A 57,671-nucleotide genomic window follows, 5' to 3' on the forward strand; every position below is an offset into this window, starting at 1 on the left:
CATCTCCAGGTCAAAACGGGTGCGCTGTTCCAGGCGCTGCGCTTCCACTAGCTTGCCTTCCTTCTGATACCACTCCAGGCGCGCGCGCAGTTCTTCCTTAATGTGCTCGCAGGCGCGCAACACGGTGTCGCGCGGCGTCACGTAGTGGCTGGACGGAAACACGGTGAAGCGCCCCACCCGCTGCTTGGTCGTCCCGGTCAGCGGGTCGAACAGGGTCAGCGTTTCCACTTCGTCGTCGAACATGCTGACACGCAGCGCGGTATCGCTGCTTTCCGCCGGATAAATGTCGATCACGTCCCCGCGCACTCGGAAGGTGCCGCGGCCAAAATCCATGTCGTTGCGGTCGTACTGCATGGTGGCCAGACGGCTGATGATGTCCCGCTGCGCCAGCGTCTCCCCTTCTTTCAGATGCAAAATCATCTGATGGTAATCGGAAGGATCGCCAATGCCGTAGATGGCGGAGACGGTGGCGACGATGATGCAGTCCGGCCGCTCAAGAATGGACTTGGTCGCCGACAAACGCATCTGCTCGATATGCTCGTTGATGCTGGAATCTTTCTCGATGAAAAGATCGCGGCTGGGCACATAGGCTTCCGGCTGATAGTAGTCGTAATAAGAAACGAAATACTCAACGGCGTTTTCCGGGAAAAACTCGCGCATCTCGCTGTAGAGCTGCGCCGCTAGTGTCTTGTTGTGCGCCATGATGATGGCCGGACGTCCGCTTTGCGCGATGACGTTGGCCATGGTGTAGGTTTTGCCGGAACCCGTGACCCCGAGCAAGGTCTGGTAGGACAGGCCATCGTCCAGCCCTTCCAGCAGTTGGGCGATGGCACCCGGCTGATCGCCGGCAGGCTCGAATGGTTGATGCAGTTTGAACGGACTGTTGGGATAGGTGCGCAGCATGGGTCGAGACATCGGAGGAGATAGCCTGATTCTACGCGGTTCGTCCCTGCTTCACACCTCCAACGCGACTGCATATAAAAAAGCTGCGATTCAGGCTATACACAGTCAAAACATTGTTTAAAATACAGTCAGACCAAGCATAAAACACGGCTTGCGGCGCAGATGTCGCGAGCCTATTTTTCGGTCCGAGATTTCGTTAAATCCGCTCTCCCTGGAGTGAAGCATGATCAAGAAAATTGCAAGCCTGCTGGTATCCGCGGCGTTAGCCATGCCGGTGCTGGCAGGTTCGCCGTCCAGCGTGATGGTGGCCTCGCAGATGGCCGATCTATCCGTTCCGCGGCTGAATTCGCATTCGGTACTGGTGCTCAACGGCATCACCGGCGAACCCTTGTACCAGAAGAACATCCACCAACGCATGCCGATCGCTTCCATCACAAAATTGATGACAGCGATGGTGCTGCTGGATTCCGGCGCTTCGCTGGACCAAGAAGTGACCGTGTCCGACGCCGAGATCGACCGGGTGAAAAACACCTCCTCGCGCCTGGCGGTGGGCACCACTCTCAGCCGCAAGGAAATGCTGCTGCTGGCGCTGATGTCGTCCGAAAACCGCGCCGCCGCCACCCTGGCCCGCACCGCGCTGCCCGGCGGCACCGCCACCTTTGTGGAGCGCATGAATCGCAAAGCCCGTAGCCTGGGCATGAGCGAAACCATTTTTTACGACGCTACCGGCCTGGATATGCGCAACACCTCCACCGCCGCGGACCTCGCCCGCATGGTCCGCGCCGCGCACGGCTACCCGCTGATTCGCGCCTTCACCACCACGGAGAAACACCAGATTCAATCGGTGAGCCGCCGCGTGCTGCAATATAAGAACAGCAACGCGCTGGTGCGCGAAGGCGACTGGGAGATTTCGCTGCAAAAAACCGGCTACATCCAAGAAGCCGGCCGCTGCATGGTGTTGCAGGCCACGGTGGGTTCCCAACCTCTGATCATCGTGTTGCTGGCCGCCGGCGGTAGCGCCGCCCGCGTCAACGACGCCAAAAGCATCAAAACCTGGCTGGAGGCGCACCCCGGCAACTGGTTGGCCGGCTGAGCTCGCCGTTCCCAAATGAAAACGGCCCTTCCGTCAAATGACGGAAGGGCCGTTTTCATTACATCCGCTCACATATAACGCAAGTCGAACTGAGCCAGGCCGTTGGCCGAGCCAGGCTTGATCCCGCCTTCCTGCCCTTGCGGCACGGGTGCGCGGGTGGATTCGTACATCGCGTTGAAGCGCAGCGTGTTGCTGCCGTTGGTCAAGCCCACCAGCGGCGAATACTGACCCAGCACAATGTCCCCGCCGCCCGGCCCCATCAGGCGGATACCCACGCCAGCGGCGCTGCCGTTGATCGCCATCAGTTCGCCGTTGTCGCGGTCGGCCTCTCCGTTAAAGCGGACCGCCACCGTTGTCATGGTGTCGATGGAGCACTCGGTCAACCGGATGTCGAAGGCCACCGGACGGGAACGGTCGCCGATTTTGCGGAACATTTGCGAGGACACCAGGCCCAGCCCCACTTCCAGGCTTTGTGAATTGGGATCCAGACCGCAGGCGCTCAATACCAGCTCGCCGAAAACGTTCAAGGTGCCGTCAGCCGCATGCGCCAACGGCGCCGCCAGCGCCAAAGCCAGCACCATCGCCTTGAATTTCATTGCTCCACTCCTTACGCCACTTCAGTTAACCGTCTGATCATCCGAAGACCAGACGGCCCAAGCCGCTTAGATATAATCCAGATCGATATTAATCATGCCCTGAAATGGGCCCTCTTCTACTTTACCCATATTAGTGGGAACAATGGTTCCGTACATCGGCACGGTTTTCTGGCGATCACCAAAACTAAAATCAGCCAGAAACTCAGATTGTCCAAAACGTAGTTGACGACCGTCACTAAAGAATAACTGCAAGCCTAAACCGCTATCAGAGCTATCCTTCTTTTTAACCAAAGTAGCCGTATAAGTATCCGTCAAGCCATTCTTCCCGGTGAAATAGCCATTAATTTTTACTGGGTCATCACAGGTTTTAACCAAATTTAGCCGGAAATCTTTTCGAGGCACAGCGGGCACGAGGCCTTTGACACTTCTGACAATACGACCAAAATCCAATGTATTGGAAGCAGGGTCTAAGCGCACTTCTACAGCGCATTGGATCGGCGTAATTTTACCCAACCCCACTACCTTGTAGACCAAGTTGGAATTTTCTTTATTATTAATACCCAGCTCGCCATCAAACTGAAGCACCTGAAACTCAGACATCCCTATACCACTTGTGGGAATCGTGCCCTGCTTAGCTATTACAACTTGAAAAGTAAGTGAAAAATTCACCTCCTTGCACTTATCGTAATTCCCTCCAAGATTACACTCGTCAATATAATAACCGGTTGGGATTCTATCGCTAGCGTTAACCCCCCAATAAGTTCTGCCATTATAAACCACACCAAACTTTACACCTTTGGCATTGTTGTTATTACGAGGGTTCGGATAAAAATAAACCTGCTCCCTCATAGAAACACTATTATCTTTGTAACATGTTACATTGACAGTCCTATCTTCGGAGTGCCAAATCTCTCTTCCATCCGGCAAGGTCACTGGAACCTTAATGGTAGAGCCAATATCCCTCGTAATCATGGCGGAGCCATTGCGCCCCCCTTCCTTGCACGCCAGAGCGTGGCTCAAGGCCGGCAGCATGGCCAGAGCGGCCATCAATAGCAAACGCGGCAAACGACGATTCAACATTGGCTCTCCCTGCGCTGTGCGCTTGCGGAATTATTTCTTGTCTTCGCGGTATTGGCATTGGCCGTCCGCGCAAACGAAGGTAAAGGTATCCTGAGCGCCGAAATCATTGATGTTGCTCAGCTTCAGGCTGGCCGGCAGCGCCTTCAGCGCAAAACGGGCCTCGCCCTTGGGCGGCACCATCAGGCCGTCCATATCGCGCGGCTTCTTGTCTCCCGGCAGCTCCAGCCCCACCAGGGTCAGGTGATACGGGCTAGGGTTCTTGAACACCAGCTTGCCGGCGGCGGCGTCGAAGCTCAGCTGCAGCTTGTTGGCCGGGTTTTCGCCACGCGGCAATTGAGCCTCCTTGGGACGGTAGAACACCTTGATGCGCGACTTGATCGCCAGTTGCAGCACATTGTCCTTGTCGCTCTTGGGCGGCACTTCCTGCACGTTCAGATAAAACAGCGATTCCCTGTCGGACGGCAGGCTGGGATCCGGAATGCGGCTCAAGCGCACTACGCCCTTCTCGCCGGCCTCGATACGCTGCAAGGGCGGCAACACCAGGAAGGGCGAAGCCAGGCGCTTGCCTTCGCCGTCGCTGAGCCAGGACTGAACCAAATAGGGTTGCTCAGGGTTCTTGTTGGTCAGCACCATGCTGACGTTCTTGTCCTGCTCCAGATAAATCATCCGGGTACGGTCCAGCAATATGTTGGCCTGGGCCGTTAGCGGCGCGGTCAATGTGGCCAAAACGCTCGCCAGCCCCAGTGCGCGATGAAGAGTTTTCATATCGATTCCTTATTCTTTATTCTGCGAGAGGCGTGCAGGTCATGTCGCGGCCGCCCTGGCTCAGCTCGTAATCGGCCGGCAGCGGGTCCACGCGGCAACGCGTCTTGCCCCAGGAAATTTCCAGCTTGGGTGTCGGACTCAAGCCAGTGACGAAGGTCAAGCCGCCATCGCCCACCATGCCGACATCGCGCTTGCCGGCCACATCGCTCACGGTGGCGCCCAAAGGCGGCATTTTGCCATCTGGCAGCCTCACCGTCAGCAAGGCCTTGCGTCCCACTTTGACCGGAAACTCAGTGCGCCCCACCGCGCCTTCAGTCAGCACCACGCGGCGCACCACGGAACTGGCCTCTACGGAGTCCGGCATATTGTCGTCGTCCAAGCGCACGTCCTGGCTGTAGTACGGCGCCACGCTGCTCAGCATGGCGAAGCCGTTGCGGTCGGTTAGCGCCGGCACGCCGTACACCGGCACGCCAGCCACGCCTTCGGTATCCACCAACATGCGGGTTTCACCGCCGTAGCTGTTGCCCATGGTCAGGCCGCCGGCGTGCAATACCAGCGAGCTACCCATCCCGGCGGACACGCTGCTGTAACCGCCCTGCTGCTTGCTGGCCGAAACATCGGCCTGCATGACGCGGCCGGTGTAATGATAGTCGCCGGACACGAGCGGCTTGCCAGAGCGGGTATCCGCGCTCATCGCCACGTTGTAGCTGTGGTTGGGGGTGCTGCTGTCCGAATAGCGCACCGTGTGGCTGGTATTGCCGGCGCTGCCTTGGATGTCGTAGCCGATGCGACGGTTATTCTCCAGCGGCATGCTCAAGCCCAGGTAAACACGGTTGCTGCTGCCGGTCTGATCACGCAGGTTCTGCACCGACAAGTTGAGGCTGACATTGCGCAAGGAACCGATATTGATGTCGCGGCTCAGCGACAAATCCACGCGCTGGGTGGCGGTGGCATTCCAATAAGTGGACTTTTCCGCCGACAGAAACACATTGGTCTGGCCGAAAGTCTTGCTGGCGGTCATACCCACCCGCTGTTTGTCACTGATATAGGTCTGGCCGTCCAGATCGCTGAGGAATTGACCGAAGGATCGGAAATTGCGGTCCGAAAAGCGATAGCCGAACAGGCGGATATCCGCGTTCAGGCTTTCAAACCTCTTGGCGTAGTTGAAACGGTAAGAACGGCCGGCCATATTCATGCCGCCGCGCATTTGAGCGTTGGCCTGGGTCACGTCGGCGGACAAAGCGCCCCAGCCGCCGAGATCCTTGGCGAAGCCCATCGCCAGCGAACGGTAGTCCGCGGAGGCGATGAAGCCGCTGTACAGCGACAAGGTCTGGGTCAGACCGTAGGACGCCTCGGCGCTGGCCACACTCGGGTGCGACGCGCTGCCGTTCTGATCCGCCTGACCGATGGCCGCCTTGTAGCGCCACATGCCGTTACGCGTCAGGAAAGGCACCGAGGCGGTGTTGACGGTAAAGGTCTGCTGGCTGCCGTCGGCCTCCTCCACCGTCACATCCAGCTGCCCTTGCGTGCTGCTGCTCAGATCGCGAATGGAAAACGGGCCCGGCGGCACATTGGTAGTGTAGAGCACCCGCCCTTGGTTGCGGATGGTCACTTTAGCATTGGTCTTGGCCACGCCATTGACCTGCGGCGCATAGCCGCGCAGGCTTTGCGGAATCATGCGGTCATCGCTGTTCAGCGTGGCGCCGCGCATGGAGAAGGCGTCGAAAATCTCGGAGGTCTTGAACACTTCGCCCAAGGTCAGCCGCGCCTGCATGCCGCGCAAATCGCGGTAGACCTGGGTATTGTTCCAGCTCAGACGGCTGCGGTTAGTCGCGCTGTCGTCGTACTGGTAATTGGAACGCAGCCTCCAGGGACCGGCGTTGGCGCCGGCCACGCCGTAACTGGTGGTCTTGCTGCTGCTGGCGCCAAGACCGTTGTCGGTGCGCTGATAGAACACCCGGTAATCCAGCATCGCGGCCGGCACGCCGTCGTTCCAGGTTTCCGGCGGCGCATAGTCTTCATCGCGGTAAGCCAGTTCCGCTTGCGGCACCGAGATGTCCAGGCGCGCGTTGCTCTTGCTGTAACGCACTTTGGCTGCGCTGACCGCAGACAAATCAACACATTGCTCGTTCTGCGGCCAGACAATGCCGGAGCGTAGGCCAAGCTGGCGGATCAATTCCGGCGGCAGACACGGACGCACCGTCTGATCTGCGCCTTCCGGGCGAAAATCCAGCTCCAACTGCTGCAAAAAGCGCTGATTCAAATACACATCGGCAATATAGCGGCCCGGCACGATATAGCCGGCCTGCTCGAACTGCTCCAGGCTCACGCTGCTGCTCGGGTCTAGCTGCAAAAAGGCGTCGTTGAACTCCACCGCATGCGCAATGCAAGGGCCGAGCGTCAACGCCACTGCCACAATGTAAATGCGATGCTTGTTCATGCCTGCTGATATCCCGATTTAAGTGCATGCGCCGCCTTACGGCAGCCTTGCCAAAAACACACCGTCGCGTCTGATCGCGCCGGCCTTGATTCTGTCCCGCCAAGCAATGACGAAGCCGCGCCGATTTTCAGGCGCAGGAGTATGCCTTGGGAGAATGCTTGCAGATGACTAACCTCATGCCCTGGTTTGCAGACTACTCATTGCTGACAGCGGACAAACCAGGCCTGATCATCGCCTAAGCGAACAGACCGTCAGGGCACAAGGAAACAGGGGTCGGAACTTTGCTTGGTTCCGTTTTTGAATCGAACTGCGGATTACTTGTACTGCAGATCGAATACGGCGAAGGCATCGGCTTGACCCGGGGTCACGGCAACTGCGTCGCCGGCTTTGCCATCGGCTTCGTATGCGGCGCTGAAGTTCAGAGTGTTGTTGCCGTCAACCAGGTTCACAGCGGTGCCGTACTGATTCAGTTTGATCTGGTCGCCGTTGTTGGTATTCACCAGACGAACGCCCACGCCCTTGGCGCCGCCGCTCTTCAGAGCCATCAGTTCGTTGTTGGTGCCAGCGGTGCCGGAGAACATCACAGCCACGGTCTTCAGCGTGGTGGTGGTGCAGTCGGTCAGGGTCATTTGGAACGGGGTCGGAGCCGAACGGTCGCCCACTTTCTTGAACACATGGGTCGGCACTTTGCCCAGACCCACTTCCAGGTTCACGCTCTTGGAATCCAGACCGCAAGCGGCGGTAACGATTTCGCCCTTAACGTCCAGGGTGCCGGCGGCGGCGAAAATGGAGGAAGCGGCAACAGCCATCAGGGAACCAGCAAATACAAATTTTTTCATTCTTGACTCCGACTAGGGTAATCATTCTCAAACCGCACAGCAGCCTCGCTTGCCGCGTCGCGGACCATCCGCCAGTGCTGACCTGCAGTACTGGAACGCAGCCGCATAGTATCAAGCGGAACCATTGCGTAGATTTTTTTGTTTCATATTAAATTTTTTCTTTAAAATCTACACAAAAAGAGCCCTCGCCGACTTTAAACGATTTGATGAATCAATCTTGAATATTTGTTTTATTTCAGGGGTTTGTTAAGAATTGGGCAATATTTGCAATAAAACAACACTTCAAATAAAGAAAACCCACCTCAATAATGCCAGGTGGGTTTTTTGATGAATTATTGAGCAGTTTTGGACTGCTATCAGAAGTAGTTGACCACCAGATTCACCGCGCCAGCTCGGGCGGTGGCGCTACGCAGCAAATCGCGGCTGCTGAACTGGTTCTCGCCTTTGCGCACGCTGAGGCTGGCGATCTTGCCTTGCTGGGCGGCGGCTTCACTGTCCAGCGTCAGCTTGGCCGGGCTGGCGCATTGATTGAGTTCAAGGGCCGGCTTCGCGCGAGCCGCATCGGCGCTAGCCACTTCGTGGGTTTGGGCGCTGCAGCCGCCTTCAACGATGGCGCCGTAGAAGTGCACCTGGCCGCCTTGAGCCATTGCTGCGGTAGAGAGAGCGGAAAGCAGGGCTGCCAGTCCAAGTGCGTGCAGACGTTTCATTTTCGACCTTCCTTTCCAAATCCCGCAATTAGTAAGCAATTACTTTTAGGTTTATGCTTTTTTTATAAGCTTAACCGGTTCAATTGCATTCTAGTACAAGTGGCATTTAAATTGAAAGGGCTATTTGATAGATTTTATTACAAATTGTTTTGTTTTAGAATTAACAAAAACTTACTAATAAATGCATGTTTAATTAGGAAACAGTTAAGTTTATCAAATGACGACGTCTGACTATCGTTATGGCACAAACTAAGCGCGATCGCCGCCAACAGAGCGGATAAGAGGAACAGGCCCACGGGACGACCAGCAACAAAAAAGGGACGGCATACCGTCCCTTTGCTCCGCCGGCCTGATGTCGGCTCGAATGACTGGGCGATGTCAGGGCATCAGCGGCCAGGTATCGCTGCCCTTTCCATTGTCTTTTCTCGGCGGCGCGACCGGCTTCGACCCCGGCGCCCGCCCCGGCCGCGTCCGGTTGAAGTACTTTTCCAGCAAGGCATCCAGAATCGCGGAAGTTTCGGCATCCGGCACGCCGTCATAGCGAGCGGGCCGGAAATGCATCTGGAAAGCCGCCACCACGTCCTGGCTCTCTTTATCCAGTGTGCCGGTTTGCGGCGCTTCATAGCCGTAATCTAGCAAGCGTTTCTGCAAATTCCGTATGTCTCCGCGATAAGGCGCCTGCCACAGGTAGAACTCAATCGCCTCGCGCTCCGGCCAAGCGCCGATGTTGTAGTCGCGGTATAAGCGCTCCCACGGAAACCTGGGCCCCGGGTCCACCTTGCGCCCCGGCGACACGTCGGAGTGCCCCACGACCTTGTGCGGCGGAATCTGGTGCCGCGCGATAATGTCCGCCGCCAACTGCGCCACCACCGAGACCTGCGCCTCATCGAAGTCGAACCACTGCCGTCGCATCAGGGGCAGTTCGTCCTCTTCTGGAGACGGATAGCCCAGATTCACAATCTCGATGCCGATGGAACTGGAGTTGATCAGCCGGTCCCCTTGCCAGTAACTGCGCCCGGCGTGCCAAGCTCTGCGCTCCTCCGGCACCAATTGGTACACCTTGTTGGACATGCCCAGCAAAGCGGCATCCGGCACCAGATAATGCGCACTGGCCCCGTGCTGGCTCTGCGTGAGCATTTCCAGCGCCAGGGCATTGGGCACGGCGGTGTAATGGAAAACCAGGTTGCGCACCCTGGAATCCTGATTCTCGGAAAGCAAACTAGCGTCTATCCGATAGCTTTTGGCTGTTCCCGCCGCGCTGGCGCATGCAGAACTCAATACGCTGGCCGCCAACGGCGCCAGCAGGGGCAAGGCCCCCGTCCAACCCAAAATGTGTCTTCTACTGATCATTTTCCATTCAACCTTATCGTCAAGTATGCGCGCGGTCATTTTTCCGGCACACGCTGCACAGGTAGAGTTTTTTAACTAATAAATAGTTCCAATTAAGATATTGGCATGATAAATGCCATTTAATTAATATGAAAATATTCAAGATCAGCGTGAAATCATGCATTCAGGCTTGCCAACCCACTGATCCTGCTTTAGATTGCGCAGCGACTCATGGGAAACCTGCATTGAGACTATCGGCATTCAAATCCATTACCCGGTTGGCCCTGCTACTATTCATTCTTTGGCAGGCTCTGCCCTTGGCCAACGCCGCGGTTCACGCCGACGACGCGCTTGGCCGCGCCGGCCAACGCTTTGCCCCCGGCCACGGCATCGCCACAATGCAAATCGCGAGCGGCAGCCACGCACACTGCGCCGGCGAACTAGGCGGATGCGGAGAGTGTCAGGCTTTGCCATGCGCAAGCCCAAGCTTAGCGGCAAACGCGGCGACCTCAGGCTGGCCCGACTTCGTCACCGCCCTTCAACAACGCCCTCCTCCCACTCCTCCGCGCCGGCCGCCCCGCGCCTGAGAACCTGTTTACGATCTACCGCGCGTCGTAGAACGTACACGGGAAGTGCGACTTCGAGATGCTCCATGTACCGCTTGTACATTCCGCTTTCTCTGCCGCAACGCCCTGCCTCTCTCTCGCGAAACCTTGGTTAGTTTCCAAGCGTTCCGCCTTCTTTTCTCGCAAACGCGCCGCTCTCTCCGCGGCCTAAATCGCTTGGGACTACTACATATGAATGTAATCATCGGCTACGTCGTCGTGATCGGCATGATCTTCGGCGCCTTCCTGATCCACGGCGGCGCCATCGGCGCCATTCTCTCCGCGATGCCCACCGAGATGATGGCGATTCTGGGCGGCGCGATGGGCGCCTTCATCGTTGCGAATCAGACCAAGAACCTGAAAGCGGTGGCACGCGCGCTGCCCGCCGCGCTCAAGGGTTCGCGCCACAACAAGGCCCGCGCGCTGGATCTGCTCAGCCTGCTGTACGAACTGCAGGTCAAGGCGCGCAAAGAGGGCATGATGGCCTTGGAGGCCGATGTCGATGCCCCTCAGCAAAGCCCTATCTTCAGCAAATACCCGGCCATCGCCGGCGACCACCACGCGCTAAGCTTCATCCGCGATTACCTTCGCATCATGGTCAGCGGCAATCTGAACGCCTTCGAAATAGAGAACCTGATGGATGTGGAACTGGAAACACACCATCAGGAAGGCATGGCGCCCATCGCCGCCATCCAGCGCCTAGGCGACGCCTTACCGGCTTTCGGCATCGTCGCCGCCGTTCTGGGCGTGGTCAACACCATGGCTTCGGTCGGCGCGCCGCCTGCGGTGCTGGGCGGCATGATAGGTTCCGCCTTGGTAGGCACCTTCCTGGGCATTCTGCTGTCCTACGGCATGGTGACGCCGTTGGGCTCGCTGCTAGAACAGAAGCTGGACGAGGACAGCAAGGAATTGCAATGCATCAAGACCGTGCTGCTGGCCGGCATGCAGGGCTATCCGCCGCCCAGCGCCATCGAGTTTGGCCGCAAGGTGCTGTTTTCGAGCGAGCGCCCGGAGTTCGAAGAACTGGAACAACGCATCAAGAGCCTGCGCTAAGCTCGCCCGGCAAGGGGATCAGCTCCTCTGCGTTCACTCCAAGGCCAAACTGGCCGCCTAGCCGTAACTCCGCGCCCAGGCTCGCCGCCTCGCGCGCGGACAGACTCAGGCTCAGGCGCCCCGCCTGCGCGGCCACTTCCACGCGGGCGCCGTCCGCCAGCCAGGTCAGCGACTCAATACGCGCTGGCGGGTACTGCGGCCCCAGCCGCAGAGCGCGGCCTGGCACCACAGCATGTTCCAGCACGTTTTCATAACCGATGAAGCGCGCGAGCCACGCGTTTGCTGGCCTAGCCAGCAAGTGCCGCGGCGCGTCGCATTGCACGATGCGCCCCTGGTACAGCACGGCGGCACGGCTCGCCATCGCGAACGCCTCCTCCCGGTCATGCGTGACCAGAATCGCCGGTATCCCCGACTCTGTCAGCAGTTGCGTGAACTCCCCTTGCAACTGGCCTCGCAAGTGCGCGTCCAAGCTGGAAAACGGCTCGTCCAGCAGTAATAGCCGCGGCCGGGTCACCAGCGCGCGCGCCAGCGCCACCCGTTGTTGCTCTCCGCCGGACAAGGTCCAGACCTTGCGCCGCTGATACCCTCCCAACCCCAACCGCTCCAGCATCGCTTCCGCCTCGCGAGCGGCCTGGGCACGGGACTGCCCGCGCTCGATCAGCCCGAACATCACATTGCCCGCCACGTCCAAATGCGGAAACAGGGCGAAATCCTGAAACATCAGCGCGAAGCCGCGCCGTTCCGGCGGCAACAGATTCATGTCCTCGCCGTCGAAGAGAACGGTGCCGCCGTCCAGCGGCAGCAGGCCGGCGATGATTTTAAGCAAACTGCTCTTGCCGCAGCCGGACGGTCCCAGCAAGGCCAAAGTTTCTCCGGCCGCCACCTCCAGCGACACGCCGTCCGCCGCCACTCTCGCGCCGAAACGCTTTTCAATCCCTCTGAGTTCAAGCACGCCCATCTCCTTTCTCCGGCTCGCCCGGCCTCGCCGCGCTGCTTTCAATAACGGCGAAAGCCAGCGTCGCTAGCACCATCAGCAGGCCGGACAACAACATCGCCGCGTCCGCGTTGGCCTGGCCGGGCCGGCCCAGCTTTTGATAAATCAAGGTGGTCAAGGTCAGCCATTCCGGCCGGGACAGAAACAAGGTAACCGCAAATTCCCCCACCGCAGTGGCGGCTGCGAAGGCCAGCCCGCGCCGCAGAGCTGGCTGCAACAAGGGCCAGATTACCCGCCGAAACAGCCGCCAGGGCGAGGCCCCCAGGGAGCGCGCCGCCTGCGCCAGATGTTCCGGCATACTGTCCAAAGCCACGCCGATGGCCTTGGCGACGAAGGGATAGGCCAACAAGACGTAGGCCGCCAACAGCATGGCCAAATCGGCACTCCAGCTTGGGTACAGCAACAGCAGGCCAAACGCCACGCAGACTGGCGACACCACGAAAGGCAGAAAGGCCAGGGCCCGCAACCACAGCCAGCGTCCGGTGGCCAGCGCGTGGCACAGGCCCAGTACGCCGGACAATAGTACGGTCAGCAAGGTGAAATGCGTCGAGTTGAACAAAGCCAGTCGCAATTCCTCGTCCCATAGTCCGGTCAGGCTATCAAGCGCGGACAGCGCTTTCCACAGCACCGCCAGCAAGGGCAAGCCTGCGAAGATCAACAGGATGGCAAGGGCCGCCGTCAGCCAGGCGCAGTCCACCCACGTCCGCGCGGGCGCGGGGAGCAGCGGCTCGCAGCGCGCCGGCACGCCCAAACGCGCTTCCAGCCAGGCGTAGACCGCAGCGACGCCGCCGGCCACCAGCAGGCTCAACAGCGCCAGCGCGCCGGCGTCGGCCAGGTTCAGTTCATACGCCACCAGCGTGTAGATCTCGACTTCCACCGTGGCGTAACGCTGGCCGCCCAGCAACAAGGCCAGACCGAAACCGGAGAAACAATATAGAAAGACCAAGCAGAGATTGGGCAGCAGCCAGGGCAGCGCCGCCGGCCATTCCACGCGCCAGAACGCACGCCAGCGGCCGGCGCCCAGACTGCGGGCCGCGGCCAGCCGGCTGGCGGGCACCTGAGCGAAGCCATCCGCGGCGGAGCGAATCACCAGCGGCAGATTGAAGAACAGATTGCCGTACAGCAACAGCCAGGGCGAGTCCTGCAGGTCCAGCCCACTCAAGCCCTGCGGGCCGAACAGCGCCAGCACCCCGACGCCGGCGACCAGGGGAGGCATCACAAAAGGCAACATCAGCAGGCGCAGCGCCAGGCCGCGTCCGGCGAAATGGAATCGAGCCAGCGCCCACGCCGCCGGCACGCCTAGCAACAAGGCCAGCAAGCAGGTCGCTCCGCCCTGCAGCACCGACCACAACATGCGCCAGCGCAGATAGGGATCGCTGAGCAAACCGAAGGACAGCGGCTCTCCGCCCTCCTGCAACAAGCGCGCCAACGGCAAGGCGGACATGGCCAGCAAAAACAGCAAGGGAGGCGCCGCCAGCAATAGGCGGCTGCTACGGCTCAACATCAAGACTGCGTTCCCTTCAACGGCCAACAGGCGGTCAATACATCCTCCACCCCGTCCTCGTCCACGCTCTGCCCCGCCTTGGCGAAGCCCAACCCGGCGGCCAGCGCTTGCGATGGCAGGTTGTCCGGCGCGATGGACAGCACCAGCCGCGGCGCGCCGGCCCGGGCCGCCCAGGCGCCCATCGCCAGCACCGCCTCGCGGGCGTAGCCCTGACGGCGGTAATCCGGATAAATCGTATAGCCCAGCTCCACGTCGCCGTAGCCGCCCAAATAAGGATGGCCGGGCAAGGAATGAAAGTTGGCATGGCCCACCATCGTCAGATCATCCCGGCGCAGCAAAGCGCGCACCGACCAGGGCGCGTAATCAGGCTGACGTTCGATATCGTCCAGCCGCAAACCCATCAACTCCTGCTCGTCCAGCCATTCCGCAGCCAGCGGCGCGCCCAGCAGCTCGGCAGCCGTTTCCGGTTGGCCGGCCAGGCACAGCCACAGCGTTTGCGGGTCCAGATGACGCAGCAGCAGCCGCGGCGTTTCGATGTCCGGAATCATTGCCCGCCCTTCAACACGACCCGAGTCCAGCGCGACACCCATTGGCGGGAGCGCTCGGCGATCACCTTGCTGTCCGGGGTGTCGTGCGCGGCCGGCTGCTCGGCGAAGCGGTAAACCGGGTCCAAGGCCACCTTGTCCATCACCGGATACATCCACATCGTGGTGGTCACGTCCTTCTGCACCGCTTCGGAACGCAGGAAGGCGATGAATTTCTCGCCCAACGCCGCCTCCTTGCCGCCCTTGACCAGGGCCGCGCCCTCCACCTGGCGGAACACGCCGCCTTTCAAGGGCAGATTGCCGGTGGGCGCGTCGTTCAGTTTCTGTTTGCTGTAGAACACCTCGGCGGCCGGACTGGTCGCGTAGCTGACCACCAGCGGACGGCTGCCGCCGTTCTTGGAGAAATCGGTGTAGTAGGATTCGCTCCAACCCTTGCTGACCTTCAGTCCGTTGTCGCGCAAGCGGCCCCAGAAGGCGAAAGCCTTGTCCTCGCCCATCGCGGCGACAGTGGACAACATGAAGGCGAGGCCTGGACTGGAAGTGGCCGGATTTTGCACCGCCAGCAGGTTCTTGTAGGCCGGCTTGGTCAAATCCTCCAGCGTCTTGGGCAAGGCCAGTCGACGCTGAGCGAACCAGGCCTTGTCGTAATTGAGGGTGACGTAGCCGTAGTCTATGCTCACCGCACCGGGCAAGGCGGCCTTGCCGCCCTGGGCCAGCGCCGCCGGCACCGGAGCCAGCACGCCGGCCTGCTGCGCCTTGCCGATCAGGCTGTTGTCGATGCCGAACACCACGTCGGCGATGGGATTGGCCTTGGTTAGAATCAGCTTGTTCAGCATCTCGCCGGCGTCCCCGGCCTTGATGATGGAGACCTTGGCGCCGTTCTGCTTTTCGAACTCGGCCAGCAAGGGCTTGGACACGGTGAAAGAACTGTGCGACAGCACACGCAGCTCGGCCGCCGACGCGGCCAGGCTGGACGCCGCCAGCGCAACGGCTATCAAAGAGGAAAAGCGCTTCATGGATATCTCCGTACACGATAGTCCGGAGCAAGCGGAATGCGGGCCTTGGCCCGCGCATCACGCTCCCTCCGCTGGCATGACCCAGATCAGGTTGCAGGGTATTTTCTCAGCCCGCGCCGCGGGCACCCCTGGTGACAGCGCGCCAGTATACCGCAGCGGCCGCGCGCTGACAGCCAACACTCTTTAACAGAGTCTGCCGGCGGCTTAACACGCCGATGACAAGCGCCTTCTAAGCTGAATGTGCTTGCGCCCGCTCCGGGCGCGCCGGGAGACCATGCTTGAACCCCTTGCAAATCCTTTGCCGGCCGCTGACAAAAGCGGCGGATGCCATCTGTGCCGCAGCCAAGGCCGGACTCTTGCTGGCCGTTCTCGGCTTGCCCGCGCTGGCCCAGGCTGGCATCGGCATCGCCGGCGCGCGCCACTTGCTGTCTCGCACCGGCTTCGGCGCCAACCCGGCGCAAATCGCCGTCTACGCGCCGCTGGACCGCGAGGCGGCGGTGGACCGCCTGCTGGCGGGCACCCGCACCGCCGCCGCCACCCCGCCGCCGGCCTGGGTCGAGGAATCGTTCGAGCGCCCCGGCCAGCCCAATCTCAGCGAGGAAGAGAAGAAGGCGCTGCAAAAACTGCGCGCCGAACACGCGGTGGAACTGCGCGGCTGGTGGTTGAACGAGATGCGCTACACCTCGTCGCCGCTCAGCGAGAAAATGACTCTGTTCTGGCACAACCACTTCGTGTCCGCGCTGGACAAGGTGCGTTCGCCGCAGCTGATGTACCAGCAGAACCTGCTGCTGCGCCGCTACGCGCTGGGCAATTTCGGCGAAATGCTGCACGCCGTCGCCCGCGACCCGGCGATGATGCGCTACCTGGACACCGCTAATAACCGCAAGGGCCAGCCAAACGAGAACTTCGCTCGCGAGGTGATGGAATTGTTCACCCTGGGCGAAGGCCATTACAGAGAACAGGATATCCGCGAGGCCGCGCGCGCCTTCACCGGCTGGGGGCTGGATCGCGACGACAACTTCGTCAACCGCCCCAAGCTGCACGACGACGGCGACAAGCTAATCTTCGGCCAGCGGGGCAATTTCGACGGCGACGCCGTGCTGGACCTGCTGCTGCAACAAGCGGCCACCGCCGAATTCATCACCGCCAAACTGTGGAAAGCCTTTATCTCGCCCAAGCCGGACCCGGCCGCGATCAAACGGCTGGCCAGCGGCTTCCGCAACAGCCGCTACCAAATCAAACCCTTGCTGCGCGCCTTGTTGCTGAGCCCGCAGTTCTGGAGCAGCCAGGGCCAGTTGGTGAAATCGCCACTGGAACTGACCATGGGCACGCTGGTCACCTTCGATCTCGGCCCGCCGGACTGGCGCGCGCTGGCCGGGCTCAATCGCCAGTTGGGCCAGGATGTGTTCGCGCCGCCCAACGTCAAGGGCTGGCCGGGCGGAGAAGCCTGGATCAATAGCGCCACCCTGCTGAGCCGCAAGCAGTTCCTGGACCGCATCGCCCACGACGCCGCGCCGGCGCGCAACGCCTTTGCGCTGCCGGACGGCGGCATGGACGAAATGAAGGGACGCGAGGCGCGCATCAACCGGCTGGTGGCCGCCGGCCTGCGCTCGCTCAAGCTGCAGCCCGACGAATGGAGCGCCATCTATCAGGTGCGCAGCGCTCAGGACACCGCCAAGCTGCTGCTGGCGCTGCCGCCGGCCAACCCTCTACCCGAGTCTCTCAGCGGCGCGCAAGCGATCGCCCCGCTGTTGCTGGACCCGGTATACCAAGTCCATTGAAAGGTTCCGCCATGTTCCAGCGACGCCAATTTCTGAAAGCCATGGCCGGCGGCCTGATGGTATCGGTGCTGCCCAATCTGAGCTGGGCGCTGGCGCCGGCCGGCTATCGCCGCCTGCTGGTGCTGATCGAGCTCAAGGGCGGCAACGACGGCCTCAACACCGTGGTGCCCTACGCCAGCGCCGACTACTATCGGCTGCGCCCCGGCATCGGCATTCCCCGCGAGCAGGTCATCCAGCTGAACGAACAAGTGGGCTTGCACCCGGCCATGGCCGGCCTGCGCCCGCAGTGGCAGCAGCAAGAGCTGGCGGTGTTGCAGGGGGTTGGCTATCCCGATCCCAACCTGTCGCACTTCCGCTCCATCGAGATCTGGGAAACCGCGTCCAATAGCCAGCAATACCTGAGCGAGGGCTGGCTGAGCCGGCTGTTCCGCGAACAGCCGACGCCGCGCGATTTCGCCGCCGACGGGGTGGTGCTGTCCAGCCAGGTGCTGGGCCCGCTGGACGGCGGCGCGCGCGCGGTGGTGCTGAGCAACCCGCAAGACTTCGCGCGCCAGGCTAAGCTGGCGGCGGACCAGGGCCACGCTGGCGCCGGCGGCGCGCTGGGCCACATCCTCAAGGTGGAGGGCGATATCCGCCAGGCCGCCGCCGAACTGGGCCAGCCGGCCAAGTCCGTGGCCGCTGCGGATTCGCCGATGGCCGCCCCCCGGCCGGCCGGAGCTTTCGCCCAAGCCGTCGCCACCCTGTCCGACACCCTGTCGCGCGGCGTGTCCATCGCCGTAGCCCGCATCACGCTGACCGGCTTCGACACCCACGGCAACCAGCTTCCCACCCAGGCTAGGCTGCTCGGCGAACTGGCCGACGGCATCGCCCTGCTGCGCACGCGCTTGCAGGCGCAAGGGCGCTGGGACGACACCCTGGTGCTCAGCTACGCCGAATTCGGCCGCCGGCCGCGCGAGAACGGCAACCGCGGCACCGACCACGGCACCGCCAACGTCCATTTCGCCAGCGGCGGACGCGTGCGCGGCGGCCTGTACGGCCAAAGCCCGCAACTGGCCGGCGTCAGCGACGGCAACCTGCCCTACGCGATAGACTTCCGCCAGGTCTACGCCACAGCCATCCAGAGCTGGTGGGGCAAGGACAGCCACAATGCGCTGGGCGGACGCTTCGCCCCCTTGCCCATTCTCAAGACATGAAAAAAACCGGCCCCTGAGGGCCGGCCGTCTACAACGCTCAAATCAGCGCTTTACTTCCAGCTGGACGCCAGCACCGGCTGCAAGGCCGCCTGATAGTTGTCCGGCAGATTGACCTGGCCCGCTGCCGGCGGGTTGAACGCCGCCATCGCGTTGACCAGCGCCTGCACCTGGCTGGCCGCCAGCGCCTTGCCGTCGCCGGACTGGAGGGTCTCGACCTGGTTCGCGGCACTGCCGAACCAGTTATTGATCGACACCTTGTCGTCAGTGCCGATCACGCTGACCTCCAAGCTGGCACCCTGACGCTTGAACCACAGCTGATCGGCATTGACGCCCTGGCCGAACTTCAGCAGATCCTGGCCACCGGTGTCGGTAATGCCGTCCTGGCCATCACCACGCTCGAACAGATAGGTGTCGTTGCCATTGCCGCCCTCAAGCACGTCGTTGCCGCGGCCGCCACGCAAGGTGTCGTTGCCCTCTTCGCCGTACAAGCCGTCGTCGCCCGCCCCGCCTTCCAGCAGGTCGTTGCCGTTGCCGCCGTACAACGAATCGTTGCCGCCGTTGCCCAGCATCCAGTCGTTGACGTTGCCGCCGCGCAAGGTGTCGCCCAGTTCCATGCCCACCAGCGGCACGCCCTGTTGCATCAGCTGATCGGCCGTCCACTTCACACCGCTGGCGAAGGTGATCAGTTCGATCCAGTTGCTCTGGTCAGCAAACCAGTCTTTCACCGTCACGCTGTCCTGGCCGTTAATGTGGCGGAACACCATGTCGTTGCCGCTGCGCAGCACCTGGATGTCGGTTTCCTTGATGTCGGCGCCGAAGCGGATCTCGTCGCGGTAATCGCTGGCCGGCCGGTTCGGATCGCCCTTGTCGATGACCAGGTCCTGACCGTCGCCCAGGTTGAACAGATACAGGTCGCGCGCGTAACCGCCGGTCATGGTGTCGTTGCCGGTGCCGCCTTCGAACACATTGTTCCAAGTGGTGGACGAAACCGACATCAGGTCGTTGCCGGCGCCGCCACGCAGGGTATCGCCTTCTTCGCGCCAGTAGCCGCCCTCGCTGCCCACCAGAGTGTCGTTACCGTCGCCGCCTTCCAGCAAGTCGGCGCCGTTGCCTCCGTTCAGCAGATCGTTGCCGATCCCGCCGCGCAGCGTATCGTTGCCGTCTTCGCCAAACAGGCCGTCGTCGCCCGCCCCGCCTTCGATCAGATCATTACCAAGGCCACCATACAAGGAGTCGTTGCCGCCATTGCCCAGCATCCAGTCGTTGACGTTGCCGCCGCGCAAGGTGTCGCCCAGTTCCATGCCCACCAGCGGCACGCCCTGTTGCATCAGCTGATCGGCCGTCCACTTCACACCGCTGGCGAAGGTGATCAGTTCGATCCAGTTGCTCTGGTCAGCGAACCAGTCTTTCACCGTCACGCTGTCCTGGCCGTTAATGTGGCGGAACACCATGTCGTTGCCGCTGCGCAGCACCTGGATGTCGGTTTCCTTGATGTCGGCGCCGAAGCGGATCTCGTCGCGGTAATCGCTGGCCGGCCGGTTCGGATCGCCCTTGTCGATGACCAGGTCCTGACCGTCGCCCAGGTTGAACAGATACAGGTCGCGCGCGTAACCGCCGGTCATGGTGTCGTTGCCGGTGCCGCCTTCGAACACATTGTTCCAAGTGGTGGACGAAACCGACATCAGGTCGTTGCCGGCGCCACCACGCAGGGTATCGCCTTCTTCGCGCCAGTAGCCGCCCTCGCTGCCCACCAGGGTGTCGTTACCGTCGCCGCCTTCCAGCAAGTCGGCGCCGTTGCCTCCGTTCAGCAGATCGTTGCCGATCCCGCCGCGCAGCGTATCGTTGCCGTCTTCGCCAAACAGGCCGTCGTCGCCCGCGCCGCCTTCGATCAGATCATTGCCAAGACCGCCGTACAAGGAGTCGTTGCCGCCGTTGCCCAGCATCCAGTCGTTGACGTTGCCGCCGCGCAAGGTGTCGCCCAGTTCCGTGCCCACCAGCGGCACGCCCTGTTGCATCAGCTGATCGGCCGTCCACTTCACGCCGCTGGCGAAGGTGATCAGTTCGATCCAGTTGCTCTGGTCAGCGAACCAGTCTTTCACCGTCACGCTGTCCTGACCATTGAGGTGGCGGAACACCATGTCGTTGCCGCTGCGCAGCACCTGGATGTCGGTTTCCTTGATGTCGGCGCCGAAGCGGATCTCGTCGCGGTAATCGCTGGCCGGCCGGTTCGGATCGCCCTTGTCGATGATCAGGTCCTGACCGTCGCCCAGGTTGAACAGATACAGGTCGCGCGCGTAACCGCCGGTCATGGTGTCGTTGCCGGTACCGCCTTCGAACACATTGTTCCAAGTGGTGGACGAAACCGACATCAGGTCGTTGCCGGCGCCACCACGCAGGGTATCGCCTTCTTCGCGCCAGTAGCCGCCCTCGCTGCCCACCAGGGTGTCGTTACCGTCGCCGCCTTCCAGCAAGTCGGCGCCGTTGCCTCCGTTCAGCAGATCGTTGCCGATCCCGCCGCGCAGCGTATCGTTGCCGTCTTCGCCAAACAGGCCGTCGTCGCCCGCCCCGCCTTCGATCAGATCATTACCAAGGCCACCATACAAGGAGTCGTTGCCGCCGTTGCCCAGCATCCAGTCGTTGACGTTGCCGCCACGCAAGGTGTCGCCCAGTTCCGTGCCCACCAGCGGCACGCCCTGTTGCATCAGCTGATCGGCCGTCCACTTCACGCCGCTGGCGAAGGTGATCAGTTCGATCCAGTTGCTCTGGTCAGCGAACCAGTCTTTCACCGTCACGCTGTCCTGACCATTGAGGTGGCGGAACACCATGTCGTTGCCGCTGCGCAGCACCTGGATGTCGGTTTCCTTGATGTCGGCGCCGAAGCGGATCTCGTCGCGGTAATCGCTGGCCGGCCGGTTCGGATCGCCCTTGTCGATGATCAGGTCCTGACCGTCGCCCAGGTTGAACAGATACAGGTCGCGCGCGTAACCGCCGGTCATGGTGTCGTTGCCGGTACCGCCTTCGAACACATTGTTCCAAGTGGTGGACGAAACCGACATCAGGTCGTTGCCGGCGCCACCACGCAGGGTATCGCCTTCTTCGCGCCAGTAGCCGCCCTCGCTGCCCACCAGGGTGTCGTTACCGTCGCCGCCTTCCAGCAAGTCGGCGCCGTTGCCTCCGTTCAGCAGATCGTTGCCGATCCCGCCGCGCAGCGTATCGTTGCCGTCTTCGCCAAACAGGCCGTCGTCGCCCGCGCCGCCTTCGATCAGATCATTACCAAGGCCACCATACAAGGAGTCGTTGCCGCCGTTGCCCAGCATCCAGTCGTTGACGTTGCCGCCACGCAAGGTGTCGCCCAGTTCCGTGCCCACCAGCGGCACGCCCTGTTGCATCAGCTGATCGGCCGTCCACTTCACGCCGCTGGCGAAGGTGATCAGTTCGATCCAGTTGCTCTGGTCAGCGAACCAGTCTTTCACCGTCACGCTGTCCTGACCATTGAGGTGGCGGAACACCATGTCGTTGCCGCTGCGCAGCACCTGGATGTCGGTTTCCTTGATGTCGGCGCCGAAGCGGATCTCGTCGCGGTAATCGCTGGCCGGCCGGTTCGGATCGCCCTTGTCGATGATCAGGTCCTGACCGTCGCCCAGGTTGAACAGATACAGGTCGCGCGCGTAACCGCCGGTCATGGTGTCGTTGCCGGTACCGCCTTCGAACACATTGTTCCAAGTGGTGGACGAAACCGACATCAGGTCGTTGCCGGCGCCGCCACGCAGGGTATCGCCTTCTTCGCGCCAGTAGCCGCCCTCGCTGCCCACCAGAGTGTCGTTACCGTCGCCGCCTTCCAGCAAGTCGGCGCCGTTGCCTCCGTTCAGCAGATCGTTGCCGATCCCGCCGCGCAGCGTATCGTTGCCGTCTTCGCCAAACAGGCCGTCGTCGCCCGCTCCGCCTTCCAGCAGGTCGTTGCCGGCGCCACCGTATAACGTGTCGTTGCCGGAGCCGCCGAACAGGCTGTCGTTGCCTTCATTGCCAAACAACTGGTCATCGCCGGCCAGGCCGAAGATCACGTCATTGCCCTTGGCGCCCTTCAGCGTATCCGCGCCGTCGGTGCCGTTCAGGGTGACGGCGGCCAGGCTGATCAATTCCAGCAGGCTCCAGCTTCCGCCGTTGGCGAACACGATGCTGCCGGACCATGAGCTCTGCACCGACATGCCGGCCTGGATGGTGATGCTGTCCACGCCGTTGCTGTGACGCAGCACCACATCGTCGCCAATGCGCACCACGGCGATGTCGGTCACCGAAATCCCCACGCCGAAGCGGATCTCGTCGTAGCTGCTCCAAGCGAGGTTGACGCCCTTTTCGCCATAGCGAATGGTGTCCTGGCCGTCGCCCAGATTGAAGATATAGACATTGCGTCCCGCGCCGCCTTCCAGCACATCGTTGCCGGCACCGCCCTTCAGCGTGTCGTTGCCGCCGCGGCCAATCAGGGTGTCGTTGCCGGCGCCACCGTCCAGCAGGCTGCCGCCCGCGCCGCCAATCAACACATCATTGCCGGCGGTGCCGATGTAGATGCCGCTGGCCCACTGATTGATCTGCACTGAGGTCCAGCTGCTGCCGTCGGCGAACACCACGCCGCCCACCCAGTTGCTCTGGCTAGTGAACCAGCCCTGGATCAACACCGAATCCACGCCGTTGACGTGTTGCAGCAACACGTCGTCGCCAACGCGCACCACGGTAATGTCGGTCACCGAGATGCCGGCGCCAAAGCGGATTTCGCTCTGGTGGCTGACGCTGACGTTCAAGGAATTGTTGATCACCACGTCGCGGCCGTCGCCCAGATTGAAGACGTAGATGTCTTGGCTGCCGCCGCCCTTGAGGGTGTCGTTGCCCTTGCCGCCTTCCAGGATGGATACGCCGCCGCCTGCGCTGATCAGCACGTCGTTGCCGGCGCCGCCTTTCAGGGTGTCGTTGCCGCCACCGCCAATCAGCACATCGTCGCCGTCGCCGCCGTCCAGCAGGTCATGCCCCTTGCCGCCCTTGAGGACGTCGTTGCCGCTGGTGCCGATGAAAATACCCGCGGCAAACTGGTTGATCTGCACGGCGGTCCAGCTGCTGCCGTCGGCAAACACCACGCTGCCCACCTGGGACAGCTGGCTGCTGAACCAGCCCTGGATGCGCACCGAATCGCTGCCGTTGACGTGCTGCAGCACGATGTCGTCGCCGACGCGCACCACGGTGATGTCGGTCACAGCAATGCCCGCGCCGAAGCGGATTTCACTGCTCATGCCCACCGATACGTTCAGCGAGTTGTTGATGATGAGATCGCCGCCATCGCCCAGATTGAACACATAGATGTTCTGGTCCGCGCCGCCCTTCAGGGTGTCGTTGCCCTTGCCGCCGTCCAGGATCACCGTGCCGCTGCCGGTGGCGATCAGCACGTCGTTGCCGTTGCCACCGCGCAAGGTATCGTTGCCGCCGCCGCCAATCAGCGTATCGTCGCCGTCGCCGCCTTCCAGCAGATCGCTGCCGCTGCCGCCGTGGAAGGCGTCGTTGCCGCTGCCGCCCACATAGACGCCTTTGACGAACTGATTGATCTGCACTGAGGTCCAGCTGCCGCCGTCGGCGAACACCACGCTGCCCACCTGGGACAGTTGGTTGCTGAACCAACCCTGGATACGCACCGAGTCGCTGCCGTTGACATGCTGCAGCAACACGTCGTCGCCGACGCGCACCACGGTAATATCGGTCACCGAAATGCCGACGCCGAAGCGGATTTCACTGCTTACGCCCACCGACACGTTCAACGAGTTGTTGATGATCACATCGTTGCCGTCGCCCAGATTGAACACATAAATATTGTGTTCGCTGTCGCCCTTCAGGATGTCGTTGCCCTTGCCGCCTTCCAGGATGACCGTGCCGCTGCCGCTGCCGATCAGCACGTCGTTGCCGGCGCCGCCTTTCAGGGTGTCGTTGCCGCCGCCGCCGATCAGCGTATCGTCGCCGTCGCCGCCGTCCAGCAGATCGCCGCCCTTGCCGCCGGTCAGCACATCCTTGCCGCTGGTGCCGCCCGCGGCCACCACCATGGTCAACAGTTCGGCCGCGCTCCATTTGGAACCGTCGGCGAACACCACCACGCCGGCCCAGCCGGTCTTGTCGACCAGGCCGTTCTTGACGCGGATGCTGTCCTGGCCGTTGACGTGTTGCAACAGCAGGTCGTTGCCGGCGCGCAGCACGCGGATGTCCTTGGCGCTGATGCCGGCCTTGAAGCGGATTTCGTCGTTGGCGCTCAAGGCGGCAATCTTGCCTACCTGGGAGCCGTAGTTGATCAGATCCCGGCCGTCGCCCACGCCGAAGACGAAGGTTTCGCGGCCCTTGTTGCCGATCAGCACATCGTCGCCGGCGCCGCCTTCCATCGTGGTGTGGCCGCTGACGCCGCCTTGCAACTGATCGTCGCCGGCACCGCCCAGCAGAGTGTCCTCGCCGCCGTTGCCAATTAGGGTGTCGTTGCCGGCACCGCCGTCCAACAGGTCGGACTGGCCGGAGCCCAGCAGCAGATCGTCGTCATCGCCGCCGGTCTGCACTTCCAACAGTTTCTGCGCCAGTTCCGCGCCCAGCCAGACGCTGCCGTCGGCGAACACGATCTGGCCATGCCAGCCATGCTCCAGGCTAAAGCCCGCCTGAATGGTGATGGAGTCGCTGCCGTTGGCGTGGATCAGCACGATGTCGTCGCCCTGGCGCTCCACCCGGATGTCGTCCACCGAAATGCCGACGCCGAACACGATGCGGTCCTGCAAGGTCACGCTGACGTCCACGCCGTGCGCGGCGATCACGTCCGCACCGTCGCCCAGGCCAAATTGATAAATTTCCGCGCCGGCGCCGCCCACCAGGGTGTCGTTGCCCGCGCCGCCAATCAGCACGCTGACGCCCGCGCCGCCGCTGATCAGCACATCGTTGCCCAGGCCGCCGATCAGGGTGTCGTTGCCGCCGCCGCCGATCAGCGAATCATTGCCGGCGCCGCCGTCCAGCAGATCGCTGCCTTCCCAACCGATCAAGGTGTCGTTGCCGCTGCCGCCCAGCTGGGTCAGCTTGATGTCGGCCTGGGTCCAGACCACGCCTTCCGCGAACACGATTCGTTCGATCCGGCTGGACACGCTGGCGAAATAGCCTTCCACCACCAGGCGGTCGCTGCCGTTAACGTGGATCAGCACCAGGTTGTCGCCCTGACGGCTGACGCTGACGTCCTTGACCAGGATGTCGGCGCCAAAACGGATTTCGTCTTTCACCGACACGTCCAGGCCGCCGGTGTCGCGGATCACGTCCACGCCGTCGCCCAGATTGAACAGGTAGACATCGGCGCCGGCGCCGCCGATCAGCACATCGTTGCCACGGCCGCCGTGCAGCACATTGTTGCCGCTGCCGCCGTCCAGCGTATCGTCGCCGTCGCCGCCCAGTAGGGTGTCGTTGCCGTCTTCGCCAAACAGCTTGTCGTTGCCGGCGCCGCCGTCCAGCAGATCGTCGCCGCCGCGGCCGTTCAGCACGTCATTGCCGCCCAGGCCGATCAGATGATCCTTGCCCAACCAGCCATTGAGGATTTCCTTGCGCTCGCTGCCGGTCTGCACGATCACGCGCTGCGCCAGATCGTTAATGCCCCATTCGCCGCCGTCGGCGAACACGATGCGCTCGATCCAGAAGCTCTTGTCGGCGAACCAGCCCTTGATGGTGACCGCATCGTCGCCGTTGCGGTGCGACAACAGCAAATCGTCGCCCACATGCTCCAGCTGGATGTCTTCCGGGCGGATGCCCGGGCCGAAGCGCAGCTCGTCGCGATAGGCCGGATCCGTGTCCGCCGCGTCGCGCTTGTCCTGGGCGTTGTCGGTAATGGTGTCGAAACCATCGCCCAGATTGAACAGATAGATGTCCTTGTCCGCGCCGCCGATCAGGGTGTCGTTGCCCTCGCCGCCGGCCAGCACATTATTGCCGCTGCCGGCGTTGAGCAAATCGTCGCCCGCTCCGCCTTCCAGGGTGTCGTTGCCGGCGTAGCCGTTGAGCACGTCGTCGCCGGCGCCGCCCTGCAGCAGGTCATTGCCGTCATAGCCGTTCAAGGTGTCGTTGCCGGCGCCGCCCTTGAGCACATCGTCCTGCGGGCCTCCTTCCAGCACGCCGCCCAGGTCGCTGCCCGTTACGCTTGTCGTCATAACTTGTTTCCTTATCAATATTTGTTTGTGTCATCACGCACTACGATTTACTGCTTGCTACTACTCTTTCCGGTTCCACCGCCTAAGAACCTATTCAAAGTCTGCTGCGCTTCGGCGATACCGCGTTGAAAACCCCTTCGAAATGCTCATGTACCACTTGTACATTCCGCTTCCTCAGCGGTTTTCGCCTTGTCTCGCCCTTGCTCGCGAGACTTTGAATAGGCTCTAAGCCGACTTCACTCCGCCGGCAAACCCAACAACCGTCGATAGCCCGCCAAGCCCGCTTCCACGCTGTAGCGCGCCGCCGTCTCCCGCGCCGCAAGCCGCAAGCCGCCGCCGTCCGTCTCCAAGGCCGCCCCCACCTTCTCCGCCAATGCCGCCGCGTCGAAGAAGTCGGTCAGTTCGCCGTTCTCCCCGTCCCGGATCACTTCCCGCACCGGCGCGGTGTCCGACGCCACGATGCGGCAGCCGCTGGCCATCGCTTCCAGCAGGCTCCACGACAGCACGAAGGGATAGGTCAGGTAGACGTGAACGGCGGAGACTTGCAGCACCTGGCGGTAGACGTCGTACGGCACCTTGCCCAGGAAGTGCACCCGTTCCGGGTCCACCGGGTTTTCTCGCAGCAGTTTTTCGCGCCAGTGGGCGGCGTCGCGCGGCGCGCTGCCGTAGCTGACGCCGTCGCCGCCGACGATGACGATCTGGCTGTCCGGCCGTTGCCGCAGCAGCGCCGGCAAGGCGCGCATCAAGGTGTGGAAGCCGCGGTAGGGTTCGAGGTTGCGCGCCACGTAGCTGACGATGGGCTGGCCGGCGCGCAGCGTCCGGCCATTGGGCAGGGTCAGCGTCGCCGTCGGGTCCGGCCCCAGTTGGCCGCAGCGGATGCCTTCGTGCTGGATGCGCACGCTCGGCCGGTAGGCCGCCGGGTGCAGGCTGTGTTGCCAGTGGGTGGGGGTGACGCTGTGGTCGGCGTGTTCCAGGTTGAGCAGGTGCAAGGCGTTGCGCGCCCGCAGCCGCGCCGCGCCGTCCAGGCTCAGCGGGAATTCCGGGTCGAAGTCGGCGTCGGCACCGCGGCCGTGGTAGTAGTACTCGCTGTAGTGGATCAGCCGCGCCGCCGGGAACAGGTCTTTGAGGAACAGGGTTTCGCCCCAGCCGGGGTGGGCCAGGATGGCGTCCGGCCGGTAGCCGCGCTGTTGCAGCGGCTGCAAGGCGCGCAGCACTGCCTGGCCGTGCAGCACCGCGTCTTCGTAGCTGTGCAGATAGGGGTGGGTATGCCGGTGCGGGCCGCGGTGCGGCCGGTAGCGCAGCAGTTTGACGCCGGCCAGGCCGGGCGCGCTGTCGCGCCCCACCGCCAGCAGTTCGATGTCCGGCCGCTGTTTCAGGTGTTCGGCGATGTGGCGCAGTTGGCCGGGGAAGTTTTGGTGGATCAGCAGCAGTTTCATCTCAGCGCTCGCGCAGGCCTTCGCCAACATGCTGTTGCAGCGGACTCAGGAAGTAGTCGATCACCCGGCGCCGACCGGTCTTGATTTCCGCGCTCACCGCCATGCCGGCGCTGAGCCGCACTCGTGCGCCGTCGATGTTCAGGTGGTCTTGCTTGAGCCGGATCCGCGCCAGGAACACCAGGCCCTTCTTTTCGTCTTGCATCGCGTCGTGGCTGACGCTGTCCACCACGCCGTCCAGGTAGCCGTAGCGGGTGTAGGGGAAGCTTTCCACTTTGACGGTGGCCGCCTGCCCCGGCCGCACGAAGCCGATGTCCTTGTTTTCGATCTGCGCTTCGATTTCCAGGGTTTCGTCTTGCGGCACCACCGCCAGCAGCGGCTGGGCTTCGGTGACCACGCCGCCCACGGTGTGGATGGCCAGTTGTTGCACGCTGCCCGCCACCGGCGCGGTGAGCCGGGTCAGCGCCTGGCGCTGGCCGGTTTTCTTTTGGTCTTCGCCGTATTGGCGCATTTGTTCGCGCGCTTCGCGCAGTTTGTCCATCGCTTCGCTGCGGAAGTTGGCTTGCAGCGCGCTCAGTTCTTGTTGCTGGCCGGCGATGGCGGCGTTGAGTTCTTGCAGCCGGCTTTGCTGGCTGGCCAGGTCGCCGGTCTGTTCGATGCGCGCTTGCTGTTTGTCGAGGTAGGCGTGTTTGGAGATGAAGTTCTTGGCCAGCAGGTCTTGGTAGTCGTGTTCGCGCGCTTCGGCGATGCGGGCGGTGGCTTGCAATTTGCTCACTTGCTGGCGGGTGGTGGCGTGTTCGGCCTGGCGTTGGCGCAGGGTGGCGCCCAGCGCTTCGAGCTTGGCCTGGTAGCCGCGCCATTGGCCCAGCGCCAGGCTTTCTTCGGCCAGCCGCTGGCTGTCGGCGACGCCGGGGGTGGCCGGCAGTTGCGGCAGCCGGCCGCTGTCCAGCGCGTTCAGCAGCGCCTGGTAGCGCGCGGCGGCCAGCGCGGCGGCGGCGTGGGCGTCGTCGGCTTTTTGTTTGTCGGCGCTGGCGCCGGTGGCGTCCAGTTCGATCAGCACTTGCCCGGCCTTGACTTGCTGGCCGTCGCGCACGTGGATGGCTTTGACCACGCTGGGTTCCAGCGGCTGCAGGATTTTGGTGCGGCCGCCGCTGACGGTCTTGCCGCCGGCGACGGCGACGATGTCGAGCCGGCCCAGCGCGGACCACAGCAGCGCGATGAGGAATAGCGCGCCGATCAGGCGCATGCTCCACATCGGCAGCGGGGACGGCGGGCTGTCGGTCAGTTCCAGGTGGGCGGGCAGGAAGGCCAGTTCGTCTTCGCGCCGCGGCTGCGGGTCCAGTTGGTGGCGGATGGCCCAGTGCGCGGCAAAGGCTTGCCGGTAGCGCCGTGCGAAGTCGCGCAGCGCTTGCAGTTGGTGCTTCATGATGCGGGTTTATCCTTGTTGCAGGCTGTGCAGGCGGGCGTAGTAGCCGTCGGGCTGGCGAAGCAGGTCTTCGTGGCGGCCGCTTTCGACGATGCGGCCTTGGTCCATGGCGATGATGCGGCTGGCGCCGCGCACGGTGCTGAGGCGGTGGGCGATGATGAGCACGGTGCGGCCCTGGCAGATGGCGCGCATGTTTTGCATGATCGCGCGTTCGGATTCGTAGTCCAGCGCGCTGGTGGCTTCGTCCAGGATCAGGATGCGCGGGTTGCTGATCAGCGCGCGGGCGATGGCGATGCGCTGGCGCTGGCCGCCGGACAGGCTGGCGCCGTGTTCGCCCACCATGGTGTCGTAGCCTTCGGCCTGTTCCATGATGAAGTCGTGGGCGCCGGCCAGTTTGGCGGCGTGGATCACGTGGTCCAGCGCCAGCCCGGGTTCGGCCAGCGCGATGTTGTCGCGGATGCTTTGGTTGAACAGCAGGTTCTCTTGCAGCACCACGCCGATCTGCCGCCGCAGCCAGGCCGGGTCCGCCAGCGCCAGGTCGTTGCCGTCCACCAGCACGCGCCCGGATTCGGGCACGTACAGCCTTTGCACCAGTTTGGTCAGCGTGCTTTTGCCGGAGCCGGAGCGCCCGACGATGCCGATGACTTCGCCGGCCCGGATGTCCAGGCTCAGGCCGCGCAGGATTTCCGGGCCGTCCGGACGGTAGCGGAACACCACTTGGTCAAATTGGATACGGCCCTGGATCGCCGGCAGCGCCGCACGGCTGGCCGGCAGTTCGCTGCGGGTATTCAGGATGTCGCCCAGCCGTTCCACCGAGATGCCAATCTGCTGGAAGTCCTGCCACAGCTGCGCCAGCCGCACCACCGGCGCCGCCACTTGGCCGGCCAGCATATTGAAGGCGATCAGTTGGCCGACGGACAGCTCGCCGGCGATCACCAGCCGCGCGCCCAGCCACAGGGTGGCGACAGTGACCAGTTTCTGGATCAGTTGCACGCCGTTCTGGCCGATATTGGCCAGCCGGGTGACGCGGAAGCCGGCGGCCACGTAGGCGGCCAGCTGGTTGTCCCAGCGCCGGGTCATGTGCGGTTCCACCGCCATCGCCTTGATGGTGCCGATGCCGCCCACCGCTTCCACCAGGAAGGATTGGTTGTCGGCGCCGCGCGCGAACTTCTCGTCCAGCCGTCGCCGCAGCAGCGGGGTCAGCCCCGCCGACCATAGCGCGTAGCACGGCAGCGACACCAGCACGATCAGGGTCAGCCAGCCGCTGTAGTACCACATCACCGCCAGGAATACGAAGGAGAACAGCAGGTCCAGCACCGTGGTCAGCGCCTGACCGGTCAGGAAGTTGCGGATGTTGTCCAGCTCGCGCACCCGCGCCACGGTGTCCCCCACCCGCCGCGCTTCGTAGTAGGCCAGCGGCAGCGCCAGCAGGTGGCGGAACAGCCGCGCGCCCAGTTCCACGTCGATGCGGCTGGTGGTGTGGGCGAACACGTGGCTGCGCAGCGCCGACAACGCCACATTGAACAGCGACAGGATCAACAGCCCCACCGCGATCACGTCCAGGGTGTTGAAGGCGCGGTTGACCAGCACCTTGTCCATCACCACCTGGAAGAACAGCGGCGTCACCAGCGCGAACAGCTGCAACACCAGCGACACCGCCAGCACTTCCAGCAAGAGCTTGCGGTATTTGACGATGGCCGGCACGAACCAGGTGAAGTCGAACTTGGCCAGCGCCCCCGCCGCCGACGCGCGCGAGGCCAGCAGCAGCAGCCGGCCGGCGTAGCGCGCCGCCAGTTCCGCCTGGCTCAGCACTTGCGGCCGGCCGTGCTTGAGGTCGTGGATCAGCACTTTGTCGCCGTCGCAGCGGGCGATGATGAAGTGTTCGCCGTCCGGCCGCAGCGCCAGCGCCGGCAAGGCGGTCAGACTCAAGCGATCCGGGCTTTGTTTGACGATGCGGGCCTTAAGGTCCAGGCCTTTGGCGGCCAGCAGCAGGTCGGTTTCGCTGAAGGGTTCGGCCTGGCGGCCGTATTGGTGGGTGAGTTGCGCCGGGTCGGCGGCCACGCCGTGGAATTGGGCCAGCAGCACCAGGCCGAGCAAGCCCAAATCGCTGATGTTTGCGGAGGAGGCAGAACCGTCCGTATCCGTTTGAGCAAGCATAATGACCGATTGCATTTAATGATTTGGGGCACGATATGCCACACCACTACCCAATACAAGTAACACATTCACATTTTATTATGTGATTATTTAGCGCAATCAATAAGTGTTTGTTTGAAATAAAGCTTTTATTGCACCTGCAATGTTCTAAGTAAAACTACGCATTGACCGTGCCGAGCGCCAAATTGGGCGCCATTTGCCCTCATGCCGAATGTCATGCGAGCAAGGATTCCCCAAGCCGTCTAGATTGGTACAATAAGCGGCCCGTGACGCCCGCCCGCGACGGTCGTCCGCCTGATCACAAGCCCAGCGCCTGATTACTATCGCAAACAGGCCCCCAGAACACCCAGCATAGGCAGCAGATGACCAGTCCGAACCAGGCCGCCAATCCGGCGCCGACAGCCGAAGAACCGGTGCTCCGCGCCCCGGAAAACGAAAACACCCTGGCCACGCTAGCCATTCCGCTGGGCGAGACCATTCTGACGCTGACCGCCAATGGCACGCCCATTTACGGCATCTTGCAACGCAGCCGGGCCATGACCGAGCAATCCGACTTCTTCCGGCTGCAGTTTCGCGGCTACGCCCGCGCCGACGGCCACCGCTGGCAGTTGTTCGAGGGCGAGGACAGCCATTTCCAAGCCGCCCACAACTGCGCCTGGGTGCGGGTGGACCGGCCCAGCCGCACCGTCACCTTCGGCCCCAAAAGCGGCGTGCAGGCCAGCCCCGGCTTTGTCGGCACTGGACTGGACACTTTCCTGTTCGCCAGCGTCATCTCATGGGCCAAGGGCATTTGCCCGGATCACGCCATCAGCCCCGGCATGATCGCCATGAGCCAGACCTCGTCGGAGGAAGAACGGCTGCAGCGCAACGCCTTTTACGCCAGCCAGGGTTTTGAATTTGAATGGCAGGACGCCAACCAGCGTTCCGCGCTCTACTTCAAGGACAAGGTCAACAAGCTGCTGGGGGTGTGGAACAAGGAGCTGATCACCGAGGTGGGCGGCGAAGCGATGCTGCAATCTCTGGCTCGGCAGGACGAAACCCGCGCCGAGCTGGAACAGCGGCTGGAAAAGCTGGAAAGCGTGCACGACAACCTGAAACGGGCGCTGCAAAAAGAGCGCACCACCGCCCAAATCCTGACCGGGGTGCTGATCCTGTTCGCCATCTGCGGACTGTGGGCGGTGATCTAAGAGCCTGTTCACGATCTTTCTGAGTGATGGCTCCAAGGCCTGGAATCCGCTGCGTGGATGATAGTTTGCATTGCCGGGGCTGCCCGGCGGGCAGGAAGGGGAATTTGCGCGGCCAAATTCCCCTTCACCCCAAAGGCCGCCCTGCAAGCCTGGCCTACGGCTTCCCGCCGGTTCCCGTCAGTCCCGAGGCGCGGCTGAACTCGCACCGCGCTAGCGTCGCCGTGCTCGAACAAGCCGCCGCTTAAAACGTCGGGCCTGCCACCCGTCGGCAGGCTTGAAGGGACCAGGGGCGCGTCGAATACATGGTTTCCTACGTATCTAGCAACGGTTAAGCACATCTACAAAAGATCGTGAACAGGCTCTCAGAGCCCCCGTCCGGCTGCCCTGCCTTGACCCTCCCCTCCCCGTCGGCGACAATCCGCGGGCGCCGTTCTCATTAACGGCGCCGGGATTGGCGTCCCGTCCGCTTAAACCAACGGGCCTACGCAGCATGCTGCGCGGGCTGTTTTACCATGGCTGTGCCACTTGGCAGGCGCATGGTGGGAGAGTGCCATGCACTCACTGGTTTGGTTTAAGCCCGGTACGCCAATCCTGCCACGCGCCGGCCCAATACCTCGCTTTTCAGGCAGGCGGTTTATCTTGTGTCACCGCAGGAGAAACAGCATGTCCCCTATCCTACCCCGTCGCCGCCGCTACAAGCTGGCCGCCATCGAACAGCAGGAAAGCCTGCTCCCCTTTGTCCGCTACATCCCGGAGCGCCACTATCCACATTACTGGCAGATGCCCTCAGCCGGCGAAGACTTCGACGCCATGTGCGCCTATGACCGCGAATGCGCGGCCCATTTGCTGCAATGGCTGAAGGACAACCGCACCTACGTGCGGCCTGCTGAGCCGGGTAGCGCGCGACATCGACTTTGATGACCGCGAGCAGCGCGGCTATTGGATAGGCTTTTTCAATTATCTGGAGCAAATACTGTTCCTGGGCGCACAGCAGGTAAAGGTTTACCGCCACGTGGACAGCCAGCATCAGATGCATGCCGGCAAGACCATGCGCCGGCAGTTGGAGGAGCGCTTCGGCCGCATCGGCCGCTAAAACAAGGGGCGGCGGCCATTGCTGACCACCGTCCTACGCGTCACAGAGCGGAGCCTTGCGGGGCTTCGCCTCGCCTCCCGGCGAAGCTCAGGTCTGCGGCGCGCCGCCCAACACCTTGTAAACATCCGCCAGGTTTTTCAATTGCTCCTGACGCAGCCGGATCAGCGCGGACTCGCTGCCGCGCCGCGCCTTGGCCGCGTCCAGCCAGGTTTGCACGTCAACTGCCCCGGCGCGGTAGCGGCTTTCCGCCAGTTGTTCACTGCGCCGGTTCAAGGCCAGCGCGTCGGCTTGCAAGCGAGCGGAGCCTTGCAGCCGCTGACGCGTGCTCAGCGCGTTGTCCACCTCCTGATAAGCGCCGTACAAGGTCTTGCGGAAACTGACGGTTTCCAGCTCGTAATCGGCCTGGCTGCTCTTCAGTTGCAGGCCTAGCTTGCGCCACTCCAGGAAGGGCAAGGACAGGGAAGCGCCCAGCGCCAGCAGCGGGTTTTGCACCAGGCTGCTCAGCGCGCCGCTGCTGGAACCCAGCGAACCAGTCAGCTTCAGCGCCGGGAAGAAGGCGGCGCGCTCCTGATCCACCTTGGCCAGCTTGCCGCGCAAGCGCGCCTCCGCCGCCATCAGGTCCGGTCGGCGTTCCAGCAGGCGGCTGGGCAGGCCGGCGTCTATCGCCGGCAAAGCCGGCTCCAGCGGCAGCGCGGCGATAGGCGGCAGCGCCGCGCCGGACGGGTGGTCCAGCAACAGCGCCAAAGCGTTTTCCTTTTGCCCGCGCTCGTCGGCCAGCCCCAATAAGTCCGCCTGTTGACTCAGCACCGCGCTGCGCGCCTGGGTGACGTCCTGTTCGCTCGTCGCGCCGGCGCGCCATTTGGCTTCCGCCAGCGCCTGGATGCGGCGCAGGTCCGCCAGATCCGCCTGCCCCAGCGTCTGCCGCGCCTTCAGCGCGGCGATGTCCCAGTACAGGCCGGCGGCGGCGCTGTCCGACAACAGGCGGGCGGCGGCTTCGTCATAGGCGCTGGCGCGGAACTCCTGATCCGCCGCGCGCAAGCGCGCGTCCACCCGCCCCCATAGGTCCAGTTCATAACTGGTGCTCAAGCTGCCGCCGCTGCTGCGGCTCCAGACCGAGGATTCGCCCAGCGTGCGCTTGGCACCGGCATTGAGCTCACCGCTCAAGGAGGGCAAGGCGTCGCTGCGCTCCAAGCCTGCCGCCAGCTGCGCCTTGCGCAGTTTGAGCAGAGCAATGCTCAAATCCGGATTGCGGCTGCGCGCCTGCTCCAGCACCGCCAGCAAGCCGGCGTCGCCAAAGCCTTGCCACCAGCGCTCGCGGCTCATGTCCGCCTGGGTTTGGGTCGGGGAGCCGCGCCATTGCGCCGGTGCTTCCAGCGCCTGGCGCTGATACGGCGTGCTCTGGCAGCCGGCCAGCAACAGGGCCAGGCCCAAAACAGTGAGATTGGATTTCCAAAGCTTCAAACACTTACTCCCGCGCCAAGGCGTCGATCGGATTCAAACGCGCCGCGCTGCGCGCCGGCAGATAGCCGAACACCACGCCGATGGCGGTGGAGCACGCCACTGCCATCACGATGGCCTTCAGCGACAGGGCCATTTTCCACTTGCTGACCAAGAGCGCGAACACAAAGCTGATGCCGTAGGACAGGCCGATGCCTATGGCCCCGCCCACCAGGCAGACCAGCACCGCCTCGGTCAGGAATTGCTGCAACACGTCGGACTGACGCGCGCCCACCGCCATGCGGATGCCGATTTCGCGGGTACGCTCGGTCACCGACACCAGCATGATGTTCATCACGCCAATGCCGCCCACCACCAGTGAAATCACCGCGATCAAGGTCAGCAGCAGAGCGAGCGTGCGACTGGTGTTTTCCACCGTCTTCAGCACTTCGTCCATGTTGTAAGTGAAGAAGTCCTTGCTGCCGTGGCGCAGAGTCAGCAGATGGCTGAGCGCCTTCTCCGCCAGCGCGGTGGGCTGGCCTTCCTTGATGCGCACCACCATGTAGTCGAAATAGGCTTGCCCAAACAATCGGCTGCCGGCAGTGCTGTAGGGCATCCACATTTGCAGCGATTTGCCGCCGTAACCGTTTTCCTTGGTTTCCACCACGCCGATGACGGTGGCGGGCACGCTGCCCACCAGCACCACCTGGCCGATGGCTTCCGCGTCGGCGAACAGCTTACGGCGAGTGTTGTTGTCTATCACCACCACTTGGCGCTGCATGCGCACGTCGTCGCGGCTGAAGCCAAGGCCGGCGGCCATTTTCATGCCGCGCACACGGAAGAACGCGCTGTCCACGCCGGACACCGAGGCGTTGACGTCCACATTGCGGTAACGGATGCGCAGGCTGTTGGTGGTGACCGGCGACACGCTGTCAACATAGGGTTCCTCGCTCAGCGCGGCCAGATCGCCGGGCAGGAAGGTACGCACGCCGTCGGCCTTGTCGTCGCCCCAGTCCTTGCCGCGGTACACGGTGATGGTGTTGGTGCCGATGGAGCGGATGTCGTTCAGCACGTAATTGCGCGCGCCCTCGCCCACCGCGATGATGGATACCACCGAGGTGATGCCGATGATGATGCCCAGCATGGTGAGCACGGTGCGCAAGCGGTTGGCCAGCATGGCAAGCATGGCCATCTTGAAGGCTTCGCTCATGCGCTCGCGCCAGGCTGGCCCGGGCTTGGGCCGCCGCGGCTCGCGCTCGTCCGCCGCAGGGCGCGGCGCGTCGGCTGCGCTGTCGCGCAGGATCTCGCCGTCGCGGATTTCGATGATGCGCTCGGTCTGCGCGGCGATGGACGGATCGTGGGTGACGATGATGATGGTATGGCCGGCGGCGTGCAGCTCCTTGAGGATGTTCATCACTTCCTCGCCGCTATGGCTGTCCAGCGCGCCGGTGGGTTCGTCGGCCAGGATGATGTCGCCACCGTTCATCAACGCCCGCGCGATGGACACCCGCTGCTGCTGACCACCGGACAGCTGACCCGGACGGTAGTCTTCCTTGCCGGCCAGGCCCAGCCGCTCCAGCAACTGGCGCGCGCGCTCGCGCCGCGCTTCCTGGCTCATGCCGGCGTACACCGCCGGCATCGCCACATTGTCGATGGCGCTCAAATGCGGCAACAGGTGGTAGCGCTGGAAGATGAAGCCGAAGTGCTCGCGCCGCAGCGTGGCCAGCTGGTCCTTGTCCAGCGCGCCCACGTCGCGCCCGCCCACCTGGTAGCGACCGGCCGACGGCTGGTCCAGGCAGCCCAGGATGTTCATCAGCGTGGACTTGCCGGAACCGGAGGCGCCGATGATGGCCACCATCTCGCCGGCGCGGATATCCAGGCTGACCTCCTTGAGCACCGCCACCTCTTCATCCCCGGACGGAAACCGGCGCCACACTCCAGACAGCGTTAGGCTGGCTCCGCTCATGCGCTCACCATCACGCCGCCGCTGGGTTCTTCTTCCTTGCCGCCAGCTTCGCTGGTCACCACTTTCTCGCCGGCTTTCAAGCCGTCCAGGACCTGCACTCGGGTGGTGGTCTTCAGGCCGATGCGCACCTGCCGCTCATGCAGCTGGCCGTCCTTGCCCTGCACCTTGACGCTGTAACGACCATCCTTGCCGGCCGCGCCCAAAGCGCTCAGCGGAATGCTCAAGGCCTGCTTGGATTCCGCCAGCACGATGCTGATCTGCGCGGTCATGTCCACGCGCAGCTTGCCGTCAACGTTCTTCACGTCGAACAAGGCCTTGTAGAAGTTGGCGTTGTTGATTTTTTCCGGCGTGGGGAGAATCGCGCGCAGCTTGCCGCGGATAGGCCGATCCGGTGCGCCCAGCACGGTGAAATACACCGGTAGCCCGGCCTTGACGCGGATCACGTCGGCCTCGGCCACCTGGGCATGCACCGTCATCGTGCTCAAGTCCGCCAGTTTCAGGATCACCGGCACCGTCTGGCTGGCGATCACGGTCTGGCCCTGCTGGGTAACGATTTCGATCACCTCGCCGTCCATAGGCGCGGTAATGCGTGTATAGCCCAGCGTGGTGCGATTCTTGTCGATCTGGAAGCGGTTCTGGCGAATCTGCGCCTGCAGGTCGTCCAGTTCCGCCATCTGGGTCTGGTAGGCGGTTTCCGCCGTCAGCAGGTCTTTTTGCGAGGTAGAGCCTTCGCCCATCATCTGCTTCTGGCGCGCCAGTTCACGCTCGGCCTGGCGCAGCGTGGCCTGCTTACTGCGCAGCTGGGCTACGCGAGACTCCAATTGAGCCTCGGAAGCCTTCAGGTCGTTGAGGCTGTTCTCTGGGTCGATCTCGGCCAACAGTTCGCCCTTGCTGACGTGGTCGCCCGCCGCCACGTTCAGCGTTTTCAGCTGCCCGCTGGCCTGGGCGCCCACATCCACCTGTCGCAGCGGTTTCAACACACCACTGGCCAGCACCACGTCTTCCAGGTCGGCGCGGGTGACTTCCGCGGTCAGCACCTGAGGCGCCGGCTTGGGCGCCAGCCACAGCCAAAGCCCCCAGCCGGCCAGCGCCAAAACCGCGGCCAGCGCGATGCCGTTGCGCCATGGCCTCCGGCCTAGGCCGATGCGGCTTCGACCTCGCAACGATCCAATCAAATACAGAGGCAACAACAACTTACGAATCCAACGCTTCCAAAGTGTCATGTGGTTAGGAGCCGAACCGGAAAGGAGGAAAACATTTTAGGACCGCGGACGATGGGCTTTGGTTGCACCCCGCGGCGATAATACGCAATTGGCATTGTTGCGTGTTCGCGCTTGCCTAAGCGCTACAAGGGCGGCGTCAGCCCGCGCGCCAAATAGCTTTCCCGCAGATGACCGCGCAAACACTCCGGGCACAGACAGTCGCCGTGACCGTAAGGCAGCGGCAGCACCTGCGGCAGATCCGCGCACCAGCAAGCGCCGTTGGCGCCGCCTTCTCCGCAGCGAAACGCCGCGCCGCAACGCTCGCAGCGTTTGTCCTTTACCTTGGGCCGCAAGGCGATCAGCCGCTGCCACACCGCGCGCTTTTGCTCGTCGTCAAAGCCGGACCAACCGGCGATTTCATCCAAGGTGCGCTGGCAACCCAGGCAATAGGCGCCGCCCTCGTCTAGACGGCAAAGGCCGACACAGGGCGAGGCGGGAGCTGGATACCCCTTCGTCATCAAAAATCCATATTATGTCGCGAAATCAGTTCGCCATTTTAGCGCAAAGCCGCCGCCGGCACGCCGCCGGGGTTGACGCTAATCCGTTTATGCACCAAAAATGGGCCACCGCCTTATTCCTGAGGCGAATATCCAAATAGACAAAGCTAAATAGACAAAGAGAAATCAGGAGAAACTCATGAAAACGCATCTTAGCCTCATCGCCTGCGCCGCGCTGGCCCTGACCGCCTGCGGCAAATCCGAACAAAGCGCCGGCAGCGCGCCGGCCGAGGCCGGCTCCGTCGTGGTTAAAATCGGCTCCGCCAACCCGCTGACCGGGCCTTTCGCCCACTGGGGCCGCGACGCGGACAACGGCGTCAAGCTGGCGGTGGCGGAAGCCAATGCCGAAAAGCTGACTCTGGACGGCAAGCCGGTCACTTTCGAAGTGGTGTCCGAGGATGACCAGGCTGACCCTAAAACCGCCGCCCAGGTGGCGCAACGCCTGGTGGACGGCAAGGTGGCGGGCATCATCGGCCACCTCACCTCCGGCGCCGCCATTCCCGCTTCGCGCATTTACTCCCAGGCCGGCATTCCGATGATCGCCGCCTCGGTCACCAGCCCCAGCTTCACCCAGCAGGGCTTCAAGAACACCTTCCGCATCATCGCCAACGACCGCCAGCAGGGCGAAGCGCTGGCCAAGTACGCGATCGAGACGCTGAAAGCCGGCCGCATTGCCATCGTCGACGACCGCACCACTTACGGCCAGGGCTTGGCCGACGATTTCGCCAAGGCGGTGGAAGCGGCCGGCGGCAAGGTGGTCAAGCGCGAGTTCACCAGCAACAGCGCCACCGACTTCATGGCAATCCTCACCTCGATCAAAGGACAGAAGCCGGACCTTCTGTTCTACGGCGGTATGGACGCGCAGGCCGCGCCCATGGTCAAGCAGATGAACAAGCTGGGTCTGAAAGCCGCCTTCATGGGCGCGGACGGCATTAATACGCCGGAGTTTTCCAAGTTGGGCGGCGACAGCGCGGAAAGCAGCTACGCCTCCAGCGCCGGTGCGCAAAAAGACAAGATGCCGGGCTTCGCCGACTTCAACGGCAAGTACAAACAGCAATTCAACGCCGACATCCAGGCCTACGCGCCCTATACCTACGACGCCGCGCGGGTGATGATCGCCGCGATGAAGCGCGCCGGCTCAGCCGATCCAGCCAAGTACCTGGGCGAACTCCCCAAAACCGACTTCAAGGGCGTAACCGGCGAGATCCGTTTCGACGACAAGGGCGACATTCAGCACGGCACCGTGTCGCTGTATCAATTACGCAAAGGGCAGTGGGTTGGCCTGTAAGCCTTGCACGGCTTAAACCGCGCCCCGCTCCGCACCCCGGCCCTGGCCGGGGTTTTTCTTGATCTCTTGCGATTTTTCTGACAGCGCAAAAAAAAAACCTAGCGCCATATTAAATAAATAGCTATAACTATTTCTTCACAAACTAACATAAGGAGAGGATATGGGCCTGCTTATTTCCCTGATAGCCGGCGGTCTGATCGGCTGGCTCGCCGGCAAGGTCATGGGTGTCAGCGAAGGCGTCATCGCCAATATCGTCATCGGCATCATCGGTTCAGCGCTTGGCCATTGGCTGTTCGGCCGGTTACTGGGCATCGCCTCCGCTTCTGCGGCCGGCTCCTTCTCGCTGCCCGGTCTGGCCTTCGGTATTGCCGGCGCCGCCATCCTTATTTTTTTGCTGAAGAAGATCGGCCTCTTGCGTTGAACGGACAAAGAAAAAGGCGACGCTGAAAGCGTCGCCTTGTTGCTTAGTGCCTCACTGGCTTATTTGGCCGCGGAAGCGTCCTTGGAAGCAGCGCCCCCGCCCACGGTTTCCAGCACTTTCCACTCGCCATTCACCACCTTGTAGACGGTGATGCCCCCGTCTTTCAGGTCGCCCTTGGCATCGTAGGTCCAGCTGCTGGAGGTCACGCCGGAATGCGCTATCTTGGCCAGCACCGGCAGATAGACTTTGGGATCGGTGGAGTTGGCGTCTTTCATTGCCTGGATCAAGGCGCGAGTGGCGTCGTAACCATACGGCGAGTAAGTGGCCACGTCCATCTTGAAACGCGCCTTGTAGCGGCTTTCGTAGTCCTTGCCCTTGGGCATCTGGTCCAGCGGCAGGCCCGCCAGCGAAGCGATGGTGCCGTCGGCTTCCTTGCCAGCCAGTTGCAGGAAGGTCGGAGTCTTGGTCATTTCGCCGGAGATCAGCGGCACGGTCAGGCCCAAGCGCTTCATCTGCTTGGCCATCGGCGCGGATTGCGCGTCGGCGCCGCCGTAGAACACCACGTCCGGCGCGGCGGCCTTGATCGAGGTCAGGATGGCGGCGAAGTCGGTGGCTTTGTCATTGGTGAATTCGCGCTTGACCACATTGCCGCCGGCGGCCTTGGCGGCTTTCTCGAACTCGTCGGCCAGACCCTGGCCGTAAGCGGTGCGGTCGTCGACGATCACCACTTTCTTGGCGCCCAGCTTTTCCACCACGAACTTACCCATCACCGAGCCTTGCTGAGTGTCGGAAGTCATCGAGCGGAAGGTATTCTTGAAGCCCTGCGCGGTAAAGGCCGGCGAAGTGGCCATCGCGATCATCGGAATGCCGGCGTCTGAGTAAATCTTGGAAGCCGGGATGGACGTGCCGGAGTTGAAGTGGCCGATGATGCCGTTCACTTTCTCGTCTACGAACTTCTGCGCCAGTTGGGTGGCGGTTTTGGGATCGGCCTGGTCGTCCTGGGCTTCCAGTTCAAAGCTCACCGGCTTGCCGCCGATGGTGGGCTTCTCGGCGTTGGCGTCTTCAATCGCCAAAGTCACGCCGTTTTTGTATTCTTCGCCGTAGTGCGCTTGCGGGCCAGTCAGCGGCGCCGCGAAGCCGATCTTGACCACGCCGCCGGCGGCGGCTTCGGCCCCGGCGGAGGCTCCGGCTCCCGCCGCGCCCTCTTCTTTCTTGCCACATGCGGACAAGGCGACAGCAGCGGCTACGGCCAGGGAAAGAGTTGTCAGTTTGTTTGCTTGCATCATGTTTCCTCTATTTCTCCAGAGATCCCCATCCATCAATCGTCAGGAATGGGAGTTTGCGGAACCTGTGTAATGTTGTTATGTACATCCCGCCCTATCCGCATAGGAAGGCGAGAGCGGCGGCTGGCGGCATTATTTCAAGGCCGCCAGCTTGTGGCAAGTGGCTTCTTGGACAAACCTCCTGCCGCCCCATGCGCGCCGACGCATGGGAAAATTCGTTTAACACGTGGTTTTGCAAGGCGGGGGGACCGTCGCCGCCGGGATCCGCCTTGCCTTTAGAGCCGCTAACAAAAGCTCGCAGAGAACCTGGGCCAAGGCGCACCGGCGCAGGCAGTACAAGTGGTACGACAAGGCGGCGCGACGCAGGATCAGGGGTTTGGTTAGCGGGTCTTAGTCTCCGATGCTCATCAGGCTGGCGTTGCCGCCCGCCGCGGTAGTATTCACGCTAACCGCGCGCTCGACCACCAGACGGTGCAGATTGTAATGGCCTCGCGCATCGGCGCGCAGCAGCGGCACCAAAGCCCCGTCGCGCTCCGCCAACACACGCTGAGCGGCTTCGGCCTCGGCTTCGGAACCGGAGAACAGCACCGCGCCGACATCAGCCGCCAGCAACACATCGGCGTCCAGCTCCACCAGAGCGCCCAGCTTGGCGGCCAGCCCTCGGCCGGCCTCATTGGTCGGCAGCACCGCGCGGTTGCCAGTGGCGAAGGCCGCCGCCAGTTGTTCCGCCAGCGCCTGTACGGTGGCGGCTTGGCAACCCACCTTCCCGCGAGGCGCGAATTGCAGCGCGTTCCGCTCGCCGGTGGGGCCCGGCAGATTTACCAGGCAGGTCAGCGCACTGTCCTTCCGCGCCGCAGCGATGGCGGACTCCAAGGCTAAGCCCAGGCTGCCGGCAGCAGCTGCTAGCGCGTCCAGCGCCGGCAAGGACAGCGGCAGGGTTGCCGCCGCCAGTTTCGGCTCCCAAGCCGCGCGGCTCAATCGATACAAATAGAACGGGCCGCCGGCCTTGGGGCCGGTGCCGGACTTGCCTTCGCCGCCAAAGGGCTGAACCCCCACCACCGCGCCGACGATGTTGCGGTTGACGTAGACGTTGCCGACCTTGATCTGGCTGACGATGTTGTCGATGGTCTCGTCGATGCGACTATGGATGCCGTGCGTCAGGCCGTAACCGGTGGCATTGATCTCTGCCACCACTTTGTCCAGCTCATTGGCCTCGAAGCGCAACACATGCAATACCGGGCCGAACACTTCCCGCTTCAGTTGCTTGAGATCGGCGATTTCAAACAGGGTGGGCGCCACGAAAGTGCCGTTGGCACAGCTGTCGTCCAGCTTGATCTGGTGAGTGGCGCGGGCGCGGGCCTTCATTTTTTCGATATGAGCCAATAGGCCAGCCTGAGCCTCGGCGTCGATCACCGGGCCGACATCGACATCCAGCTTGGCCGGGTTGCCCACTTTCAACTCATCCATCGCGCCCTTGATCATGGCGATGACTTTGTCGGCGATGTCGTTCTGCAGATAGAGCACGCGCAACGCCGAGCAGCGCTGGCCGGCAGAGTCGAAAGCGGAGCTAAGCACATCGGTGACCACCTGCTCCGGCAACGCCGAGCTATCCACGATCATCGCGTTCTGGCCACCTGTTTCGGCTACCAGAACCGGATCGCCGCCGCGCTTGGCCAGCGTGCGGTTGATGATCTGCGCCACTTCGGTGGAACCGGTAAAGATCACCCCCTGGACGCGCGGATCAGCGGCCAGCGCCGCGCCCACCACTTCACCGCGGCCCGGCAACAATTGCAGCGCCGCGCGCGGCACGCCGGCTTCGTGCAACAAGCGCACAGCATGCGCGGCGATCAGGCTGGTCTGCTCCGCCGGCTTGGCCAGCACTGCGTTGCCGGCCGCCAGCGAGGCCACCACCTCGCCGATGAAGATGGCCAGCGGGAAGTTCCACGGGCTGATGCACACCACCGGGCCCAGCGGACGGTGGCTGGCGTTGTCGAATTCGTCTTCGATCTGCGCCGCGTAGTAACGGCAGAAGTCCACAGCCTCGCGCACCTCGGCAATCGCGTTGGCCAGCGTCTTGCCTGCCTCACGAACCGCCAGGCCCATCAACGCCGGCATCTGGTCTTCCATCAGGTCGGCCATCCGTTTCAGGCAGGCGGCGCGCTCGGCCACCGGCGTGGCGGCCCAATCGGTAGCACCCTGCTGTGCCAGGTTCAGCGCGCGCTCCACGTCCGCCGCGCTTGCCTCGATCACGCGGCCAACCAGATCGTCGTGGTCGGCCGGATTGCGCACCGGCTGCACTTCGCCGTCGGTGACGTCGCCGTCGCCCAGCATCGGGAAGGCGCCCCACTGCTGCTTCTCGGACGCTTGCAGGCCCAGTTGCAAGGTGGCCAACACGTGCTCGCTGGACAAATCCAGGCCCTTAGAGTTTTGGCGTTGCTGCCCATACAACTCCAGCGGCGCCGGAATTTTCTTGTGCGGCTGGCCGCCGTGACGCGCGGCCTCGGCCACAGGGTCCGCCACCAGTTCGTCTATGGATACCGCCTCGTCCACGATGCGGTTGACGAAGGAACTGTTGGCGCCGTTTTCCAGCAGACGGCGCACCAGGTAGGCCAGCAGGGTTTCATGCGAACCCACCGGCGCGTAGATGCGGCAGGCCTTGCCCAGCTTGTCCTTGCCCACCACTTGGTCGTACAGGGTTTCACCCATGCCGTGCAAGCACTGGAATTCGTAATCCTTGCCGGATGCCAGGTTAAACACCGCGGCCAGGCTATAAGCGTTGTGCGTGGCGAACTGCGGATAGATCGCATCCTGCGCAGACAACAGCTTCTTGGCGCATGCGAGGTAGGCCACGTCGGTGTAGACCTTGCGGGTATAGACCGGGTAGCCCGGCAAGCCGTCCACCTGAGCGCGCTTGATCTCCGCGTCCCAGTAAGCGCCTTTAACCAGACGCACCATGAAACGGTGATTGGTGCGACGCGCCAGATCGATCAGGAAATCGATCACATAGGGACAGCGCTTCTGATAGGCCTGCACTACAATGCCGATGCCCTCAAAGCCGTCCAGATCCGGATCGTTGGCCAACGCCTCCACCAGATCCATGGAGATTTCCAGGCGGTCGGCTTCTTCTGCATCGATGTTCAAACCGATATCGTACTGCTTGGCCAACAGGAACAAGCCCTTCAGACGCGGCAGCAACTCGGCCATCATCCGTTCGTGCTTGATGCGGCTGTAGCGCGGGTGGATAGCGGACAGCTTCACCGAAATGCCGGGGCCGTCGTAAATCCCGCGGCCGGCTGAGGCCTTGCCGATGGCGTGAATGGCGGTCACATAGTCTTGCAGATAGCGCTGCGCGTCGGCCTCGGTCATCGCCGCCTCGCCCAGCATGTCGTAACTGAAGCGATAGCCGCGCGCCTCTCGCTCGCTGCCGTTGGCCAGCGCCTCCTCTATGGTTTCGCCAGTCACGAACTGCTTGCCCAGCATACGCATCGCCATATCCACGCCTTTGCGGATCAGCGGCTCGCCGCCTTTGGCGATCAAGCGGGTCATCGCCGCCGACAAACCATTCGCGCTGTGCGAAGCCACCAGCTTGCCGGTCACCAGCAAACCCCAAGCCGCCGCATTGACGAACAAGGAGGCGCTATTGCCCAAGTGGGCTTTCCAATCGCCACGCGAAATCTTGTCGCGGATCAGCTTGTCCGCTGTCTCGCGATCAGGGATGCGCAGTAGCGCTTCAGCCAGACACATCAGGGCAATGCCTTCGGCGCTATCCAAAGAAAACTCATGCATCAAGGCATCCACTCCGCTGGACTTGGTGCGCTCGCGGCGCACCTCCGCCACTAGACGTCGCGCCAGATCCTGAACCGCCTTGACTTCGCCGTCGCTCATCGCCGCCTGCGGCAACAGCGCCTGCACGCACTCGCGCTCGTCGCGGCGATAGGCAGAAGTAATGGCATCCCGCAGCGCCGACTGGCTATGGGCAAATGCGTCGAATTGCATGAATCATCTCCGTGTAGTTTGCAGCACCGGGCTATCTCTTTTCATTAGTGCCCGGAAAATTTGTCTATTGTATACAAATACAAATAGATTGCTGGACAATATGAAGGAAACTTTTCAGCCCACAATCTCATCACAAACAAATTCAACTCGAACAAGTAGTTAGCCCCCTAGACCTCGCCATTGCTACCATCGCACTGTTGCATGCCAACAACTTAGAATCGGCGCCAAGCGCCCATATCGCACATGCCAAGGCCGTAGCAACGTGCCACAATGCCGCCCTAACCCTCTTCATCATAGGCAAACCATCATGCAAACCGTATTGATCACTTTGAACGCCAGCCCCTATGGCGACGAACGCGCACTCTCCGCACTGCGTCTGACGCTTACGCTGGCGCAGCAAGCCGAGCGCTGCCGGGTGCGGTTATTCCTGCTGTCCGACGCCGTAGTCACCGCATTGAAAAATCAGAAAACCGCCCAAGCGCCCACCCTGGGAGAAATGTTGACCGAAGCAATGGAACTGGGCGCGGAGGCACGCGTCTGCCGCACTTGCGCCGACGCGCGGGGGATTCATGAGGATTTGCTGCTGGCGGGCGTCAAGATCGGCACCATGCCGGAGTTGGCGGAGTGGACACTCTCCGCGGATAAGACACTCAGCTTCTAAACCCCTGCCGCAATGCAAATGCAAAAAGCCCAGACCGATTGGTCTGGGCTTTTACATGGGGCGCCTGGCAATGTCCTACTTTCACATGGCGAATGCCACACTATCATCGGCGCTAAGGCGTTTCACGGTCCTGTTCGGGATGGGAAGGCGTGGGACCGCCCCGCTAGTGTCGCCAGGCATAAAGTGTATTGCTTCCCTTGGGAAGCGAAACACCAAGTATTGGACTTGGTGTTATCGTATAAGGCGTCTGGCGGTGTCCTACTTTCACATGGCGAATGCCACACTATCATCGGCGCTAAGGCGTTTCACGGTCCTGTTCGGGATGGGAAGGCGTGGGACCACCTCGCTATGGCCACCAGACATAAACTGGTACAAACTAGAAGAAGCCTGAGTTGATGTTTCATCAACCCACATATATTCGGTATTCAATTGTGTCGCACAACCACTATCTCATCGTCTCTCGGTTACCCAAGACACTCAAATGATAGGATCAAGCCTCACGAGCAATTAGTATCGGTTAGCTTAATGCCTCACAGCGCTTCCACACCCGACCTATCAACGTCCTGGTCTCGAACGACTCTTCAGGAGGGTCAAGCCCTCAGGGAAGTCTCATCTTCAGGCGAGTTTCCCGCTTAGATGCTTTCAGCGGTTATCTCTTCCGCACTTAGCTACCCGGCAATGCGACTGGCGTCACAACCGGTACACCAGAGGTGCGTCCACTCCGGTCCTCTCGTACTAGGAGCAGCCCCCGTCAAACTTCCAACGCCCACTGCAGATAGGGACCAAACTGTCTCACGACGTTTTGAACCCAGCTCACGTACCACTTTAAATGGCGAACAGCCATACCCTTGGGACCGGCTACAGCCCCAGGATGTGATGAGCCGACATCGAGGTGCCAAACACCGCCGTCGATGTGAACTCTTGGGCGGTATCAGCCTGTTATCCCCGGAGTACCTTTTATCCGTTGAGCGATGGCCCTTCCATTCAGAACCACCGGATCACTATGTCCTGCTTTCGCACCTGCTCGACTTGTCGGTCTCGCAGTTAAGCTACCTTTTGCCATTGCACTATCAGCACGATTTCCGACCGTACCTAGGTAACCTTCGAACTCCTCCGTTACACTTTGGGAGGAGACCGCCCCAGTCAAACTGCCTACCATGCACTGTCCCCAATCCGGATCACGGACCAAGGTTAGAACCTCAAACACACCAGGGTGGTATTTCAAGGACGGCTCCATGAGAACTAGCGTTCCCACTTCATAGCCTCCCACCTATCCTACACAAGTCTGTTCAAAGTCCAATGCAAAGCTACAGTAAAGGTTCACGGGGTCTTTCCGTCTAGCAGCGGGGAGATTGCATCTTCACAAACACTTCAACTTCGCTGAGTCTCAGGAGGAGACAGTGTGGCCATCGTTACGCCATTCGTGCGGGTCGGAACTTACCCGACAAGGAATTTCGCTACCTTAGGACCGTTATAGTTACGGCCGCCGTTTACTGGGGCTTCGATCAAGAGCTTGCACCCCATCACTTAACCTTCCAGCACCGGGCAGGCGTCACACCGTATACGTCCACTTTCGTGTTGGCACAGTGCTGTGTTTTTGTTAAACAGTCGCAGCCACCGATTCTCTGCGACCTCTCAAAGCTCCTCCCGCGGGGGATTCACTCTAAGAGGCATACCTTCTCCCGAAGTTACGGTATCAATTTGCCGAGTTCCTTCTCCTGAGTTCTCTCAAGCGCCTTAGAATTCTCATCCTGCCCACCTGTGTCGGTTTGCGGTACGGTTCTTATGCAGCTGAAGCTTAGTGGCTTTTCCTGGAAGCGTGGTATCAGTCACTTCAGGTCCGTAGACCCTCGTCATCACGTCTCGGCCTTAAGGGAAGGCGGATTTGCCTACCTCCCCAGCCTACCGGCTTAAACAGACTATTCCAACAGTCTGATGACCTAACCTTCTCCGTCCCCACATCGCACTGCATAAAAGTACGGGAATTTTAACCCGTTTCCCATCGACTACGCTTTTCAGCCTCGCCTTAGGGGCCGACTCACCCTACGCCGATGAACGTTGCGTAGGAAACCTTGGGCTTTCGGCGAGCGGGCTTTTCACCCGCTTTATCGCTACTCATGTCAGCATTCGCACTTCTGATATCTCCAGCATCCCTTACGAGACACCTTCTCAGACCTACAGAACGCTCCCCTACCATCTGCACTTACGTGCAAATCCGCAGCTTCGGTTATCAGTTTGAGCCCCGTTACATCTTCCGCGCAGGACGACTCGACCAGTGAGCTATTACGCTTTCTTTAAATGATGGCTGCTTCTAAGCCAACATCCTGGCTGTCTAGGCCTTCCCACTTCGTTTACCACTTAACTGATCATTTGGGACCTTAGCTGGCGGTCTGGGTTGTTTCCCTCTTGACGATGGACGTTAGCACCCACCGTCTGTCTCCCATGCTCGCACTTTCCGGTATTCAGAGTTTGCCATGGTTTGGTAAATCGCAATGACCCCCTAGCCATAACAGTGCTTTACCCCCGGAAGTGATACATGAGGCACTACCTAAATAGTTTTCGGGGAGAACCAGCTATCTCCGAGTTTGTTTAGCCTTTCACCCCTATCCACAGCTCATCCCCTAGTTTTGCAACACTAGTGGGTTCGGACCTCCAGTGCGTGTTACCGCACCTTCATCCTGGCCATGGATAGATCACTCGGTTTCGGGTCTACGCCCAGCAACTAAAACGCCCTATTCGGACTCGGTTTCCCTACGCCTCCCCTATTCGGTTAAGCTCGCTACTGAACGTAAGTCGCTGACCCATTATACAAAAGGTACGCAGTCACGGAACAAGTCCGCTCCCACTGTTTGTATGCATCCGGTTTCAGGTTCTATTTCACTCCCCTCCCGGGGTTCTTTTCGCCTTTCCCTCACGGTACTGGTTCACTATCGGTCGATCATGAGTATTTAGCCTTGGAGGATGGTCCCCCCATCTTCAGACAGGATTTCTCGTGTCCCGCCCTACTTATCGTACGCCTAGTCCTTGGAATGTGTTTTCGTGTACGGGGCTATCACCCACTATGGCGGTCCTTTCCATGAACCTTCCACTAACACAATCCATAACACGTACAGGCTCTTCCGCGTTCGCTCGCCACTACTAACGGAATCTCGGTTGATTTCTTTTCCTGCAGCTACTTAGATGTTTCAGTTCGCTGCGTTCGCCTCCTCGTGCCTATGTATTCAGCACGGGATCTCCTTGCGGAGGGGTTTCCCCATTCGGACATCGCGGGATCAAAGCTCTATTGCCAGCTCCCCCGCGCTTTTCGCAGGCTTACACGTCCTTCTTCGCCTATGATCGCCAAGGCATCCACCAGATGCACTTAGTCGCTTGACCCTATCATTTCAGTAACCTGGATCACTAAAACAACAAGTTGTGTTTGTGCGACGACTACACCGCCCCTTTTGATATGGCGACGTAGCCTAGATACAATCAAATACCCAAGATGACGATCCAGCCAATGAAGAGTTAACTCCATCGTCCTTCTCGCCGTCTTTATATATTCGGCTTCTTCAGTTTGTTAAAGATCAGTGCGTTTAAACAACGCGATCACAGTACTCATTAAGCACTCTGATCGCGACACTCAAACTCGCGAATAACCGATAGGCTGTAAGTACTCGATCAACAACCTTCTCTAGAAAGGAGGTGATCCAGCCGCAGGTTCCCCTACGGCTACCTTGTTACGACTTCACCCCAGTCATGAATCCCACCGTGGTAAGCGGCCTCCTTACGGTTAGCCTACCCACTTCTGGTGAAACTCACTCCCATGGTGTGACGGGCGGTGTGTACAAGACCCGGGAACGTATTCACCGCAGCATGCTGATCTGCGATTACTAGCGATTCCGACTTCACGCACTCGAGTTGCAGAGTGCGATCCGGACTACGATCGGTTTTATGAGATTGGCTCCACCTCGCGGCTTCGCGACCCTCTGTACCGACCATTGTATGACGTGTGAAGCCCTGGTCATAAGGGCCATGAGGACTTGACGTCATCCCCACCTTCCTCCGGTTTGTCACCGGCAGTCCCATTAGAGTGCCCAACTTAATGATGGCAACTAATGGCAAGGGTTGCGCTCGTTGCGGGACTTAACCCAACATCTCACGACACGAGCTGACGACAGCCATGCAGCACCTGTGTTAACGCTCCCTTTCGGGCACCACCACATCTCTGCGGCGTTCGTTACATGTCAAGACCAGGTAAGGTTTTTCGCGTTGCATCGAATTAATCCACATCATCCACCGCTTGTGCGGGTCCCCGTCAATTCCTTTGAGTTTTAACCTTGCGGCCGTACTCCCCAGGCGGTCAACTTCTCGCGTTAGCTTCGCTACCAAGGATTCAAACCCCCAACAGCTAGTTGACATCGTTTAGGGCGTGGACTACCAGGGTATCTAATCCTGTTTGCTCCCCACGCTTTCGTGCATGAGCGTCAGTGTCATCCCAGGGGGCTGCCTTCGCCATCGGTATTCCTCCGCATCTCTACGCATTTCACTGCTACACGCGGAATTCTACCCCCCTCTGACGCACTCTAGTCGTGCAGTCTCCAATGCCGTTCCCAGGTTAAGCCCGGGGCTTTCACATCAGACTTGCACAACCGCCTGCGCACGCTTTACGCCCAGTAATTCCGATTAACGCTTGCACCCTACGTATTACCGCGGCTGCTGGCACGTAGTTAGCCGGTGCTTATTCTTCCGGTACTCTCAGCCCCAGTAGGTATTAACCACTGGGATTTGCTCCCGGACAAAAGTCCTTTACAACCCGAAGGCCTTCTTCAGACACGCGGCATGGCTGGATCAGGCTTGCGCCCATTGTCCAAAATTCCCCACTGCTGCCTCCCGTAGGAGTCTGGGCCGTGTCTCAGTCCCAGTGTGGCGGATCATCCTCTCAGACCCGCTACTGATCGAAGCCTTGGTGAGCCTTTACCCCACCAACTAGCTAATCAGACATCGGCTGCTCGTATAACGTGAGGCCTTACGGTCCCCCACTTTCCCCCTCAGGGCGTATGCGGTATTAATCCGGCTTTCGCCGAGCTATCCCCCATTACACGGTACATTCCGATGCATTACTCACCCGTTCGCCACTCGTCAGCGGTGCAAGCACCCTGTTACCGTTCGACTTGCATGTGTAAAGCATGCCGCCAGCGTTCAATCTGAGCCAGGATCAAACTCTTCAGTTCAATTCCAAGCAAATTTTCTGGCACGCAAGATCAAAGAAACATCGAGACATTTCTCGTCTTGCAGTGCAAGTGTTTGGTCATCGACCGAGCACTTACACCTATCGGTTATTCGTTCTGTTAAAGATCAGTGCAGATCGCTGCGTTTCGTTTCCGTCGCTGCGTTGTCTGCTGAGGAGGCGAACTATACGTCACGACCCCACACCCGTCAACACCTTTCTGCACAAAAAACCACTACTTTCAGCTAAGCCATTGAATCTCAATAACACTGCCAACAACTGCAAGCGCTCAGCCTGTGCCAAACCGGTCGGAAGCCGACGGCAGCGGCCTCACTTCCTGCAGTTTCTGGTAGTCGACATGGTCGTTTTCTTCGGCGTCGGTATAGATCAGATCGGCGAAAGCATGGTTCCAGCGGATGTCCTGATGCGAAAAGGTATGGCGCGCCACCATCGGTTGCACGGTAGTTTCGTCGATCCCGTTGATGGACAGAATCAGCTGCGCGCGAACAGCTGCCAACGATTCGGCGTCGTGCCCATATAAGGGACTCCCCTCCTCCAGCTTGTGCACCAGCGTCCAGCCGAGCACGAACATAGGATGCTGGTCGCGCACCAGCTCCAAGTCATGAAGCTTGCGGAAGCTCACGCCTTCTGCGCTGACTTCATGCTGCAACAAGCGCAAGCGGGCGCTGGCGTCGATGATCACATTATTTCTGGCATTGGCCGCGCGTAGCATCAGCGCGGGTTTGCCGTCCAACAAGCGCACAACTGGGCTATGGGTAAAAACGATACGCGCCCTGGGCCGCGAAAAGCGGGCGAAGGTGACGCCGGTGATCAGCGCGATGCTCATCATGCCGATGAAGATTTCCAGCATCGAAACCCAGTGGGCGTACAGGCTTTGCGGGTGCATATCGCCGTAGCCCACCGTGGCCAGCGTTTCGACACTAAAGAAGAAGGCGCCAAGGAAACCCGGCGGATATTGATTAGCGATGCCGCCCGCCTTCGCCTGGTAGAGGCCGGCGAACAATAGATTCAGCGCGATGAAAGCAGCGGCGATGAAAAGATAGAAGCGCGGCCAGCTGATGGTCATGCAGAAATGGTAGAGGTCTTGCAGGAAGTGGCGGGGCACGCTGTGAAGATAGACGCTGCGGCCCCCTACCTCTACGCGCCGAGCCGGCTTGTTACCGCGGGAAGTCATGAATGGCCAACCCGTTCTTGAGGTGGGAATGGCTGATTGTGTGAAGATCACGAACCGGAGTCAATGCCCCCGGCAATCGTCGGCGCCCTTGGAACGCGCGCAGTCGGCCGGGCATCGCTTCTATATATTGCCAAGCGCGGCGGACATGAAACGCTCCCCTAGCTCAGCGACAACAGGGACACCACCCGGTAGCGGCTGACGCCGATCAGGGCCGGCACCAACTCATAGAAGTTGCGATATCCATCCGGCTGATTCAGACGGGCGTTGAAGTCGGAAACGAACTGACTAGCCCAGCTCTGTTCATTCATATGCGACAACTGCTCGATGGAGTGTTGCGCCTCTGCGATCGCGCCATTGATGGCCGCTCGGGTTTGCTGCAGTTGACCGATGGAGCGCACCACGCTTTGCAAAGCCTGACGTACTTGGGCGTGATCGTTTACCTTCCAGCGCTCCGGCTGAAAAGCCTCGGCCTCGGGCTGCAGCTTAAGCCGCTGCGGAATGCCGCCGGGGAAACGGATGCCCCCGCCGCGCACGGACATGCGCTCACTGAGCGCTCCCCATTGCGATTCCGGCACGCTGAATGCCAATTGCCCGTCTTCATTCATCTCAGCGCGCACGCCGCTGGCGGCGAGACCGCGATTGAAGCGGCGCAGAATATCTTCTTCGCCGGACGCTCCGCCCACTTGCACCGACGCCGGGGCTACGCCGGACTCTCCGGTGGAGAACACCAGGGTTTCCACTTGCCCGCCGGACAAGGCCGCCAGTTCCAAGCCTTTGACGGTGAAGCTCTGGCGCGCGTCGGCGGCTAGATGGAAACGCAACTGTCCATCCAGGCTGCCGCCGCTAACGGTCTGGCGCTTGCGCCACTGTTCGTTGAGTTGCTCCAACTGGCGCTGCAGATCGCCTTGATTCAGCTGGCGCTGAGTCAGTTCGCGGCTTAGCCCGGACTTAACGCCTTCCAGCTGATCGATCAGACCATCGACAAAGGACAATGCCTGCTGCGCCGAGGTCAGCTGCTCGTTGAGCTGAGCGCTATAGCGCCAACCCGAGGCCGGCGCGCCGCGCACTTGCGCGGCCGGTTGCGCCTGCGACGCGGGCGCGCGTTCAATCACGCTGGCGGCGGCAACCGCGCCGGCGTCCTTGCCCCAGCGTTTGCCGCTTTGTTTGACGTTGACCGAGGAAATCGGGGTGTTCATGCCGCTCTCGATCAAATCACGTCAAACAAAGACAACTGGCTGACGCGGCCATAGGCTTTTTGGCTGGCTTGCAGCGCCATGGTGTAGCCGTTCATTTGAATGAAAGCGTCGGCGTAATCCAGGCCGCCCAACTTGGTCATGGTCTGTTTATTGGACAGGCTGACGTTATCGTGATTGAGCGCCAGCGTTTTCATGATGTTCTGCGTGCCGCCCAGTTGGGCGATCTTGCTGGAGATGCCTTCCAGCGCCTTGTCGCTGGCGTTCATCGCGCTGCGGATGTCAGCGGCGACGGTTGGATCCTTATTGTCCAGCGCGGGGTCTTCCAGCCGGCTTATGGTTTTGTCCAGCTGATTGAGGATGTCCGCCATGTTTTCCAGGGTGACGTTAGAGGCTTGGGTAATGCCGTCGCCCACCACCACTTGCTGCTTATCCGTGTTGCCGGTAAAGCTGTAGCGGCTGCCCGCCGGCTTAGTCTCGTCGTAAGCGAGGGCCGCCACAGCCGGCTTGGAGCCGGAGAACATGTAGCGGCCTTCGGCATCCTTGGTATTGGCCGAGTAGAACAGACTTTCGCGCAGGCTGCGCAGCGGCGTCGCCATCGCCTTGAGATCGTCCTCCGGCGGGTTGTTGGCGGCCGCGGTCAGCAGGTCCTTGGCGTCGCGGATGTCCAGGCTAATGCTATCCAGGATGGATTCGTTCTTGGACAGCGCGGAGCTGAGCGCGCCGATGTTTTGCTGATACTGGTCCAGCGCGGCTTCTTCACGCTGCAAGCGCAACAGGCGCACGCTGGCGATGGGGTCGTCCGACGGGGCCAGCAGCCGATCGCCGCTGGACATGCGCTGCAGCAACTCGGCCAGCGCGGAGTTGCTGGTCTGCATCGCCAATTGCATGGTGGACAGGTATTGATTGCTGGAAACGCGCATGCTGTCTTCCTTACAAGATGGACAAGGTGCTTTCGAACAGCTGGTTCGCCACGCTGATCACCTTCATATTGGCCTGGTACATTTTCTGGAACTCCAGCAGGTTCATCGCCTCTTCATCGCGATTGACGCCGCTGGTATTGTGCCAACTCTTTTCCGCTTCGGCGCGGATCACCTTGGCGCTTTCCAGACCGGATTTGTTCTGTTTGCTGCTAACCGCCAACTTGCCCACCATTTGCGAGTAAGCGTCGCCAATGGTGACGGCACCGACGCCGGGCATGGTGATCTTTTGCTGTTGCAGTCCGATCACCGCCAGCAGGTTGCTATTGTCGCCGGGCTTGGCCGGATCGCCGGAAAAGCCTAATTCGGCGGAGGTGATGCCGCTGGTTTTCAAAATGCCGTTGACGCCGGAAGCGTCGTAGACGAACAGCGGCTTACCCGGTTGGCCGTTGCTGTCGTAGCCCAGCGCCAACTGGTCGTTGATGCGCTGAGCCACTTCGCTGGCCAGGGTTTTCACCTGGGCGCGCATCGGGCGCACCGTCTGCAGTTCGTATTGATTCAGGCCGCCCAGCTGGCCGCCGAGGCCGTCGCCGGCCAGGGTGTATTTGTCCTTGGCGAAGTTCAGCGTCAGCACTTGGCTGCCGTCCGGCTGGCTGGTATTGCTCAACGTGGCCGCCTGGGTGTCCGCCACCAGCGGCAGGCCGCTCTTCAGGCTGACGTTTTTGCTGCCGTCCGGCTGCGACACCACCCGCACTTCCACCAGGGTGGACAACGCATCGATCTGACGATCGCGCTCATCCTCCAAGCCGGAGGTATTGGTGCCGACGGCCTTGCCGGCCGCGATCTTGGCGTTGAGATCGGCGATATTGGACGTTGAACTGTTGATCTGGGTGACCGTGGCGGAGCGTTGCTCGGCGATGGCCGCCAGTTGCGAGCCGAACACTTTGTCCAGGTTGTTGAAACGCTGCGCCAGCGCTTCGGCGCTGCGGATCACCGGATCGCGCATCGCGTCGCCGGACAGGCTGGCGGCGCTGAGCGCCTGGAAGAACTGATCAAAGCCGGCGGACAGGCTGCTGCCGTCGCGGCCCATCACTTGCTCCAACTGGCCGAAGTAAGGATTCTGCGCCACCAGTTCGCCCTGGCTGGACGCCGCCTGCCACAGCTGCAGGTTTTTGAAGTCGTCGTTGAAGCGGCGCACCGCGTTGACCACCACGCCGGAGCCGGCGCTGTATGGGTCGCCGCTGCCGGGCATCAGCGCGGTCAAGACCACGCCCTGACGCGAGTAGCCCGGGGTCATCTGGTTGGCGATGTTCTGGCTGACGGCGTTCAGCGCGGCCTGGGAGGCGACGGCGCCGGTCAGCGCGTTGTCTATCATGCGCATGGCGGTTCTTACCTTTTATTCAGCGGCAGCAGGGGCGGCGCGAAAGCGGCCAGGCCCTGCGCGTCCGGCAGCGGGCCGGGGGTCTGTTTATCGCTTGCGACCGGCGCGTCGACGTTCTTAAGGTGAATATTGCCATCCTGATCCGGCAACAACTGGCGCAGGATGGCGTTGGCCACGCCGAACACCCGCTGCTTGGCCAACTGGTCCGCCACCGCGCCGTCGGCGAAATCCATCATGTCGCCGTTGATGGAATTGGCGAAGATGCTGTCTTCGCCGGCGATTTCGCGCGTGGTCTTGCGGATCTGCTTGAACATCTCGCGGACAAATTGGGCCTCGAACTGCTCCGCCGCGGCGCCGGCCTTGCGGCGGTACTCCGGCGAAGCCGGCTGCACCGCCGGCTCGTCCTTGGCGTCGGCCGGCATCGCCAGCGTGGCGTGTATGTTTTGGCTTTCCATCAGATCACCACCAGTTCGCCGTCGATCGCGCCGGCCTGATCCAGCGCCTGCAGTATCGCCATGATGTCGTCCGGCGTAGCGCCGGTGCTGTTCACGGTGTCGATGATGGCACGCAGGCTGGCGCCGGCCGGCCACTGGAACATGCGGCCGGAGCCTTGGTCCACGTTGACGGTGGAATTGGGGACGGTCGTGGTCTGGCCGTTGCTGAATGGTCCGGGCTGGCTGACGCTGGGGTTTTCCGAGATCACCACGCGCAGGCTGCCGTGGGACACTGCCGCCGGACGCACGGTGACGCCCTGGCTGATCACCACGGTGCCGGTACGCGAGTTGAACACCACTCGCGGCACTTCGCTGCCCACGCCGACGTTCACTCGTTCCAGCCGCGCGACGAAGGCGACGCGCTCGGTGGGATCCAGCGGCGCGCGCACCTGGATGGTGGTGGCGTTGCGCGTGCTGGCCACCCGGCCAAAGCTGGCGTTGATGGCCTTGACGATATTGGTGGCGGTTTCGAAATTAGGCCGGCGCAGGCTGAGACGCACGCTGTCGCCTTCTTCGAAATCGCTGGGAATTTCGCGCTCG

37 protein-coding genes, 4 rRNA genes and 1 riboswitch (2 of these 42 running past the window's edge) are annotated in these 57,671 nt (G+C 61.7%); of the genes, 9 read left to right on the forward strand and 32 right to left on the reverse strand.

Features of this window, described 5'->3' with window-relative positions; translation table 11 throughout:
- Positions 1 to 903, reverse strand: the beginning of a protein-coding gene (gene uvrB, locus GYH29_RS13995) for an excinuclease ABC subunit UvrB (RefSeq protein WP_161524594.1). 1,110 nt of this gene lie to the left of the window's left edge; only the first 903 of its 2,013 coding nucleotides appear in the window; the start codon lies at positions 901 to 903; its stop codon lies beyond the left edge, outside the window.
- A 223-nt stretch (positions 904 to 1,126) separates the two neighbouring features.
- Between uvrB and GYH29_RS14000 the strand changes: the two genes are divergently transcribed.
- Entirely contained in the window at positions 1,127 to 1,996 is an 870-nt protein-coding gene (locus GYH29_RS14000) for a D-alanyl-D-alanine carboxypeptidase family protein (protein ID WP_019103934.1), read from the forward strand.
- A 68-nt stretch (positions 1,997 to 2,064) separates the two neighbouring features.
- On the opposite strand, the gene GYH29_RS14005 is transcribed toward GYH29_RS14000, so the two are convergent.
- The 7 genes from GYH29_RS14005 to GYH29_RS14035 all read right to left on the reverse strand — a co-directional run bounded on the left by GYH29_RS14005 (position 2,065) and on the right by GYH29_RS14035 (position 9,614).
- On the reverse strand, positions 2,065 to 2,592 hold the full coding sequence (locus GYH29_RS14005) for a fimbrial protein (protein ID WP_019103935.1): 528 nt from the start codon (positions 2,590 to 2,592) through the stop codon (positions 2,065 to 2,067).
- 66 nt (positions 2,593 to 2,658) lie between these two features.
- The gene (locus GYH29_RS14010; protein WP_043631042.1) at positions 2,659 to 3,672 is read right to left on the reverse strand and encodes a fimbrial protein; all 1,014 of its coding nucleotides are present in this window, start codon (positions 3,670 to 3,672) and stop codon (positions 2,659 to 2,661) included.
- 30 nt (positions 3,673 to 3,702) lie between these two features.
- Positions 3,703 to 4,437, reverse strand: a complete 735-nt coding sequence (locus tag GYH29_RS14015) for a fimbrial biogenesis chaperone (protein ID WP_052370209.1) — start codon at positions 4,435 to 4,437, stop codon at positions 3,703 to 3,705.
- Between the two features lie 16 nt (positions 4,438 to 4,453).
- Entirely contained in the window at positions 4,454 to 6,877 is a 2,424-nt protein-coding gene (locus tag GYH29_RS14020; RefSeq protein WP_161523979.1) for a fimbria/pilus outer membrane usher protein, read from the reverse strand.
- Between the two features lie 314 nt (positions 6,878 to 7,191).
- The gene (locus GYH29_RS14025; protein ID WP_019103939.1) at positions 7,192 to 7,716 is read right to left on the reverse strand and encodes a fimbrial protein; all 525 of its coding nucleotides are present in this window, start codon (positions 7,714 to 7,716) and stop codon (positions 7,192 to 7,194) included.
- A 356-nt stretch (positions 7,717 to 8,072) separates the two neighbouring features.
- A complete protein-coding gene (locus GYH29_RS14030; protein WP_146176134.1) occupies positions 8,073 to 8,423 on the reverse strand; it encodes a hypothetical protein in 351 nt (116 codons plus the stop codon).
- Between the two features lie 378 nt (positions 8,424 to 8,801).
- The gene (locus GYH29_RS14035) at positions 8,802 to 9,614 is read right to left on the reverse strand and encodes an N-acetylmuramoyl-L-alanine amidase (protein ID WP_232060400.1); all 813 of its coding nucleotides are present in this window, start codon (positions 9,612 to 9,614) and stop codon (positions 8,802 to 8,804) included.
- Positions 9,615 to 10,549: 935 nt separating this feature from the next.
- On the opposite strand from GYH29_RS14035, the gene motA reads away from it, so the two are divergent.
- On the forward strand, positions 10,550 to 11,410 hold the full coding sequence (gene motA, locus GYH29_RS14040; protein WP_019103943.1) for a flagellar motor stator protein MotA: 861 nt from the start codon (positions 10,550 to 10,552) through the stop codon (positions 11,408 to 11,410).
- Here the strand turns inward: motA and GYH29_RS14045 are convergent.
- Genes GYH29_RS14045 through GYH29_RS14060 form a run of 4 tightly spaced genes read right to left on the reverse strand, consistent with a single transcriptional unit; the run spans position 11,394 to position 15,469 of the window.
- Entirely contained in the window at positions 11,394 to 12,362 is a 969-nt protein-coding gene (locus tag GYH29_RS14045; RefSeq protein ID WP_043593059.1) for an ABC transporter ATP-binding protein, read from the reverse strand. The two genes, motA and GYH29_RS14045, sit on opposite strands and share 17 nt — an antisense overlap.
- Positions 12,355 to 13,908 carry an ABC transporter permease gene (locus GYH29_RS14050; protein ID WP_161523981.1) on the reverse strand — a complete coding sequence of 518 codons (1,554 nt, stop codon included), beginning with the start codon at positions 13,906 to 13,908 and terminating at the stop codon, positions 12,355 to 12,357. The genes GYH29_RS14045 and GYH29_RS14050 overlap by 8 nt, the downstream gene beginning before the upstream one ends.
- Complete coding sequence (locus tag GYH29_RS14055) at positions 13,908 to 14,456, reverse strand: GNAT family N-acetyltransferase (RefSeq protein WP_019103946.1); 549 nt, start codon at positions 14,454 to 14,456, stop codon at positions 13,908 to 13,910. The genes GYH29_RS14050 and GYH29_RS14055 overlap by 1 nt, the downstream gene beginning before the upstream one ends.
- Positions 14,453 to 15,469: a thiamine ABC transporter substrate-binding protein gene (locus tag GYH29_RS14060; RefSeq protein ID WP_081574845.1), complete on the reverse strand. Its 1,017-nt coding sequence runs from the start codon at positions 15,467 to 15,469 to the stop codon at positions 14,453 to 14,455. Before GYH29_RS14060 ends, GYH29_RS14055 begins: the two co-directional genes overlap by 4 nt.
- Before the next feature lie 45 nt (positions 15,470 to 15,514).
- Positions 15,515 to 15,609: riboswitch (TPP riboswitch) on the reverse strand.
- Positions 15,610 to 15,747: 138 nt separating this feature from the next.
- Between GYH29_RS14060 and GYH29_RS14065 the strand changes: the two genes are divergently transcribed.
- Both GYH29_RS14065 and GYH29_RS14070 read left to right on the forward strand, forming a co-directional pair.
- Entirely contained in the window at positions 15,748 to 17,250 is a 1,503-nt protein-coding gene (locus GYH29_RS14065) for a DUF1800 domain-containing protein (protein WP_161523982.1), read from the forward strand.
- An 11-nt stretch (positions 17,251 to 17,261) separates the two neighbouring features.
- Complete coding sequence (locus tag GYH29_RS14070; RefSeq protein ID WP_161523983.1) at positions 17,262 to 18,443, forward strand: DUF1501 domain-containing protein; 1,182 nt, start codon at positions 17,262 to 17,264, stop codon at positions 18,441 to 18,443.
- A 50-nt stretch (positions 18,444 to 18,493) separates the two neighbouring features.
- Here the strand turns inward: GYH29_RS14070 and GYH29_RS14075 are convergent, their stop codons facing one another.
- The 4 genes from GYH29_RS14075 to GYH29_RS14090 form a co-directional block, all read right to left on the reverse strand.
- Entirely contained in the window at positions 18,494 to 26,632 is an 8,139-nt protein-coding gene (locus GYH29_RS14075; protein ID WP_161523984.1) for a calcium-binding protein, read from the reverse strand.
- A 236-nt stretch (positions 26,633 to 26,868) separates the two neighbouring features.
- Positions 26,869 to 28,068 carry a glycosyltransferase family 4 protein gene (locus tag GYH29_RS14080; RefSeq protein ID WP_161523985.1) on the reverse strand — a complete coding sequence of 400 codons (1,200 nt, stop codon included), beginning with the start codon at positions 28,066 to 28,068 and terminating at the stop codon, positions 26,869 to 26,871.
- Position 28,069: 1 nt separating this feature from the next.
- Positions 28,070 to 29,491, reverse strand: coding sequence for an HlyD family type I secretion periplasmic adaptor subunit (locus tag GYH29_RS14085; RefSeq protein WP_161523986.1), 1,422 nt, complete (start codon positions 29,489 to 29,491; stop codon positions 28,070 to 28,072).
- 9 nt (positions 29,492 to 29,500) lie between these two features.
- Positions 29,501 to 31,648 (reverse strand): type I secretion system permease/ATPase, encoded by a 2,148-nt coding sequence (locus GYH29_RS14090; RefSeq protein ID WP_161523987.1) that lies wholly within the window; start codon positions 31,646 to 31,648, stop codon positions 29,501 to 29,503.
- A 362-nt stretch (positions 31,649 to 32,010) separates the two neighbouring features.
- Here GYH29_RS14090 and GYH29_RS14095 point away from each other — a divergent pair, with 362 nt between their 5' ends.
- Together GYH29_RS14095 and GYH29_RS14100 are read left to right on the forward strand one after the other, a co-directional pair.
- Positions 32,011 to 32,835: a hypothetical protein gene (locus GYH29_RS14095; RefSeq protein ID WP_019101221.1), complete on the forward strand. Its 825-nt coding sequence runs from the start codon at positions 32,011 to 32,013 to the stop codon at positions 32,833 to 32,835.
- A gap of 663 nt (positions 32,836 to 33,498) precedes the next feature.
- The gene (locus GYH29_RS14100; protein ID WP_019101222.1) at positions 33,499 to 33,753 is read left to right on the forward strand and encodes a hypothetical protein; all 255 of its coding nucleotides are present in this window, start codon (positions 33,499 to 33,501) and stop codon (positions 33,751 to 33,753) included.
- 262 nt (positions 33,754 to 34,015) lie between these two features.
- On the opposite strand, the gene GYH29_RS14105 is transcribed toward GYH29_RS14100, so the two are convergent.
- From GYH29_RS14105 to GYH29_RS14120, 4 genes are all read right to left on the reverse strand, one after another.
- Positions 34,016 to 35,389, reverse strand: a complete 1,374-nt coding sequence (locus GYH29_RS14105) for an efflux transporter outer membrane subunit (RefSeq protein WP_161523988.1) — start codon at positions 35,387 to 35,389, stop codon at positions 34,016 to 34,018.
- 4 nt (positions 35,390 to 35,393) lie between these two features.
- Positions 35,394 to 37,331 carry a macrolide ABC transporter ATP-binding protein/permease MacB gene (macB, locus tag GYH29_RS14110; protein ID WP_019101224.1) on the reverse strand — a complete coding sequence of 646 codons (1,938 nt, stop codon included), beginning with the start codon at positions 37,329 to 37,331 and terminating at the stop codon, positions 35,394 to 35,396.
- Positions 37,328 to 38,524, reverse strand: coding sequence for a macrolide transporter subunit MacA (macA, locus tag GYH29_RS14115; protein WP_232060401.1), 1,197 nt, complete (start codon positions 38,522 to 38,524; stop codon positions 37,328 to 37,330). The genes macB and macA overlap by 4 nt, the downstream gene beginning before the upstream one ends.
- Positions 38,525 to 38,676: 152 nt before the next feature.
- Positions 38,677 to 39,051 (reverse strand): cysteine-rich CWC family protein, encoded by a 375-nt coding sequence (locus tag GYH29_RS14120; RefSeq protein WP_039754639.1) that lies wholly within the window; start codon positions 39,049 to 39,051, stop codon positions 38,677 to 38,679.
- Between the two features lie 178 nt (positions 39,052 to 39,229).
- Between GYH29_RS14120 and GYH29_RS14125 the strand changes: the two genes are divergently transcribed.
- The gene (locus GYH29_RS14125) at positions 39,230 to 40,378 is read left to right on the forward strand and encodes a branched-chain amino acid ABC transporter substrate-binding protein (RefSeq protein WP_019101227.1); all 1,149 of its coding nucleotides are present in this window, start codon (positions 39,230 to 39,232) and stop codon (positions 40,376 to 40,378) included.
- A 160-nt stretch (positions 40,379 to 40,538) separates the two neighbouring features.
- Positions 40,539 to 40,799: a GlsB/YeaQ/YmgE family stress response membrane protein gene (locus tag GYH29_RS14130; RefSeq protein WP_019101228.1), complete on the forward strand. Its 261-nt coding sequence runs from the start codon at positions 40,539 to 40,541 to the stop codon at positions 40,797 to 40,799.
- 59 nt (positions 40,800 to 40,858) lie between these two features.
- Here GYH29_RS14130 and GYH29_RS14135 read toward each other — a convergent pair whose 3' ends face one another.
- Positions 40,859 to 42,082 (reverse strand): branched-chain amino acid ABC transporter substrate-binding protein, encoded by a 1,224-nt coding sequence (locus tag GYH29_RS14135; RefSeq protein WP_043592895.1) that lies wholly within the window; start codon positions 42,080 to 42,082, stop codon positions 40,859 to 40,861.
- Between the two features lie 390 nt (positions 42,083 to 42,472).
- The gene (putA, locus tag GYH29_RS14140; RefSeq protein WP_161523989.1) at positions 42,473 to 46,078 is read right to left on the reverse strand and encodes a trifunctional transcriptional regulator/proline dehydrogenase/L-glutamate gamma-semialdehyde dehydrogenase; all 3,606 of its coding nucleotides are present in this window, start codon (positions 46,076 to 46,078) and stop codon (positions 42,473 to 42,475) included.
- A gap of 307 nt (positions 46,079 to 46,385) precedes the next feature.
- On the opposite strand from putA, the gene GYH29_RS14145 reads away from it, so the two are divergent.
- Positions 46,386 to 46,739 carry a DsrE/DsrF/TusD sulfur relay family protein gene (locus tag GYH29_RS14145; protein ID WP_043592893.1) on the forward strand — a complete coding sequence of 118 codons (354 nt, stop codon included), beginning with the start codon at positions 46,386 to 46,388 and terminating at the stop codon, positions 46,737 to 46,739.
- A gap of 62 nt (positions 46,740 to 46,801) precedes the next feature.
- Here the strand turns inward: GYH29_RS14145 and rrf (GYH29_RS14150) are convergent.
- From rrf (GYH29_RS14150) to GYH29_RS14195, 10 genes are all read right to left on the reverse strand, one after another.
- Positions 46,802 to 46,916, reverse strand: a 5S ribosomal RNA gene (gene rrf, locus GYH29_RS14150).
- 68 nt (positions 46,917 to 46,984) lie between these two features.
- Positions 46,985 to 47,099, reverse strand: a 5S ribosomal RNA gene (gene rrf / locus GYH29_RS14155).
- Between the two features lie 126 nt (positions 47,100 to 47,225).
- Positions 47,226 to 50,114, reverse strand: a 23S ribosomal RNA gene (locus tag GYH29_RS14160).
- A 302-nt stretch (positions 50,115 to 50,416) separates the two neighbouring features.
- A 16S ribosomal RNA gene (locus GYH29_RS14165) occupies positions 50,417 to 51,952 on the reverse strand.
- Together the 16S, 23S and 5S rRNA genes form the textbook arrangement of a ribosomal RNA operon.
- 285 nt (positions 51,953 to 52,237) lie before the next feature.
- Positions 52,238 to 53,143, reverse strand: coding sequence for an ion channel (locus tag GYH29_RS14170; RefSeq protein ID WP_043594412.1), 906 nt, complete (start codon positions 53,141 to 53,143; stop codon positions 52,238 to 52,240).
- A 158-nt stretch (positions 53,144 to 53,301) separates the two neighbouring features.
- Entirely contained in the window at positions 53,302 to 54,339 is a 1,038-nt protein-coding gene (locus GYH29_RS14175) for a hypothetical protein (RefSeq protein WP_039755780.1), read from the reverse strand.
- Between the two features lie 11 nt (positions 54,340 to 54,350).
- A complete protein-coding gene (flgL, locus tag GYH29_RS14180) occupies positions 54,351 to 55,259 on the reverse strand; it encodes a flagellar hook-associated protein FlgL (RefSeq protein ID WP_161523990.1) in 909 nt (302 codons plus the stop codon).
- Positions 55,260 to 55,269: 10 nt separating this feature from the next.
- On the reverse strand, positions 55,270 to 56,637 hold the full coding sequence (gene flgK / locus GYH29_RS14185; RefSeq protein ID WP_161523991.1) for a flagellar hook-associated protein FlgK: 1,368 nt from the start codon (positions 56,635 to 56,637) through the stop codon (positions 55,270 to 55,272).
- Positions 56,638 to 56,645: 8 nt separating this feature from the next.
- Positions 56,646 to 57,092, reverse strand: coding sequence for a hypothetical protein (locus GYH29_RS14190; RefSeq protein WP_019102957.1), 447 nt, complete (start codon positions 57,090 to 57,092; stop codon positions 56,646 to 56,648).
- A protein-coding gene (locus tag GYH29_RS14195; RefSeq protein ID WP_019102956.1) for a flagellar basal body P-ring protein FlgI crosses the window boundary here: on the reverse strand, positions 57,092 to 57,671 show its 3' portion. The gene runs 521 nt beyond the window's last position; 580 of the gene's 1,101 nt are visible here — the last part of the coding sequence; its start codon lies off the right edge, out of view; it ends in the stop codon at positions 57,092 to 57,094. Before GYH29_RS14195 ends, GYH29_RS14190 begins: the two co-directional genes overlap by 1 nt.

The organism is Chromobacterium haemolyticum (assembly GCF_009936155.1).
GTDB lineage: Bacteria > Pseudomonadota > Gammaproteobacteria > Burkholderiales > Chromobacteriaceae > Chromobacterium > Chromobacterium haemolyticum.

Coding starts and splice junctions, on each gene's coding strand:
- GYH29_RS14000 (WP_019103934.1), top strand. CDS start 1,127: ATGATCAAGAAAATTGCAAGCCTGCTGGTATCCGCGGCGTTAGCCATG.
- GYH29_RS14005 (WP_019103935.1), bottom strand. CDS start 2,592: ATGAAATTCAAGGCGATGGTGCTGGCTTTGGCGCTGGCGGCGCCGTTG.
- GYH29_RS14010 (WP_043631042.1), bottom strand. CDS start 3,672: ATGTTGAATCGTCGTTTGCCGCGTTTGCTATTGATGGCCGCTCTGGCC.
- GYH29_RS14015 (WP_052370209.1), bottom strand. CDS start 4,437: ATGAAAACTCTTCATCGCGCACTGGGGCTGGCGAGCGTTTTGGCCACA.
- GYH29_RS14020 (WP_161523979.1), bottom strand. CDS start 6,877: ATGAACAAGCATCGCATTTACATTGTGGCAGTGGCGTTGACGCTCGGC.
- GYH29_RS14025 (WP_019103939.1), bottom strand. CDS start 7,716: ATGAAAAAATTTGTATTTGCTGGTTCCCTGATGGCTGTTGCCGCTTCC.
- GYH29_RS14030 (WP_146176134.1), bottom strand. CDS start 8,423: ATGAAACGTCTGCACGCACTTGGACTGGCAGCCCTGCTTTCCGCTCTC.
- motA (WP_019103943.1), top strand. CDS start 10,550: ATGAATGTAATCATCGGCTACGTCGTCGTGATCGGCATGATCTTCGGC.
- GYH29_RS14050 (WP_161523981.1), bottom strand. CDS start 13,908: ATGTTGAGCCGTAGCAGCCGCCTATTGCTGGCGGCGCCTCCCTTGCTG.
- GYH29_RS14055 (WP_019103946.1), bottom strand. CDS start 14,456: ATGATTCCGGACATCGAAACGCCGCGGCTGCTGCTGCGTCATCTGGAC.
- GYH29_RS14060 (WP_081574845.1), bottom strand. CDS start 15,469: ATGAAGCGCTTTTCCTCTTTGATAGCCGTTGCGCTGGCGGCGTCCAGC.
- GYH29_RS14070 (WP_161523983.1), top strand. CDS start 17,262: ATGTTCCAGCGACGCCAATTTCTGAAAGCCATGGCCGGCGGCCTGATG.
- GYH29_RS14075 (WP_161523984.1), bottom strand. CDS start 26,632: ATGACGACAAGCGTAACGGGCAGCGACCTGGGCGGCGTGCTGGAAGGA.
- GYH29_RS14080 (WP_161523985.1), bottom strand. CDS start 28,068: ATGAAACTGCTGCTGATCCACCAAAACTTCCCCGGCCAACTGCGCCAC.
- GYH29_RS14085 (WP_161523986.1), bottom strand. CDS start 29,491: ATGAAGCACCAACTGCAAGCGCTGCGCGACTTCGCACGGCGCTACCGG.
- GYH29_RS14090 (WP_161523987.1), bottom strand. CDS start 31,648: ATGCTTGCTCAAACGGATACGGACGGTTCTGCCTCCTCCGCAAACATC.
- GYH29_RS14095 (WP_019101221.1), top strand. CDS start 32,011: ATGACCAGTCCGAACCAGGCCGCCAATCCGGCGCCGACAGCCGAAGAA.
- GYH29_RS14100 (WP_019101222.1), top strand. CDS start 33,499: ATGTCCCCTATCCTACCCCGTCGCCGCCGCTACAAGCTGGCCGCCATC.
- macB (WP_019101224.1), bottom strand. CDS start 37,331: ATGAGCGGAGCCAGCCTAACGCTGTCTGGAGTGTGGCGCCGGTTTCCG.
- GYH29_RS14120 (WP_039754639.1), bottom strand. CDS start 39,051: ATGACGAAGGGGTATCCAGCTCCCGCCTCGCCCTGTGTCGGCCTTTGC.
- GYH29_RS14125 (WP_019101227.1), top strand. CDS start 39,230: ATGAAAACGCATCTTAGCCTCATCGCCTGCGCCGCGCTGGCCCTGACC.
- GYH29_RS14130 (WP_019101228.1), top strand. CDS start 40,539: ATGGGCCTGCTTATTTCCCTGATAGCCGGCGGTCTGATCGGCTGGCTC.
- GYH29_RS14135 (WP_043592895.1), bottom strand. CDS start 42,082: ATGCAAGCAAACAAACTGACAACTCTTTCCCTGGCCGTAGCCGCTGCT.
- putA (WP_161523989.1), bottom strand. CDS start 46,078: ATGCAATTCGACGCATTTGCCCATAGCCAGTCGGCGCTGCGGGATGCC.
- GYH29_RS14145 (WP_043592893.1), top strand. CDS start 46,386: ATGCAAACCGTATTGATCACTTTGAACGCCAGCCCCTATGGCGACGAA.
- GYH29_RS14170 (WP_043594412.1), bottom strand. CDS start 53,143: ATGACTTCCCGCGGTAACAAGCCGGCTCGGCGCGTAGAGGTAGGGGGC.
- GYH29_RS14175 (WP_039755780.1), bottom strand. CDS start 54,339: ATGAACACCCCGATTTCCTCGGTCAACGTCAAACAAAGCGGCAAACGC.
- flgL (WP_161523990.1), bottom strand. CDS start 55,259: ATGCGCGTTTCCAGCAATCAATACCTGTCCACCATGCAATTGGCGATG.
- flgK (WP_161523991.1), bottom strand. CDS start 56,637: ATGCGCATGATAGACAACGCGCTGACCGGCGCCGTCGCCTCCCAGGCC.
- GYH29_RS14190 (WP_019102957.1), bottom strand. CDS start 57,092: ATGGAAAGCCAAAACATACACGCCACGCTGGCGATGCCGGCCGACGCC.